Annotated in this window: 54 protein-coding genes (1 of these 54 cut by a window edge); 28 read left to right on the top strand and 26 right to left on the bottom strand. The window is 70.9% G+C overall.

Annotation, left to right across the window (positions count from 1 at the left end; all coding sequences use genetic code 11):
• The 6 genes from AC07RV_RS37280 to AC07RV_RS37255 form a co-directional block, all read left to right on the top strand.
• Positions 1-210 carry the final stretch of an ABC transporter permease gene (locus AC07RV_RS37280; RefSeq protein WP_093341230.1) on the top strand. Its footprint begins 711 nt before the window's first position, so the window shows 210 of its 921 coding nt (coding positions 712-921); its start codon lies off the left edge, out of view; the stop codon is at positions 208-210.
• 1 nt (position 211) lies between these two features.
• Positions 212-1,243 (top strand): ABC transporter ATP-binding protein, encoded by a 1,032-nt coding sequence (locus tag AC07RV_RS37275; protein WP_296783265.1) that lies wholly within the window; start codon positions 212-214, stop codon positions 1,241-1,243.
• Positions 1,240-2,274 (top strand): ABC transporter ATP-binding protein, encoded by a 1,035-nt coding sequence (locus tag AC07RV_RS37270; protein WP_296783267.1) that lies wholly within the window; start codon positions 1,240-1,242, stop codon positions 2,272-2,274. Before AC07RV_RS37275 ends, AC07RV_RS37270 begins: the two co-directional genes overlap by 4 nt.
• A gap of 48 nt (positions 2,275-2,322) precedes the next feature.
• Complete coding sequence (locus AC07RV_RS37265) at positions 2,323-3,993, top strand: amidohydrolase (RefSeq protein ID WP_296783270.1); 1,671 nt, start codon at positions 2,323-2,325, stop codon at positions 3,991-3,993.
• Between the two features lie 7 nt (positions 3,994-4,000).
• Positions 4,001-4,990 (top strand): CobW family GTP-binding protein, encoded by a 990-nt coding sequence (locus tag AC07RV_RS37260; RefSeq protein ID WP_444814332.1) that lies wholly within the window; start codon positions 4,001-4,003, stop codon positions 4,988-4,990.
• A 71-nt stretch (positions 4,991-5,061) separates the two neighbouring features.
• Positions 5,062-5,523 carry a GNAT family N-acetyltransferase gene (locus AC07RV_RS37255; protein WP_296783273.1) on the top strand — a complete coding sequence of 154 codons (462 nt, stop codon included), beginning with the start codon at positions 5,062-5,064 and terminating at the stop codon, positions 5,521-5,523.
• A gap of 4 nt (positions 5,524-5,527) precedes the next feature.
• Here AC07RV_RS37255 and AC07RV_RS37250 read toward each other — a convergent pair whose 3' ends face one another.
• From AC07RV_RS37250 to AC07RV_RS37205, 10 genes are all read right to left on the bottom strand, one after another.
• Positions 5,528-6,916, bottom strand: a complete 1,389-nt coding sequence (locus AC07RV_RS37250; RefSeq protein WP_296783276.1) for a glycosyltransferase family protein — start codon at positions 6,914-6,916, stop codon at positions 5,528-5,530.
• A gap of 57 nt (positions 6,917-6,973) precedes the next feature.
• The gene (locus AC07RV_RS37245; protein WP_296783278.1) at positions 6,974-7,180 is read right to left on the bottom strand and encodes a hypothetical protein; all 207 of its coding nucleotides are present in this window, start codon (positions 7,178-7,180) and stop codon (positions 6,974-6,976) included.
• Entirely contained in the window at positions 7,164-7,580 is a 417-nt protein-coding gene (locus AC07RV_RS37240; RefSeq protein ID WP_296783280.1) for an SEL1-like repeat protein, read from the bottom strand. The genes AC07RV_RS37245 and AC07RV_RS37240 overlap by 17 nt, the downstream gene beginning before the upstream one ends.
• 108 nt (positions 7,581-7,688) lie before the next feature.
• Positions 7,689-8,249, bottom strand: a complete 561-nt coding sequence (locus AC07RV_RS37235; RefSeq protein WP_296783282.1) for a gamma carbonic anhydrase family protein — start codon at positions 8,247-8,249, stop codon at positions 7,689-7,691.
• A gap of 76 nt (positions 8,250-8,325) precedes the next feature.
• Positions 8,326-9,066 carry a TerC family protein gene (locus AC07RV_RS37230; protein ID WP_209544237.1) on the bottom strand — a complete coding sequence of 247 codons (741 nt, stop codon included), beginning with the start codon at positions 9,064-9,066 and terminating at the stop codon, positions 8,326-8,328.
• Positions 9,067-9,193: 127 nt separating this feature from the next.
• Positions 9,194-10,195, bottom strand: coding sequence for a TRAP transporter substrate-binding protein DctP (dctP, locus tag AC07RV_RS37225; protein ID WP_296783286.1), 1,002 nt, complete (start codon positions 10,193-10,195; stop codon positions 9,194-9,196).
• 112 nt (positions 10,196-10,307) lie between these two features.
• Entirely contained in the window at positions 10,308-11,633 is a 1,326-nt protein-coding gene (locus AC07RV_RS37220) for an adenylosuccinate synthetase (RefSeq protein ID WP_296783288.1), read from the bottom strand.
• 16 nt (positions 11,634-11,649) lie between these two features.
• Positions 11,650-12,627, bottom strand: a complete 978-nt coding sequence (locus tag AC07RV_RS37215) for a VWA domain-containing protein (RefSeq protein WP_296783291.1) — start codon at positions 12,625-12,627, stop codon at positions 11,650-11,652.
• A gap of 39 nt (positions 12,628-12,666) precedes the next feature.
• Positions 12,667-13,638 carry a serine/threonine-protein kinase gene (locus AC07RV_RS37210; protein WP_296783294.1) on the bottom strand — a complete coding sequence of 324 codons (972 nt, stop codon included), beginning with the start codon at positions 13,636-13,638 and terminating at the stop codon, positions 12,667-12,669.
• Between the two features lie 18 nt (positions 13,639-13,656).
• On the bottom strand, positions 13,657-14,973 hold the full coding sequence (locus AC07RV_RS37205) for a hemolysin family protein (RefSeq protein ID WP_296783297.1): 1,317 nt from the start codon (positions 14,971-14,973) through the stop codon (positions 13,657-13,659).
• Between the two features lie 23 nt (positions 14,974-14,996).
• On the opposite strand from AC07RV_RS37205, the gene AC07RV_RS37200 reads away from it, so the two are divergent.
• Positions 14,997-15,860 carry a symmetrical bis(5'-nucleosyl)-tetraphosphatase gene (locus AC07RV_RS37200; protein ID WP_296783300.1) on the top strand — a complete coding sequence of 288 codons (864 nt, stop codon included), beginning with the start codon at positions 14,997-14,999 and terminating at the stop codon, positions 15,858-15,860.
• Between the two features lie 13 nt (positions 15,861-15,873).
• Here the strand turns inward: AC07RV_RS37200 and AC07RV_RS37195 are convergent, their stop codons facing one another.
• The gene (locus AC07RV_RS37195; protein WP_296783302.1) at positions 15,874-17,436 is read right to left on the bottom strand and encodes a M20/M25/M40 family metallo-hydrolase; all 1,563 of its coding nucleotides are present in this window, start codon (positions 17,434-17,436) and stop codon (positions 15,874-15,876) included.
• A gap of 141 nt (positions 17,437-17,577) precedes the next feature.
• Between AC07RV_RS37195 and AC07RV_RS37190 the strand changes: the two genes are divergently transcribed.
• On the top strand, positions 17,578-18,495 hold the full coding sequence (locus AC07RV_RS37190; RefSeq protein WP_296783305.1) for a LysR substrate-binding domain-containing protein: 918 nt from the start codon (positions 17,578-17,580) through the stop codon (positions 18,493-18,495).
• Between the two features lie 6 nt (positions 18,496-18,501).
• Here AC07RV_RS37190 and AC07RV_RS37185 read toward each other — a convergent pair whose 3' ends face one another.
• On the bottom strand, positions 18,502-19,239 hold the full coding sequence (locus AC07RV_RS37185; protein ID WP_296783309.1) for a GNAT family N-acetyltransferase: 738 nt from the start codon (positions 19,237-19,239) through the stop codon (positions 18,502-18,504).
• A 102-nt stretch (positions 19,240-19,341) separates the two neighbouring features.
• On the opposite strand from AC07RV_RS37185, the gene pdxR reads away from it, so the two are divergent.
• The gene (gene pdxR / locus AC07RV_RS37180; protein ID WP_296783312.1) at positions 19,342-20,835 is read left to right on the top strand and encodes a MocR-like pyridoxine biosynthesis transcription factor PdxR; all 1,494 of its coding nucleotides are present in this window, start codon (positions 19,342-19,344) and stop codon (positions 20,833-20,835) included.
• A gap of 137 nt (positions 20,836-20,972) precedes the next feature.
• Positions 20,973-22,700, top strand: coding sequence for a carboxylesterase/lipase family protein (locus tag AC07RV_RS37175; RefSeq protein WP_492715757.1), 1,728 nt, complete (start codon positions 20,973-20,975; stop codon positions 22,698-22,700).
• 40 nt (positions 22,701-22,740) lie between these two features.
• Here AC07RV_RS37175 and AC07RV_RS37170 read toward each other — a convergent pair whose 3' ends face one another.
• From AC07RV_RS37170 to AC07RV_RS37145, 6 genes are read right to left on the bottom strand one after another with little or no spacing between them, the layout of a single operon-like run.
• The gene (locus tag AC07RV_RS37170) at positions 22,741-23,454 is read right to left on the bottom strand and encodes a hypothetical protein (RefSeq protein ID WP_296783317.1); all 714 of its coding nucleotides are present in this window, start codon (positions 23,452-23,454) and stop codon (positions 22,741-22,743) included.
• On the bottom strand, positions 23,420-23,656 hold the full coding sequence (locus tag AC07RV_RS37165) for a hypothetical protein (protein ID WP_492715760.1): 237 nt from the start codon (positions 23,654-23,656) through the stop codon (positions 23,420-23,422). Before AC07RV_RS37165 ends, AC07RV_RS37170 begins: the two co-directional genes overlap by 35 nt.
• A 26-nt stretch (positions 23,657-23,682) precedes the next feature.
• Complete coding sequence (locus tag AC07RV_RS37160; protein WP_296783320.1) at positions 23,683-24,651, bottom strand: ABC transporter substrate-binding protein; 969 nt, start codon at positions 24,649-24,651, stop codon at positions 23,683-23,685.
• 25 nt (positions 24,652-24,676) lie between these two features.
• Positions 24,677-25,678 carry an ABC transporter substrate-binding protein gene (locus tag AC07RV_RS37155; RefSeq protein ID WP_296783323.1) on the bottom strand — a complete coding sequence of 334 codons (1,002 nt, stop codon included), beginning with the start codon at positions 25,676-25,678 and terminating at the stop codon, positions 24,677-24,679.
• A gap of 25 nt (positions 25,679-25,703) precedes the next feature.
• Positions 25,704-26,525 (bottom strand): class II aldolase/adducin family protein, encoded by an 822-nt coding sequence (locus AC07RV_RS37150; protein WP_296783326.1) that lies wholly within the window; start codon positions 26,523-26,525, stop codon positions 25,704-25,706.
• Positions 26,526-26,550: 25 nt separating this feature from the next.
• Positions 26,551-27,675, bottom strand: coding sequence for an LLM class flavin-dependent oxidoreductase (locus AC07RV_RS37145; RefSeq protein ID WP_296783329.1), 1,125 nt, complete (start codon positions 27,673-27,675; stop codon positions 26,551-26,553).
• Between the two features lie 179 nt (positions 27,676-27,854).
• Here AC07RV_RS37145 and AC07RV_RS37140 point away from each other — a divergent pair, with 179 nt between their 5' ends.
• From AC07RV_RS37140 to AC07RV_RS37110, 7 genes are all read left to right on the top strand, one after another.
• A complete protein-coding gene (locus AC07RV_RS37140) occupies positions 27,855-29,090 on the top strand; it encodes an acyl-CoA dehydrogenase family protein (protein WP_296783334.1) in 1,236 nt (411 codons plus the stop codon).
• Entirely contained in the window at positions 29,087-30,067 is a 981-nt protein-coding gene (locus AC07RV_RS37135; protein WP_296783336.1) for an ABC transporter substrate-binding protein, read from the top strand. Before AC07RV_RS37140 ends, AC07RV_RS37135 begins: the two co-directional genes overlap by 4 nt.
• On the top strand, positions 30,064-30,696 hold the full coding sequence (locus AC07RV_RS37130; RefSeq protein WP_296783339.1) for a cysteine dioxygenase family protein: 633 nt from the start codon (positions 30,064-30,066) through the stop codon (positions 30,694-30,696). The genes AC07RV_RS37135 and AC07RV_RS37130 overlap by 4 nt, the downstream gene beginning before the upstream one ends.
• Positions 30,693-32,342, top strand: a complete 1,650-nt coding sequence (locus AC07RV_RS37125) for a rhodanese-related sulfurtransferase (protein ID WP_296783342.1) — start codon at positions 30,693-30,695, stop codon at positions 32,340-32,342. The genes AC07RV_RS37130 and AC07RV_RS37125 overlap by 4 nt, the downstream gene beginning before the upstream one ends.
• An 827-nt stretch (positions 32,343-33,169) precedes the next feature.
• Complete coding sequence (gene tauA, locus AC07RV_RS37120; RefSeq protein WP_093340345.1) at positions 33,170-34,186, top strand: taurine ABC transporter substrate-binding protein; 1,017 nt, start codon at positions 33,170-33,172, stop codon at positions 34,184-34,186.
• Between the two features lie 27 nt (positions 34,187-34,213).
• Complete coding sequence (locus AC07RV_RS37115; protein ID WP_296775674.1) at positions 34,214-35,002, top strand: taurine ABC transporter ATP-binding protein; 789 nt, start codon at positions 34,214-34,216, stop codon at positions 35,000-35,002.
• On the top strand, positions 34,995-35,876 hold the full coding sequence (locus AC07RV_RS37110) for an ABC transporter permease subunit (protein ID WP_444814345.1): 882 nt from the start codon (positions 34,995-34,997) through the stop codon (positions 35,874-35,876). Before AC07RV_RS37115 ends, AC07RV_RS37110 begins: the two co-directional genes overlap by 8 nt.
• On the opposite strand, the gene AC07RV_RS37105 is transcribed toward AC07RV_RS37110, so the two are convergent.
• Positions 35,794-36,819 (bottom strand): LysR family transcriptional regulator, encoded by a 1,026-nt coding sequence (locus AC07RV_RS37105; RefSeq protein ID WP_296775672.1) that lies wholly within the window; start codon positions 36,817-36,819, stop codon positions 35,794-35,796. The genes AC07RV_RS37110 and AC07RV_RS37105 overlap by 83 nt on opposite strands.
• A 182-nt stretch (positions 36,820-37,001) precedes the next feature.
• On the opposite strand from AC07RV_RS37105, the gene AC07RV_RS37100 reads away from it, so the two are divergent.
• From AC07RV_RS37100 to AC07RV_RS37090, 3 genes are read left to right on the top strand one after another with little or no spacing between them, the layout of a single operon-like run.
• Positions 37,002-38,045 carry an SAM-dependent methyltransferase gene (locus tag AC07RV_RS37100; RefSeq protein ID WP_093341227.1) on the top strand — a complete coding sequence of 348 codons (1,044 nt, stop codon included), beginning with the start codon at positions 37,002-37,004 and terminating at the stop codon, positions 38,043-38,045.
• A 10-nt stretch (positions 38,046-38,055) separates the two neighbouring features.
• Entirely contained in the window at positions 38,056-38,862 is an 807-nt protein-coding gene (locus AC07RV_RS37095; RefSeq protein ID WP_296775667.1) for a DUF1295 domain-containing protein, read from the top strand.
• Positions 38,859-39,521: a DUF6134 family protein gene (locus tag AC07RV_RS37090; protein WP_296775664.1), complete on the top strand. Its 663-nt coding sequence runs from the start codon at positions 38,859-38,861 to the stop codon at positions 39,519-39,521. Before AC07RV_RS37095 ends, AC07RV_RS37090 begins: the two co-directional genes overlap by 4 nt.
• Here the strand turns inward: AC07RV_RS37090 and AC07RV_RS37085 are convergent.
• Positions 39,502-40,848, bottom strand: a complete 1,347-nt coding sequence (locus AC07RV_RS37085) for an amidohydrolase (RefSeq protein ID WP_444814344.1) — start codon at positions 40,846-40,848, stop codon at positions 39,502-39,504. The genes AC07RV_RS37090 and AC07RV_RS37085 overlap by 20 nt on opposite strands.
• A 123-nt stretch (positions 40,849-40,971) precedes the next feature.
• Between AC07RV_RS37085 and AC07RV_RS37080 the strand changes: the two genes are divergently transcribed.
• On the top strand, positions 40,972-41,874 hold the full coding sequence (locus tag AC07RV_RS37080) for a LysR family transcriptional regulator (RefSeq protein WP_296775661.1): 903 nt from the start codon (positions 40,972-40,974) through the stop codon (positions 41,872-41,874).
• Between the two features lie 7 nt (positions 41,875-41,881).
• On the opposite strand, the gene AC07RV_RS37075 is transcribed toward AC07RV_RS37080, so the two are convergent.
• On the bottom strand, positions 41,882-42,781 hold the full coding sequence (locus AC07RV_RS37075; protein ID WP_296775659.1) for a LysR family transcriptional regulator: 900 nt from the start codon (positions 42,779-42,781) through the stop codon (positions 41,882-41,884).
• A gap of 176 nt (positions 42,782-42,957) precedes the next feature.
• Here AC07RV_RS37075 and AC07RV_RS37070 point away from each other — a divergent pair, with 176 nt between their 5' ends.
• The gene (locus tag AC07RV_RS37070) at positions 42,958-44,292 is read left to right on the top strand and encodes an aspartate aminotransferase family protein (protein WP_093340332.1); all 1,335 of its coding nucleotides are present in this window, start codon (positions 42,958-42,960) and stop codon (positions 44,290-44,292) included.
• A gap of 16 nt (positions 44,293-44,308) precedes the next feature.
• Entirely contained in the window at positions 44,309-45,211 is a 903-nt protein-coding gene (locus tag AC07RV_RS37065; RefSeq protein WP_093340330.1) for a transporter substrate-binding domain-containing protein, read from the top strand.
• Here the strand turns inward: AC07RV_RS37065 and AC07RV_RS37060 are convergent.
• Positions 45,190-46,170, bottom strand: a complete 981-nt coding sequence (locus tag AC07RV_RS37060; protein WP_296775653.1) for an AraC-like ligand-binding domain-containing protein — start codon at positions 46,168-46,170, stop codon at positions 45,190-45,192. The two genes, AC07RV_RS37065 and AC07RV_RS37060, sit on opposite strands and share 22 nt — an antisense overlap.
• Positions 46,171-46,333: 163 nt before the next feature.
• Between AC07RV_RS37060 and AC07RV_RS37055 the strand changes: the two genes are divergently transcribed.
• Positions 46,334-46,684 (top strand): DUF6616 family protein, encoded by a 351-nt coding sequence (locus AC07RV_RS37055; RefSeq protein WP_296775650.1) that lies wholly within the window; start codon positions 46,334-46,336, stop codon positions 46,682-46,684.
• A gap of 37 nt (positions 46,685-46,721) precedes the next feature.
• Here the strand turns inward: AC07RV_RS37055 and AC07RV_RS37050 are convergent, their stop codons facing one another.
• From AC07RV_RS37050 to AC07RV_RS37040, 3 genes are all read right to left on the bottom strand, one after another.
• Positions 46,722-47,840, bottom strand: coding sequence for a class II histone deacetylase (locus AC07RV_RS37050; protein ID WP_296775647.1), 1,119 nt, complete (start codon positions 47,838-47,840; stop codon positions 46,722-46,724).
• 90 nt (positions 47,841-47,930) lie between these two features.
• The gene (locus AC07RV_RS37045) at positions 47,931-49,250 is read right to left on the bottom strand and encodes an MFS transporter (protein WP_296775644.1); all 1,320 of its coding nucleotides are present in this window, start codon (positions 49,248-49,250) and stop codon (positions 47,931-47,933) included.
• A 76-nt stretch (positions 49,251-49,326) separates the two neighbouring features.
• Positions 49,327-50,976 carry a GMC family oxidoreductase gene (locus AC07RV_RS37040; protein ID WP_296775641.1) on the bottom strand — a complete coding sequence of 550 codons (1,650 nt, stop codon included), beginning with the start codon at positions 50,974-50,976 and terminating at the stop codon, positions 49,327-49,329.
• A gap of 95 nt (positions 50,977-51,071) precedes the next feature.
• Here AC07RV_RS37040 and AC07RV_RS37035 point away from each other — a divergent pair, with 95 nt between their 5' ends.
• Both AC07RV_RS37035 and AC07RV_RS37030 read left to right on the top strand, forming a co-directional pair.
• Positions 51,072-51,884 carry an IclR family transcriptional regulator gene (locus AC07RV_RS37035; protein WP_296775638.1) on the top strand — a complete coding sequence of 271 codons (813 nt, stop codon included), beginning with the start codon at positions 51,072-51,074 and terminating at the stop codon, positions 51,882-51,884.
• Positions 51,885-51,969: 85 nt separating this feature from the next.
• Positions 51,970-52,458, top strand: coding sequence for a DUF4124 domain-containing protein (locus tag AC07RV_RS37030; RefSeq protein WP_296775636.1), 489 nt, complete (start codon positions 51,970-51,972; stop codon positions 52,456-52,458).
• Positions 52,459-52,468: 10 nt separating this feature from the next.
• On the opposite strand, the gene AC07RV_RS37025 is transcribed toward AC07RV_RS37030, so the two are convergent.
• Complete coding sequence (locus AC07RV_RS37025; protein ID WP_296775633.1) at positions 52,469-53,452, bottom strand: DUF2272 domain-containing protein; 984 nt, start codon at positions 53,450-53,452, stop codon at positions 52,469-52,471.
• A 142-nt stretch (positions 53,453-53,594) separates the two neighbouring features.
• On the opposite strand from AC07RV_RS37025, the gene AC07RV_RS37020 reads away from it, so the two are divergent.
• Together AC07RV_RS37020 and AC07RV_RS37015 are read left to right on the top strand one after the other, a co-directional pair.
• The gene (locus AC07RV_RS37020) at positions 53,595-54,185 is read left to right on the top strand and encodes an NADPH-dependent FMN reductase (protein ID WP_093340313.1); all 591 of its coding nucleotides are present in this window, start codon (positions 53,595-53,597) and stop codon (positions 54,183-54,185) included.
• 18 nt (positions 54,186-54,203) lie between these two features.
• Positions 54,204-54,593 (top strand): VOC family protein, encoded by a 390-nt coding sequence (locus AC07RV_RS37015; RefSeq protein ID WP_093340311.1) that lies wholly within the window; start codon positions 54,204-54,206, stop codon positions 54,591-54,593.
• Positions 54,594-54,670: the final 77 nt, after the last annotated feature.

Here is a 54,670-nt window from a genome sequence, read left to right as displayed (position 1 = left end):
CTGTTCGAGGCCGGGCTGTCCTTCCTCGGCCTGGGCGATCCCAACCAGATGAGCTGGGGCCTGATGATCGGCTCGAGCCGCCAGTACGTGCTGTCGTGCTGGTGGGCCGTGGCCTTTCCGGGCGCCGCGATCTTCGTCACCGTGCTCGCGGTCAGCCTGATCGGCGACGGCCTCAACGATGCCCTCAACCCCAAGCTGAGGGAGCGCTGAGATGAGCGAGGCACTGCTGCGCGTGCAGGACCTGCACGTCGAATTCCGGACCCGGCGCGGCCAGGCGCTGGTGCTCAACGGCGTGGACTTCGAGCTGCGCGCCGGCGAGACGCTGTGCGTGGTCGGCGAGTCGGGCTGCGGCAAGAGCATGACCGCCCTCGCGCTGCTGCGGCTCATTCCCTCGCCGCCGGGGCGCATCCGCGACGGACGCGTGCTGTTCCAGGGCGAGGACCTGGTGCGCGCCACCGACGCACGCATGCGCGAGGTGCGCGGCAACCGCATCTCGATGATCTTCCAGGAGCCGATGACCTCGCTGAACCCGGTGTTCAGCGTGGGCGACCAGATCGGCGAATCGCTGCGGCTGCATGCGGGCCTCGATGCGCGGGCCGCGCGCGAACGCGCCATCGAGATGCTGCGTCAGGTCGGCATCCCCGCGCCCGAGCGGCGCGTGGACGAGTATCCGCACCAGCTCTCGGGCGGCATGCGCCAGCGCGTGATGATCGCGATGGCGCTGGCCTGCCGGCCCGACATCCTGATCGCCGACGAACCCACCACCGCGCTCGACGTGACGGTGCAGGCACAGATCTTCGATCTGCTGCGCGATCTGCAGCGCGAGAAGGGCACGGCGATCCTGCTGATCACGCACGACATGGGCGCGGTGGCCGAGATGGCCGACCGCGTGATGGTGATGTATGCGGGCCGCGTGATCGAGCAGGGCAGCGCCGACCAGGTGCTGTCCGCGCCCGGCCATCCCTACACGCGCGGCCTGATCGACTGCCTGCCCGAGCTCGGCAGCAGCGCGGCCTTCGACGACGACACGCGCGAGGACCTCGCCGAGATCCCTGGCGTCGTGCCTTCGATCTGGGAACTGGGCAGCGGCTGCGCCTTCCGCGAGCGCTGCCGGCATGCCATGCCGCGCTGCGCGCACGCGGTGCCGCCGATGTTCGCGCTGGCCGGCGACGGCGATGGCGGCACGTCGCACGGCTCGGCCTGCTGGCTGCATGCCGAAGCGCTGGCGGAGGAGACGGTATGAGCCTCATCGAACCGGCGGACACGCTGCTCGCGGTCGACGATCTGCAGGTGCACTTCCCGCGCGCCAGGGCCGGCTGGGGCCGCAAGCCCGAGGTGGTGAAGGCGGTGGACGGCGTGTCTTTCGAGATCCGCCGCGGCCGCACGCTCGCGGTGGTCGGCGAATCGGGCTCGGGCAAGACCACCACCGCGCTCGCCGTGATGCGGCTGTCGCCGCTGACCGGTGGCCGCATCCGGCTCGGCGACACCGACCTCGGCGCGCTCGAGGGCGAGGCGCTGCGCCGTTCGCGCACGCGCATGCAGATCATCTTCCAGGATCCGTTCTCCTCGCTCAACCCGCGCGAGCGCGCCGGTGCCGCGGTGCGCGCGCCGCTCGACCTGATGCAGGTGGGCACGCCCGAGCAGCGCACGCGCCGCGTGGCCGAGCTGTTCGAGGCCGTGGGCTTGCGGCCCGAGCAGCAGCAGCTGTTTCCGCACCAGTTCTCGGGTGGCCAGCGACAGCGCATCAACATCGCGCGCGCGCTCGCCACCAACCCCGAGCTCGTGGTCTGCGACGAACCGGTGTCGGCGCTCGACATCGCGATCCGCGCGCAGATCCTCAACCTGCTCGCGCGGCTGCAGCGCGAGCTGGGCCTGACCTACCTGTTCATCTCGCACGACATGGCGGTGGTCGAGCACATCTGCGACGACATCGCCGTGATGTACCTCGGCCAGATCGTGGAGCGCGCGCCGCGGCGCGCCTTCTTCGCGCAGCCGCTGCATCCCTACAGCGTGGCGCTGATGTCGGCCGTGCCCACCGTGGGCGGCGGCCGGCGCCGCGCCGCGGGCCGCATCAAGCTCACGGGCGATCCGCCGAGCCCGATCGATCCGCCGCACGGCTGCCGCTTCGCCGGCCGCTGCCCGGTGGCCGAGCCGGCCTGCGCGGCCGAGCCGCCGCCGCTGCGCGAGGTGGTGCCCGGCCACTGGGTGCGCTGCCGCCGCGTCGGGCTGGCCGACGGCCTGCCGCTGCCGCCCCTGCGCCTGCAGGCCGATTGAATCCGCGCGAACATCGCGTCGCGCCCGTCCATCCTCCTTCCCGAATCCATGACCGCCACCACCGCCACCACCGTCTACAGCGCCCGCAAGATCCTCACGATGAACCCGATGCAGCCCGAGGCCACCCATGTCGCGGTGCGCGACGGGCGCGTGCTCGCGGTCGGCTCGCTCGAAGACATGCGCGCCTGGGGCGACTTCGCGCTCGACGAGCGCTTCGCCGCCAAGGTGCTGATGCCGGGACTCGTCGAGGGCCACTGCCATCTCAAGGAAGGCAGCATGTGGGACTGGGCGTACCTGGGCTGGTTCGACCGGCGCGATCCGCAGGGCAAGGTCTGGAGCGGCCTGCGTTCGATGGAGGCCGTGGTCGCGCGCCTGGCCGAGATCGCCTCGCGCATGCAGGCCGAGGGCAGGCCCGAGTCCGAGCCGCTGGTGGCCTGGGGCTTCGATCCGATCTACTTCGGCGGCGAGCGCATGACGGTGGAGCACGTCGACCGCGCGAGCGCCACGCGGCCGATCGTCATCGGCCATGCCAACGGCCACCTGATGAACGTCAACAGTGCGATGCTGCGCATCGCCGACATCACGCGCGACAACGAGGTCGAGGGCGTGGTCAAGTTCGCCGCCGGGCCGGCCGCGGGCGAGCCCACGGGCGAGCTGCAGGAGCCGGCCGCGATGTTCCTGGTGCTGCGCAAGATCGGCAATGCGGGCCTGCTGGCGCCGATGACCGAGGCCGGCGTGCGCTCCTTCGCGCGGCTGGCCTGCATGCAGGGCGTGACCACCGCCACCGACCTGGTCAACAAGCTCACCGAGGAGGACTGCGGCGTGCTCGAGCGTGCCACCGGCGCCGAGGATTTTGCGGTGCGCATCCTGCCCGCGTTCCAGGCCTTCCATGGCACGCATGGCGCGGCGCAGGGCGCGGAGCACGTGCGCTCGCTGATGCCGCGCAACACCGACCGGCTGCGCTACGGCCTCGTGAAGATGATGCTCGACGGCTCGATCCAGGGCTTCTCGGCACGGCTGCGCTGGCCCGGCCATTTCAACGGCGCGCCCAACGGCATCTGGGTGACCGCGCCCGCGCAGTACGAGGCCGACTTCGAGACCTACCACCGCGCCGGCCTCACCATCCACACCCACACCAACGGCGACGAGGCCAGCGAGGTCGCGATCGACGCCATCGGCCGCGTGCTCGCGCGCGCGCCGCGCCCCGACCACCGCCACACGCTGCAGCACGGCCAGATGATCGACGCGCCGCTGTTCCGCCGCATGGCCGCGCTGGGCCTGTGCGCCAACCTGTTCGCCAACCACATCTGGTACTGGGGCGACCAGCACTACGAGATGACCATGGGCCCCGACCGTGCCAACCGGCTCGATGCCTGCGGCAGCGCGCTCGCCGCTGGCGTGCCGCTGGCGATCCATTCCGACGCGCCGGTCACGCCGCTGGGCCCGCTGTTCACCGCCTGGTGCGCGGTCAACCGCCTCACGCCCAAGGGCCGCGTGCTCGGCGCGGCCGAGCGCATCACGGTCGAGCAGGCACTGCGCGCCATCACGCTGGGCGCGGCCTGGACCCTCAAGCTCGACGGCGAGATCGGCAGCATCGAATGCGGCAAGCGCGCCGACTTCTGCGTGCTCGAGGAGGACCCGCTGGCCATCGACCCGATGCGGCTCAAGGACCTGCGCGTCTGGGGCACGGTGCTGTCGGGCCGCGTGTTCGAGGCATGAGGGCGCGATGACCGCGATGACGGCGCGGCGCCTGCCGCTCACGGTCGTCGGCGGCTTCCTCGGCGCCGGCAAGACCACGCTGCTCAACCGCTGGCTGGCCGAGGCCGAGGGCCTGCGCATGGCGGTGCTGGTCAACGACTTCGGCGCGCTCAACATCGACGCCGGCCTGATCGCCGCGCGCCATGGCGACACCGTCGCGCTCACCAACGGCTGCGTCTGCTGCCAGATCGGCGACGACCTCGGGCGCGCGCTGCAGGGCACGATCGACGCCCAGCCGCCGTTCGACGCCGTGGTGATCGAGGCCAGCGGCGTGTCCGACCCCTGGCGCATCGCGCAGATCGGCATGGCCGCGCCCGAGCTGAGCCTGCAGGCCGTGCTGGTGCTGGTCGATGCGAGCGCGGTCGCCGCGCAGTCGCGCGACCCGCTGCTGGCCGACACGCTGGCGCGGCAGGCGAAGTCGGCCGACCTCGTGGTGCTCAACAAGACCGACATCGCGGGCGATGCCGCGCTGGCGGCCGCCACGGCCTGGCTCGACGCGACCGTGCCGGGCACGCCGCGGGTCGCGACCACGCAGTCGGACCTGCCGCTCGCGCTGGCTTCGGGGCTGCAGGGCCAGGCCAGGCCGCATGCGCATTGCGATGTGGCGGGCTGCGGCCACGATCACGAGCACGCGCACCATGCCGACCACGGCGCGCAGTTCGCGACCTGGAGTGCGCGTCCCGCGGCCGTGTTCGTGCCCGAGGCCTTGCGCGCCTGGATGCGCGCGATGCCGCCCGGCGTGTTGCGGCTCAAGGGCCTGCTGAAGATCGAGGCCGAGGGCGGCGGCGAGGCCTGGTCCGAAGTCCAGTACGCGGGCCGCCACGGCATGCTGCGGCGGGCCACCGCGCCGCTCGATGCCGAAGGTGCCGCGGTGGTCGCGATCGGCCTGCGCGGCCAACTGCCGGCGGAGGCACTCGAGGAATTTTTCCTGGGCGTGACGTTTTCAGCCAATCCTTAGCCGCGCGCCAGCCCGTTCGTGTTGCAATGCCGGCTTTTCGCCCGACGCGCACCCGCGCCATTGCACACGCCATGAACCCGACCCTCGTGATCCGCCCGCCCACGCGCGACGACTACGCCGACTGGAAGCCGCTGTGGGACGGCTACAACGCCTTCTACGAGCGCGAGGGCCCGACGGCCTTGCCCGACGCGATCACGCAGGCCACCTGGCAGCGTTTCTTCGACGCCTACGAGCCCGTGCATGCGCTCGTGGCCGAGCACGAGGGCCGGCTGGTCGGCCTCACGCACTACCTGTTCCACCGCAGCACCACGCGCATCGAGCCGACCTGCTATCTGCAGGACCTGTTCACGTTGCCCTCGCTGCGCGGGCAGGGCGTGGGCCGGCGGCTGATCGAGGGCGTGTACGAACGCGCCGCGCAGGCCGGCGTGAAGCGCGTCTACTGGCAGACCCACGAGACCAATCTCGCGGGGCAGCGGCTCTACGACAAGGTCGCGGACCGCACGGGCTTCATCATCTTCGCGAAGAACGTCTGACGTTTCACTGTTCGTGGCTCCACCGGTCCCAGGCCCGCATCGCCTCGGCCCGGTAGGCATTGATCTGCGACGGAAAGTGCACGAAGCGGCTGTCGCGGGTCGCATAGATCGGCGCCGGCGCGAGCGAGACCGCGTCGACCACGTGCTCGGCGTTTTCCAACCCGAATTGCCGCATGCCCGCGAGCACGCTGGCCTGGTCGCCACCGCCCGCGTAGACGTTCGACTTGTCGGGCACGGCCTCGATCGCCGCGCAGACATGGTCGACGAACTGCCGCATGCGCGGTCCGGGCTTGAAGCCCATCAGCCCCGAGTTCGCGGGCCACGCGCTGTGGTCCATGCCGATCACGAAGTCGCGCGCGCCGAGCACCTCTTCCACGCCCAGGCGCTGGTTGATCGCGAGGATGTCGGCGTCGATCCAGAACAGCTGCTCGTGCTGCGCCAGATGCTCGCGAACCAGGTGCATCTTGGCCCAGTTGGCCTGCACGCCGGCCGGCACGAAGGCCGGCAGCTCGCGGTAGAGGTGATGGCCATAGCCGTGGCGCTCGCAGTAGCGCGCGAGGTTGTCCTCGTGGATGCGGCCGTAGCCCGCCACCTTGGCGTCGTAGAACGAGACGAAGGCGATCGTCGCCTGCGGGTTCAGGTGCCGGGCACCTCCCTGTGCCTCCTGCGCGGCCTGTTCCCACTGCGCCGGCAGGTCGAGCGGCCGTTCCTCCTCGAAGGCGCGCGCCTGCTCGAGCAGCACGCTGACGTAGCGGAAGTCGTAGCCATAGGTCGGCAGCCACACGCCATGCTGGCGTTCCCAGCGCGGCGCCGCATGCGCGACCAGCGGCACCACCTTCGGCAACTGGTCGATGGCGACGCGGCCGCCGCCGTCCCAGACGGCCTGGATACTGCTGTAGAAGCCGTTGGCCAGACGGTTCTCGAGCGGATGCACGGCAAAGGCCTCGCCCAGGTGTTCGCCAGCGGACTTGCCCAGCGTGTCCGGATCGCCGGCCACGCTCACCGACAGATGGAACACCAGCAGCCGCAGCCGCTCGCGGACCTCAGCGGTGTTGCGCAGGATCATCCCGCTCGCTGTGGGCAGGCTCGCGCCGGGTTCCTGCGACACGACCACGAAGTCATGGCCCAGTGCCACGTCCTCGAGCTTCTGCCGGCCGTAGACCACCGAGAACTCGTCGAGCACCAGCAGCAGCCCGCCTTCGGCCAGCGCGAGCAAGGCGCCGTAGATCGCGTGGTACCTGTAGAGCTCGGCCTGCCGGTCGCCGAACACGTGCAGGCTGTCCCTGGCCTCGTGCGCGTAGCCCCAGCGCGCCGCATAGGACGCGTGGTTCTCGAGCAGGCCGTCGATCGGCCGGTGGGCGAAGACGGAGAGGATCGTGGTGGGGGAGGGCATGCGGGGGCGGCGAGTGGGGCGTGCCCCATTGTCGTCCCCGTGCCTCGACGCGGATCGCTAGCGCGACGGATGCTCGCAGGCCGTGGCCCGAACGCAGTCGCCGGTCGTGCAGGTCGCGGCCGGTGCCTCGTCGCTGCCCGCATCGACCGATGCCGCGAAGGCCGCCACCGCGACCGCCGCGAGCAGCATGCGCCAGGCCTGCAGCAGGCCCAGCGCGCCGTGCCGCGCGAGCAGCCCGCGCGCGAACTCAGGAACGCTGCGCATCGCAGGCCTCCTTGCCCATGGGCGCGTTGCGCGCGCGGTTGAGCAGGTGCAACTGGTGCTGGCCGACCTCGCTGCCCTGGCGCGCCGCCTCGCGCGCCCAGTGGCGGGCCTCGCAGCGGTCGGCGGGCACGCCGTTGCCGTACAGCAGCGGTCCGGCCAGCAGCACCACACCGAGCATCTCCTGCGCCTCGCGGTGGCCCGAGGCGCCGGCCTCGCGCAGCAGCGACATCATCGAACGGTAGTCGCGCGCGGACTGGGCCTCGAGCGCGAGCTGGAAGCGCTGCTCGGGCGTGACCGCCACGGCCGTGTCGCGCGCCGAGGCGCCGCCGGTCGCGGCGAACGCGGCCGCGAGGAGCATCGCGCGCAGGGCGCGGTGGGGGAATGGCGGGGAGAGGTGCATCGCGGGCTCCTTCGTGGCGTTCGGTGGCCACGATCTTCCCGCGCGCGTGCCGGCGCGTCGAACTGGAATTTCCGCAGCCGGCCTATGGCGCAGGCTGAGGGCGCTAGCTTAGAACTGGTTCTGGATGTTCTTGTAGCCCTGCACCAGCGCATTGTTGGTGCGCACCACGTCCTCCGAGAACTCGCTCGCATCCACCGAGACGGTCGGCCGTCCGTCCAGGGCGGTCTCGGGGCCGATGCGCTCGGTGGAGCGCACGTAGAAGTTCGGCGGCAGCTCGCAGCCGTCGACCACCGCGTTGTAGCGCACCACGCTGCCGTCGCCGACGACGCAGTTGAACAGCACGCTGTTGAAGCCGATGAACACGCCCTGGCCCACCCGGCACGGTCCGTGGACGATGGCGCGGTGCGCGATCGAGGTGCGCTCGCCGATCGTGACCGGCGCGCCCGACTTGGAATGGATCACCACGCCGTCCTGGATGTTCGAGTGCGCGCCGATGACGATCGGGGCTATGTGGCCGTTCGCGTCGGTCTCGTCGGCGCGGATCACGGCATAGGGACCGATGAACACGTTCTCCTCCACCACGACCAGGCCGCAGAGGATCGCGGTCGGGTCGACGAAGGCGCTCGGGTGGATCTGCGGCAGGTCGCCGCGCGGGTTCTTGCGGATCATGGGGAGTCTCGTCGCTGGTCGATGAACTGGGGTCGACCCGATAATGCCACAGGGATGCGTTAGTGGCGGCCGACGCTCAGGGCGCCTCGCCCGCCTTCGCGTTCGCCCTGGCCTGCGCCTTCAGCGCCCGCGCCGCGGTGCGCTTGCCGCGCGCGCGGATGTTCAGCGCCTCCACCGCGAGCGAGAAGGCCATCGCCGCGTAGATGTAGCCCTTGGGCACGTGCTTGTCGAAGGCCTCGGCCGTGAGCACCATGCCGACCATCACGAGGAAGGCCAGCGCCAGCACCTTGACCGAGGGGTGCTTGTCGACGAAGTCGCCGATCGGCTTGGCGGCCACCAGCATCACGCCGACCGAGGCGATCACCGCGGCCATCATCACGGCGATCTGGTCGACCATGCCGACGGCGGTGATGACCGAGTCGAGCGAGAACACGATGTCGATGATGCCGATCTGGCCGATCACGCTCCAGAACGCGGCCTTGCGTGCGCCGCCGTCCTCGTCGGCATCGGGGCCGTGCTCCTCGCCGGCCTCGACCTCGAGGAAGATCTCGTGCGAGGCCTTGTAGAGCAGGAACAGGCCGCCCAGCAGCAGCACGATGTCGCGCCCGCTGATGCCCTGGCCGAAGACGTGGAACAGGTCGGCCGTGAGGCCCATCACCCAGCTCAGCGAGAGCAGCAGCAGCAGCCGCGAGATCATCGCGAAGCCCAGCCCGAGGCGTCGCGCCTTGTCGCGCTGCTCGGGCGGCAGCCGGCCGACCAGGATCGAGATGAAGATGATGTTGTCGATGCCCAGGACGATCTCGAGGGCGGTCAGCATCGCGAAGGCGATCCAGACATTCGGGTCCAGGAGGAATTCCACGGTGTGCTCCCGGCAATGCGGTCAGGGCGCATGCCGCTCGCCAGTGTGCAGCAGCGCGGCCGGTTCGCCAACAGGAAACGAACGATCAGTTCGCGAGCGCCTGCAGCTTCGCCCAGTCGCCGGGCCGCGCGCCGAGCTGCTCGGGCGTGGAACGCCGCGCGATGCGCTCGAGGAAGGGCTGCCGGTTGACCTGCGACACCGTCATGCCCTTGCCGCGCAGGAACTGCTCGTCTTCCAGTTCGCCCGCGATCACGCCCACATTGGTCCACTTCGCGCCGTCGACCAGCACCTTCTCGACCATCGCCTGCTGCGGCGCCGAGAGCTTGGCCCAGGCCGCCTTGCCGATCACGATGCCCAGCGTGTCGTAGACATGGGCCGTGAGCTGCACGTACTTCTGCACCTCGTAGAGCTTCTTGGCCTTCACCGTGCTCAGCGGATATTCCTGCGCCTCGACCTCGTTTTTCTTCAACGCGTCATAGAGGCCGACGTAGGGCAGGGTCACCGGCTTGGCATCGAGCGCGGTGGCAAACAGCTGGTAGGCCGAGGCATCGGGCACGTGCAGCCGCAGGTCGCGGAAGTCCTCGGGCCGCGCGAGCGGCCGGTTCGAGGTGACCTGGCGCGCGCCGTAGTAGACCGAAGCGACCAGGTGGTTGCCGCTGCGCTCGTCGTAACCCTTCATGAGCTGGCCCAGCAGCGGGCTCGCGAGGTACTTGCGCACGTGGTCGAGGTCCTTGAACGCGAAGGGATAGCTGCCCAGGCGCAGCGGCGCATAGCCCTCGGCCAGCGTGGCGGCCGTGACATAGGCGATCTGCACCGAGTCGTTGGCCAGCATCAGCGGGTAGTCGCCCTCCTGCCCGAGCTTCGAGGCGGGCACCACCTCGATCCTGATCTTTCCTTCGGACTGCTCGGCGATCTTGCGCGCCGCGAGCTCGGCCTGCTGGTGGAAGATGCTCGAGGCCTCATAGACATGGCCCCACTTGAGCTGCAGCACCTGCGCATGGGCGGGCGCCACGCCCGCGCCGAGCGCGGCGCAAGCGAGTGCCAACAGCCAGCCACGGGCGCGCTGCCGCGGCGTCGAAATCGTCATGGTGTCTCCCAGCGGTGCGGGGCATCGGCCCGGTGCCGCATGGTAGGCATCGCGCGCGCGGGCGCGATAGGGATTTGTCCGGCCTCGTGCGCGCGCCGCCGTGGCCGAGGGGCTAGCTCGCGTAGTCCGCGACGTCCCGGCGCGTGGGGCCATGGGAGCCCCATTGCACGCGCAGGCCGCTCGCGGCCTCCACGCGTTCGAGCCAGTCGCGCGTGTTCGCGACGCCGGCCTCCGAGTAGATCGGCCGCACGCGTTCGAGCAGGCGCGTCAGGCGCTGCTGATGGTCGAGGTCCGCCTTGGGCCCCAGCGCCAGCTGCGCGACGGTCTCGCCATCCGTATCGCGGTAGCCCTCGCACCAGCGCAGGCCCGCGTGCCCGATCGCATCGAGATGGCTCGCGACCAGTCCGTCGAGCGGTCCGGCCGCGGCGATCGCATAGCGCAGCAGCACGGCATCGGGATGCCCGCGGCGGAAGGCGCCCTGCCAACCGGCGTCGGCGTTGTGCGGCTCGGGCAGCCGCGCGGCCAGCGCGGGATCGTGCGTGGGCAGCGGCCCGGCGCCATGGCGCGTGAGGTAGCTGCGCAGCACGCCCAGGTGCCGCACGGGCGGTGTGCCCAGGCCGGCGTCGCGCAGCACGGTCTCGACCGCGGCGGTCGAGACCGTGCTCCAGCTCGTGTGCGGATGGAAGCCGCGCCATTCGTCGAGCAGCACGCCCTGCGCGCCCTCGAACACCACGGCGCCGGGCCGCGCCAGTTGCTCGGCGATGGCTTCGATGCCCGTGGGCGGCGCGGCGCGCAAACAGGGTTCGATGGCCGCGAGCCAGCGCTGCGACAGGCTGGCATCGGCCAGCAGCGCCTGTTCACGCTGCCAATCGGGATCGGGCCGCGATTCGAACTCACGCAGCAAGGCGAGGCGCAGCGCCTCGAGCTTCTCGAACGCGAGCGCCGGCCGCTGCAGGTCGGCATAGCGCAGCGCGAGATCGGGCGCGGCCAGCGCCTGGCGCACGGTCTCGCCCACGCCCACGCCGCAGCTGCCATGGGCCGCGTCGCCGCGCGCCCATTCGCGCAGCCGGCCCGCGGCCTGGTGGAAGGGCGTGGTGACGCGGCAGCGCGCATCGATGCGCAGGCGCGCGAGCGCGTCGGGCACGCCCTTGTCGCGCAGCACGGCGGCCTCGACGAGCAGTGCCGTGGGATGCACCACCACCGCGCTCGCGAGCAGCGTGGCGACGCCGGGCTCGAAGCTGCCGGCGCCGAACTGCGAGAAGGTGTGATGGCGCCCGTCGGCCCGCACCACGTTGTGGCCGGCCTGCGCGCCGCCGTTGAAGCGCACCACGGTGTGGGCGCGCAGCGCGGCGCAGAAGTGATCGGTGTAGAGACCCTTGCCGCAGTCGCCGAAGCCCAGGCCCAGCAGCGAGAGATAGCGCGTGGCGCCGGTGCTCACGACGCGCGCGGCGGGGTCAGCCGAACAGGCGCTTCCACCACGACGAGCGCGGTGCCGACGCGGCGGCGCTCGGCGGCGCATGGCGCGGCTTGTTCGGATCGAGCAGCGCCGCATAGCCGTCGAGCGCATGCAGCACGCCGTTGATGCGCGCCTTGTCGACGCTGCCGGTCGCGGCCATCACGCGGCCGAGCTCGTCGAGGCTGGGCACGGCCTTCTCGGTCAGCGCGACGATGCCCGCGGCCACCGCGCAGGCGTCGTCGGGCGAGTCCATGCAGATCACGTGGTCGCCGAGCAGCTCGCGCCAGCGCGGTTCGCAGCGACGGCGGCGCTGCGCGTCGGGAATCAGGAAGAACAGGTGGCAGGTCTCGGCCGCGGCCGCGATGGCCTCCTCGATCGGGATGTCCTCGTCGAGCTTCTCGCCGACCAGGCCCTCGATCTGGTGACGCGAGACGGCGGGGTAGGGCAACTCGTCGCCGGTCACGAACAGGTAGCCGCGCTTCTTGCGCTTGACCCAGCAGTCCATGTCGGTGTGCTGGGCGATCACGTAGAAGGCCAGCTCGTAGCTCTCCTCGCCGGTGCCGCCGCCGCCGCCCTCGAGGTAGCTCCAGGTGAGCCACTGGTCCATCAGGTTGGCGGTCGATTCGAACTGGCCCACCTGCAGCGGCGCGCGGTCGGAGGTGGCGTCGCCGATCGCCATGAACATCAGCTGCGGATCGGCCACGCCGCAGTCGGTCAAGAGCTTCATGAAGGTCGGCAGCTCGCGGCGCGCCAGCGTCTGCGGGATGTCGCCCATGGAGCCCGTGACGTCGAGCGCGAACACGATGCCCAGCGAGTTCGGGTGATCGGCGTTGTCGCGCGCCTCGCGCACCTTGAGGCCGCGCGGGTCCATCAGCGGATGGGTGGCGGTCTGGGTGAAGACCTCGGCGCCCGACTTGGCGGCGCGGTCCGCGACCAGGGCCGCGTGCGCGGCGTGCGAATAGTTTCCGTAACCCATGGATGTTCCTCGTCGTGAAGAGAGAAGAAGAAAAAGCCGTCAGCCGCCGTGCGGCGCAGGATCGAAAGCAATGAACAGGGGCGCGCCGAAGGCTTCGCGCGAGGCCGCCGACAGCGCCTGCTCGATGCCGCGCGCGCCGAGGCGGCGGCATTCGCCGGGGTCCTCGCTGCAGCGGCGCAGCAGCGCGGCCAGCGGCGCGGGCGTGGCGGTGCCGGTGCCCGGTTCGCCGAGTCCCTCGTGGCCATGCAGCACGGCACGCACCGCCCAGGCGCTCTGCGCGAGATCGTCCGCGGCCCGCGCCACGTCGTGCCGCGCGCGCGACCAGCCGATCAGCAGCACGCCATGGTCGCGCGGATGCACCAGCGCATGGGCGGGCGAGAGGTCGCCATGCGTCCAGCCCGCGTCGTGCACGAAGGCCAGCACCTCGAGCATGCGGCGCCAGAGCCAGACCGCGTGGCGCGCATCGATGCCCTGCGGGTTGGCGCGCTGCACGTCGAGCAGGCTGCCCCAGTAGCCGGTCGGATGGCGCAGCACCAGCGCCTGGCGGCCGTCTTCCGATCCGTCGTCGGCACCGGTCGCGCCCAGGCCCACGGGCTGCGGCAGCCGGCGCGTGAAATAGGCGGCGCCCGGCATCGAGAGCGACTGCAGGGCCTGCAGCGCGGCATGCTCGCGCGCCAGTGCCTCGGCCCCGTCCTTGTCGCGCGCGAGCTTGAAGGTGACGCGCTCGGGCAGGGCGCCGAGCCGTTCGGCCAGCAGCACCTCGCCGTGCTCGCCGGTGGCCAGCGGCGCCAGCACGCGGTAGCGCGCGCCGCGCCAGCGCAGCACGCGCGCACCCTCGGCGCCCTGTGCATTGGCGCGTTGCAACGCGGCGCGGAAGCTCGCGCGCTCGACCGTTTCCTCGCCGCGCGAGATGGTCGCGCCGCAGTAGCTGCAATTGACGGTGCGCCAGCGCGCGGCGCGCGGCAGTGGCGCCGAGCACTGGGGACAACTGAGCGCGAGCAGCGACAGCATCGGCGCGCCCTCGCGGCCTCAGTCGTCGCTGCCGTTCGGCAGCGAGGGATCGCGCGAGGCGCGCACGCGGTCGATGCGCCGGCCCTCGAGCGCGGTCACCTCGAAGCACCAGCCGGCGCAATCGATGTGTTCGCCCACCGAGGGCAGGTGGCCCGACACCGACATCAGCAGGCCGGCCACCGTGTTGTAGCGGCCGCGCTCCTCGTCGGGCAGCTCGCGGATGCCCAGGCGGGCGCGCAGCTCCGACACCGGCATCAGGCCGTCGAGCTCCCAGGTGCCGTCGGGCTGCTCGTGGGCCCAGGCGTCGGTCTGCATGCCGGGCTGCAGTTCGCCGGTGATGGCCTCGAGCAGGTCGCGCGGGGTCATCAGGCCCTGCACCACGCCGTACTCGTCGACCACGAACACCAGCCGGCCGGCGCGCGCGCGGAACTGCTCGAGCAGCTCCATGCCGGTCAGCGTCTCGGGCACGAACACCGCGGCCGTGGCTTCCTGGCCCAGCGCGCCCACGTGGGCCGGGCCCAGGCGCAGCAGGTGCGCCACGCTGATCACGCCGACCACGTCGTCGAGCGAGTTGCGGCACACCGGATACCAGGAATGCACCAGGTTGAGCGCGCCCGCGGCCGCCACCTTCTGCAGTGCCTCGGCCACGCTGAACGAGGCCTCGAGCCATTCGATGTCGGCGCGCGGGATCATCAGCGAGGACAGGCGCCGGTCGTCGAGATGGAACACGTTGCGCACCATCTGGTGCTCGTGCTGCTCGATCACGCCGGCGTCCACGCCTTCCTCGAGGCTGGCCGAGATCTCTTCCTCGGTCACTGAGCGGGCCGCGTTGGCGTCGATGCGCAGCAGCTTCAGCATGGTGGCGGTGGCGCCCGCGAGCAGCCAGACGAAGGGCTTGGCGGCCTTGGCCAGGCCGTGCATCGGGCGCGAGACCCAGCGCGCCACCGGCTCGGGGTAGAGCTGGCCGATGCGCTTGGGCACCAGCTCGCCGAAGATGATCGTGAAGAAGGTGATGCAGGTGACGACCACCGCGGTCGACACCACGCTGGCGGTGCCCGCGCCCATGCCCGCGTTCTCCATCCATACCGCCAGCGGCGCCGCGAAGGCGGCCTCGCCCACGATGCCGCTCAGCATGCCGATCGAGGTGATGCCGATCTGCACCGTCGAGAGGAACTGGGTCGGCGACTCCATCAGCTTGAGCGCCGCGGCGGCGCCCGTATCCCCGGTTTCGACCAATGCCGCGAGGCGTGCGCGGCGGCTGGTGGAAAGGGCCATTTCGGACATTGCGAACAACGCGTTGAGCGTGGTCAGCAAGGCCAGCAGGAAGACATCCATGTACGGGGGGAGAGAATGAGGAGATGGCACTTTACTTGATTGGCGACATCCAGGGCTGCGACAGCGCCCTCGGCCGGCTCCTCGACGAGCTCGCTTTTTCCCCCAGCCGCGATACCGTGGTGCTGCTCGGCGACCTGGTCAACCGCGGTCCCGAATCGGCCCAGGTGCTGCGGCGCGCGCAGCGCCTGGGCGGCGCGGCGCTCAGCGTGCTGGGCAACCACGACCTGCATCTGCTGGGCGTGGCGCACGGCGTGCGCAAGTCCGGCCGCAAGGACACGGTGGCCGAGCTGCTGGCCGCGCCCGACCGCGAGGCGATGCTCGACTGGCTGCGCCACCAGCACATGGCGCTGCACCGGCGCATCGGTTCGGGCGAGGCCGCGCGCGACCTGCTGATGGTGCATGCGGGTGTGTTGCCCCAGTGGAGCGTGGCCGACGTGCGCGCCCATGCGGGCGAGCTCGAGGCGGTGCTGCGCGGCCCCAACCTCGGCGCCTTCCTCGCCACCATGTACGGCAACCAGCCCGATCGCTGGAGCGACACGCTCGAAGGCAGCGACCGGCTGCGCGTGATCGTCAATGCGCTGACGCGGCTGCGGCTGTGCACCGCCGACGGCACGATGGAGTTCGAGACCACCGACGGCGCGGCCGACGCGCCCGCCGGCTACATGCCCTGGTTCGACGTGCCGGGCCGCCGCACGGCCGAAGCCACGGTCGCCTTCGGCCACTGGTCCACGCTGGGCTGGGTGTCGCGGCCCGACCTGCTGTCGACCGACACCGGCTGCGTCTGGGGCGGCTGCCTCAGCGCGGTGCGCATCGGCGCCACGCTCGACGAGCGCGAGCGCATCCAGGTGAAGTGCGAGCAGGCGCAGAAGCCCGGCAAGGGAGGCTGAGCCCGCCCTTCGTTCAGAACGGGTGCGTCATCAGGCTGTAGATGGTGCGCACGCCGCTCACGTAGTTGCCCAGCCGCAGGTTCTCGTTGGCCGCGTGCTGGTTGTTGTCGGCATTCACCAGCGGGATGATCGCGAACGGCACCTGCAGCACCTTGACGATCTCCGCGGTCGGCACCGTGCCGCCCATCATGCGGATGCGCACCGGCGCCGGCGTGGCGCCGAAGCTGTCGGTCAGCGACTTGTAGGCCCAGCGCCCGATCGCCGAATCGATCGGCGCGCCGGCCGCGTCGGCGCCCTCGCTCTGGTAGCTGAAGGTCGCGAGCTTGTCGTAGCGCGCGCGGTCCTCGTCGCTGGGCGCGCCCTTCACGAGGTGGTAGCCCTGCTTAAGGATGTGCTTCTCGATCTGCGCGCCCAGGTAGGCGGCGTCGGAATCGGGCGTGGTGCGCAGGTCGAGCTCGGCCACCGCGCGGTCGGGCACGATGTTCGCGACCTTGTCGCCGACCGCGGCCGAGGCCATGCCGCGCACGTTGAGCGAGGGGTACTGCATCGCCTCCTGGTAGTTGGCGCCCACCTTGTCGGTGCGCGCGATGCCCAGGCGGCGGCGCAGCGCGGTCTCGTCGTCGGGCACCGCCGCCATCACCTGGCGGTCGGCCGCGCTGATGCGCACCCGGTCGTAGTAGCCGGCCACGGTCACGCGGCCCTGCTCGTTCTTCATCGAGGCCAGCAGGCTCGCGAGCCGCTGCGCCGGGTTGGGCGCGTAGTTGCCGTAGTGGCCGCTGTGCAGCGGCACCTTGGCGCCGTAGACCGTGAGCCGGGCCTCGGCCGCGCCGCGGTTGCCGAACACCAGCGTGGGCCGGTTGGTGGCGTGCATCGGGCCGTCGTGGATCACGATGGCGTCGCAGGCCAGCAGTTCGCGGTGCGCCTGCATCACCTTGGCGATCGAGGGCGAGCCCTTCTCTTCCTCGCTGTCGAGGATCACCTTGACGTTGACCGCGGGCGTGCCGCCGGCCGCCTTCAGCGCGTCGATCGCGGCCAGCATCATCATGATCGGGCCCTTGTCGTCGGCCGAGGCACGGCCGAACACGCGCCACTCGGGATCGACCGGGCCGTCGAACAGCGGCGCGGCATCGATCTCCTCCCAGCCGCCGTCGGCCGCGCGGCGCTTGAGCACCGGCGTCCACGGGCTCTTCTGGGCCCACTGCGCGGGGATCACGGGCTGGCCGTCGAGGTGCATGTAGAACAGCACGGTCTTGCGCGCCGCGTCGTGCCCCGGCAGCTCGGCGTAGAGCATCGGCTTGCCGTCGTTGTCGAGCTGGCGCGTCGAGAAGCCGCGCTTCTCGAAGGCCTTGGCGAGCCAGTCCACGTTCTTGCGGATGTCCTCGGGAACGATCGCGTCGTTGGGCAGCGAGAGCAGCTCGAAGTACTCGCGGTAGCTGGCCTGCGCGTGGCGTTCGGCCTCGGCCTGCGGCAGGTCGGCCGCCTGGGCCAAGCCGGTGCCGGCGATCAGGGCGGCGGCCAGCAGGGCGAGCAGGGTCCGTGGGCGGGGCGCGGGGCGGTGGAGGAGCGGGAGGTGCATGCGCGGATCGTTCGGTGGGGGGAGGGAAGGGGGAAGGGGCTGGCCGGGGCCGCCACCGTGCAGCTTAGGCAGCCGCCCGCTTTTGAACAATTGCCGTTTTTTGGCGATATCTTTGCGTTTTTCTCAAAGCGAAAGCCCGCCATGACCGCCCACCGCCTGCAGGACACCGCCCTGCGCTACTTCCTCGAGGTGGCCCGCAGCGGCTCGCTCACGGTGGCGGCCGAGCGGCTCAGCGTCAGCCCCTCGGCCATCAGCCGCCAGGTGGCGATGCTCGAGGACCTGCTCGGCGTGCCGCTGTTCGAGCGCCATCCGCGCGGCATGGTCGCGAGTCCCGCGGGCGAGCTGCTGGCCGCGCATGCGCTGCACGGCGCGCTCGAGGCCGAGCGCGTGGTGTCCGACATCCGCGGGCTGCAGGGGCTCAAGCGCGGCCGGGTGCGCCTCGCCTGTTCCTCGGGTTTCGCCAACGAGTTCCTGCCGCGCGCCATCGCGGACTTTCGCGCCGAACACCCGGGCATCCAGTTCCAGCTGCGCGCCGCGCGGCCGGCCGAGGTGACGGAGGCGGTGCTGCTCGGCGAGGCCGACATCGGCCTGACCTACAGCCGTGCCGCGGTCGACGGCATCCGCGTCGAGCGGCGCCAGCCGGCCTCGGTGTTCGCCGTGATGCGGCCCGACCATCCGCTCGCGAAGCTGCGCACCGTGACCCTGGCGCAGATGCATCCGTACCCGATCGCGCTCTCGGGCGCCGACAACACGGTGCGCCAGCTGTTCGACGTGGGCTGCAGCCAGCGCGGGCTGGTGTTCGAGCCGGTGCTGACCAGCAACCGCTTCGAGTCGCTGGCCAGCTTCGTGCTGCACGGCGGCGGCCTCACGATCGCGGGCGAGATCACGGTGCGCGACCGCGTGCGGCGCGGCGAGCTGCACGCGGCGGAGATCCGCGAGCGCGGCATGCGCGGCCGCGCGGTCGAGTTGCAGACCCTGGCGGGCCGCACCTTGCCCGAGGTGGTGAAGACCTTCCTGGCCTTCCTCGGCGAGCAGCTGCCCGCGCCCGCCGCCGCCTGACGCGACTCAGGCCGCGGCCGCGCGCAGCTGTTCCAGCGACTGCCGCTGCTTGCCGTCGGCATCGAAGTTGGCGGGCGAGAGCCACTGCTCGAAGCCCGCGCGCAGCGCCGGCCATTCGCTGTCGATGACCGAGAACCAGGCCGTGTCGCGCGTGCGGCCCTTGTAGACCAGCGGCTGGCGGAACACGCCCTCGAACTGGAAGCCCAGGCGCTGCGCCGCCTTCTTCGAGGGCGCGTTGAAGTTGTCGCACTTCCATTCGTAGCGCCGGTAGCCGAGCTCGTCGAAGGCCAGCTGCATCAGCAGGTACTGGGCCTCGGTCGACAGCGGCGTGCGCTTGAGCAGCGGCGAGAAGGTGACGTGGCCGACCTCCATCACGCCATGGTTGGGCTCGATGCGCATCAGCGCGAGGCTGCCCACGGCGCGGCCCGTGGCCTTGTCGATCACCGCGAAGTGCATCGGGTCCAGGCTCTGCGCGATCAGTTCCACGTAGGCGCGCGCGCTCGCGGCATCGGGCGCGCGCTCCACCGAGAGGTAGGTCCAGTCGCGGCCGTCGGGTGCCAGCGCATGGGCGGCATGCAGGTCGGCCGCGTGGCGTTCGGCCGACAAGGGTTCGAGCCGGCACAGGCGGCCTTCGATCGGCGTGCGCGGCGGCTTCGGGCGCGGCGACCAGCCGGGCAGGGCGGCGCCGATGGTCTGGCCGAACTGGTTGGTGCGCGGCGTGAGCGGGGGGTGGGAGGCGGGCATGGGGGACTCTCTTTCGATGACGACAGGCGCTACAGTACGCCGGTCGTGGCGCCACGAAAAGCGCCACGCCATGCGAATTTCATGGTGCCACGAGAAACCCCGATGACCGATGCCGCCGACCCCTCCGCCACCCTGTCCGACCCCGTGCGCCGCGCGCTGCTCGAGGCACCGCTCGCGCGCGAGCGCGAGGCCGGCTCGATGCAGCGCCAGCTCCACGAGCGCCTGAAGCGCGCCATCCTCGACGGCCGCCTCGCGCCCGGCACGCGGCTGCCCGGTTCGCGCGCGCTGGCCGAGGCGCTCGCGGTGTCGCGCAACACCGTCACGGCCACCTACGAGCACCTCGCGGCCGAGGGCTACCTGCGGCCCGACCGCCAGGGCACGCGCGTGATGGAGCTGGCCGCGCCCGCGCCGCCGCGGCGCGGCCCGCGCACGCCGGCCGTGCCGGCCACCGCGGGGCGGCTCGCGCGCATCCATCCCATGGGAAGCCGCGCCGAGCCCGAGCTCGCGCTGCGCCCCGGCGTGCCCGCGCTGTCGCACTTCCCGATCGCGGCCTGGCGCGGCGCGCTCGACCGCGCGCTGCGCGGTGCCGGCCATGCCGCGCTCGGCTATGGCAACCCCTTCGGCGAGCCCGCGCTGCGCGCCGCCATCGCGCAGCACCTGGGCCTGGCGCGCGGCGTGCGCTGCACGGCCGAGCAGGTGGTGATCGCCGAAGGCGCGCAGGAAGCCATCGCGCTGTGCGTGCGCCTGCTCACCGACCCGGGCGACACCGCCTGGGTCGAGGACCCCGGCTACCGCGGCGCCAAGTCCGCGATGCACGCGGGCGACCTGCGCATCGTGCCGATGCCGGTCGATGCCGGCGGCCTGCGCGCGAGCGAGGAGGACTGGCGGCTGCAAACGCCGCGGCTGGTCTATGCCACGCCCTCGCACCAGTACCCCTCGGGCGTGGTGCTCGGCATCGCGCGGCGGCTCGCGCTGATCGCGCAGGCGCGCGCGCACGGCGCCTGGATCATCGAGGACGACTACGACAGCGAGTTCCGCCACACCGGCGATCCCATCGCCGCCATGCAGGGGCTGGTGCCGCAGGCGCCGGTGCTCTACGTGGGCACCTTCAGCAAGACCATGTTCCCCTCGCTGCGGCTGGGCTTCCTGGTGCTGCCCGAGGACCTGCTGGCCACCGTGCGCGCCCCGCTCGAGGAGATGCTGCGCGGCGGCCATCGCCACGAGCAGCTCGCGCTGGCCGACTTCATCGAGAGCGGCCAGTTCAGCCGCCACCTGGGCCGCATGCGGCGCCTGTACCGCGAGCGCCAGCAGGCCCTGCGCGCCGCGCTCGAACGCCACTTCAGGCTGCCGCACACCATCGACGGCGGCCACTGCGGCATGCATCTCACCGTGCGCCTGCCCGCGCGCTTCGACGACCGCCGCATCGCCGCCGAGGCGCGGCGCCACCGCATGGCGCCGATGCCGCTGTCGGCCGCCGCGCTCCGGCCCGGGCCGGACTGCAACGGGCTGGTGCTGGGCTACGGCAACACCTCGGCCGAGCTGTTCGAGCCGATGGCGAAGCGGCTGGCGCAGCTGGCGCGCGCGGTCGGCCGCTGAGGCCCTCGCGCCTGTCGCGCAGGCGTCAAGGTGGGGCGTTCGCGCCCGCGGCGATAGCAACTCGGTACAAGGCGCGCCCGCCCTGCCTCGATAGCCTCGCCGCACCCACAACGACGACGGAGACAGAGCGCATGAGCATGAAGAAGAAGACATTCCCGCTGCGGCGGTTCGGGATCGTGGGCGCGGTGGCGGCGGTGGCCGTCCTCGCTGCTTGCGGCGGCGGGGACGGCGGGGCGGTCGTCGCCTTCCCGCCGGTGTCGGTGGCACCGCCGCCGCCGCCGCCCGCCGCGCCGCCGCCCGCGGCCCACCCGCTCCAGGTCGCCACCACCTACGGCGAGGTCGAGGGCGCCGCGCAGGCGGATGGCGCGGCCTACGCCTGGCTCGGCATTCCCTACGCGCAGCCGCCGGTCGGCGAGCGGCGCTGGAAGCCGCCGGTCTCGCCGAACGCCTGGAGCGGCGTGCGCAGCGCCAAGGACTTCGGTCGCTCGTGCGCGCAGGCCGGCAGCTTCTATGCGCCGCCGCTGGCCGACGACGGCTTCACGCGCGAGATCGGCACCTCGTTCGGCCAACTCGTCGGCGCCGAGGACTGCCTCACGCTCAACGTCTGGCGGCCCGCCACGCAGGAGAAGAACCTGCCCGTGGTGGTGTGGGTGCACGGCGGCGCCAACACCGTGGGCTACACCCACAACCCGACCTACGACGGCGTCAACTTCGCGCGCAGCAACAACGCCGTCGTCGTCACCGTCAACTACCGGCTCGGCGTGTTCGGCTGGTTCCGCCATCCGGCGCTCAGGAGCGGCGATGCGCTCACCGACTCGGGCAACTACGGCACGCTCGACCTGGCCAAGGCCCTCGAGTTCGTGCATGCCAATGTCGCGGCCTTCGGCGGCGATCCGCGCAACGTCACGCTGATGGGCCAGTCGGCCGGCGCCTGGAACACCTACGCGATGATCCTGACGCCGCTGAGCAAGGGCAAGGACTGGTTCCAGAAGGCCGTGCCGATGAGCATGGGCGTGAAGATCTCGAGCACCGCGCAGGCCGACACCTATGCCAAGGGCGTGGTGCGCAAGCTGCTCGTGATGACCGGCGCGGCCACCGAAGCCACCGTGGACGCCACCATCGCGGGCATGAGCGAGGCGCAGGTCGCGAGCCTGCTGCGCAATGCACCGGCCTCGCAGCTCGCGCTGCTGTCCTCGGGCCAGGCCGACAACATCGGCGATGGCACCGTGCTGCCCGCCGTCGCCCGCACCGCGGTCGAGGCGGGCGAGTACCGCAAGGTGCCGCTGCTCGCGGGCACCACGCGCGACGAGGGCAAGATGTTCCTGCAGTCCTACTACCAGGTCGACGACGCCACGCGCTTCCTGATGATGTACGACTTCGATCCGAACCGGCCCACGGCGCCGGGTTCGGCCACGCTCGCGAGCGTGCTCAAGCCCGGTGTCACGGTCGATGCCTACAACGCGGCCGGCAAGGCGGTCACGGCCGCGAGCTTCGCGGCCAGCATCACCTCGGCGCTCACCCTGTTCCAGGCGCACCAGCCCGAGGTCTATGCCTACCGCTTCGACTGGTCGCAGGGCCCCGAGCCGTGGAACACGCTGTACGGCGCGGGCCATTCCACCGACATCCCGTTCATGTTCGGCAACTTCGGCAAGGGCATGTTCTCGATGAACTACACCGATGCCAACCGGCCGGGCCGCGAGGCGCTGTCGGCCGCGATGATGGGCAGCGTGGGCGCGTTCATGAAGACCGGCAATCCCAACCACGCCGGCCTGGGCGTCGAGTGGGTGCGCTGGACGCCCGCGGGCACGCCGCGGCGCCTGCTGTTCGACGCGACGGCCAGCGAGAAGCGGATCGTGCTGGAGTGAGCAGAAGCGAGCGCGGCCTGAGTGAGCCGGCCGCGCCCGCTCATTCCAGGGAGTCGCCGGCCTGTTCGATGTCGGGCGCCTTGCGATCCACCAGCGAGACCTGGAAGACCACGCCGAAGATGGCCTTGCTGTCGGGATCTTGGCGCGCTTCGCCGATTCGCATGAAGTCGTGCTTGACGACCACATGCTGGTGATCCGGCAACTGCGCGTTCTTCGTCGCGCGCAGCGCTCCGATCGCCGAGACGAGTTGTGCGACCTTGTCGAGCATGTCGGACTCGGTGCGTCGGATGATGGTCACCAGGTAGCCATGGCGCCACCGTCGTCGCCCTGAATCGAGGGCCGCGATGGAGATGATGCGTTCGGCATCGCCGATGATCTTGATGCCGCGCTTGACTTCGATGATGTAGCGGGGAACGCCAGTTTGTCTGTTCAGCAGCACGACATCGAATCGGGCTGCGTCCTTGCCGACCGCGGCGCGAGCATCCACGGTCTGCCTGGCAGAGTGCTCGTAGGTCGATGCCGGATGCTCCAGGCGAAATCGCAAGGTCGGGAACGCGGCGGCAAGACCTTGTGCGAGGTTGACGTTGATCAGGTATTCCGGCGCATCCCGAAGGTCGGTGTTGGGATCGCCGTGCAGGGCGTATGAATCGGCCGTCTGTTTCAGCACCTCGAGAATGCTCTTGCGGATGGCCGACCGGTCCGCCCGAAGGGTTGCGATATCAGGCATCTTTTCCCTCGGCGGCATGCGGTCCATGGTGTCGAATGCTGGCATTGAGGCATGCGTTGCCTGGAATGTTTTCGGGCGCGCCGAGCAGATCGCGCCGGGGAGCGGGAATGGAAGTGGACATCAAGGCAGCCAAGAACGTTGATCGCTTCATTCTGGATGAAGGATGAAGCCGATGGAGCAGATGCCTTCCGTCATCGGCCTGCCTGATGTGCGGAACTTCCGAACCCATGGGGCGAAGTCCCGAAGTCAGAGCGGCTATGCCGCGCCAGCGATCCCGAAGCCGGTGTCGAAGGTGGTCTTCACATCGAGCCCCTGCTTGATCAGCCCCACCTGCCGATAGAAGTCCGCCGTCCCCTGCTGGTCGGCGACCACCTGCGCATCGATCGGCACCCACTTCTGCTGCCGCCGCTCGAACTGCAGCCTGGCGGCCTCGGGCGGGATGCCGATGATGCGCGCGAGCGTGGCCGAGAAGGCATCGACGTTGCGATAGGACCATTGCTGCGCGCGCACCACGCGTTGCAGGAAGTCCTGCAGCACCGGCCGTTTGGCGGCGATCGCCGCGTCGGTGGCCGCGAGGTAGCTCAGGCCCGGCAGCAGGCCGCGGCCGCTGGCGAGCACGCGCGCATGGCCGCTGGTCTCGGCCAGCGCGGTGTAGGGCTCCCAGGTGGCCCAGGCATCGACCGAGCCCTGCGTGAGCGCGAGCTTGGCGTCGGCCGGCGCGAGGAAGCGCAGGTGGATGTCCTCGGGCTTCAGCCCCGCCGCGACGATGGCCTTGAGCGTCACGTAGTGGCCGATGGAGCCGCGGTTGGTGGCCACGCTCTTGCCCTTGAGCTCGGCCGCGCCCTTGAGCGGCGAATCGGGTCGCACCAGCACGGCCGTGCCGTAGGAGTCGGAGCGGTTGGCGCCGATCGCCTTCACGCGCGTGCCGGCCGCGAGCGCGAAGATCAGCGGCGCATCGCCGATCGGACCCGAATCGACGGCGCCCGCGTTCAGTGCCTCGGCCAGCGGCGCGGCGGCCGGGAATTCCGACCACTGGATGTCGTACGAGAGGCCCTCGAGCCCGCCCGCGGCCTCGAGCAGCGCGCGCAGGCCGCCCTTCTGGTCGCCGGCCTTGAGCAACGGGCGCGCCTGGGCACGGGCCTGCAGCGCGAAGGCGGGCAGGGCGGCAATGGTCGCGGCGGCGCCGCCCTGGGCGATGAAGCGGCGGCGGCTGGCGGATGGCATGCGGTTCGTCATCTGCGGCATGGCCTCAGGCCAGCGGGTCGTACGACACGTGGTCCGCGAAGCGCGCCGGGTCGGTGCCCTTCTTGAGCACGCCCACGTTGCGGAAGTCGGCCGCGTAGAACGCGACCTCGTCGCGCAGGCTGCGGCCCAGCGGATGGTGCGCATGCGTAAGCGTGCCCAGCAGCGCGCGCAGGTCCTCCACCGGCACCTTGGGCGAGTACTTGGCGAACAGCTTGGCCGATTCGTTCGGGTTCTCGGCCACGTAGTCCGAGGCCTGCGCGATGGCGCGCACCAGCCCGGCCACGGTGGCCTTGTCCTTGCGCACCAGCTCGCCGCGCGCGCCGACGATGCAGCAGACCTTGTCCTTGTACTCGCCCGTGAGGTTGCTCGCGATCTCGACGAACGCACCCTTGTTGCGCTTCTCGATCAGGTAGACGTTCGGGTCGCCGTCGGCGATGGCGTGGATCTCGCCCTTCTGCACCGCGAGGTCGAGCAGGTCGGCCGGGTACTGGCGCCAGGTCACGTCGCGCTCGGCGTCGATGCCGTTCTTGGCGAGCAGGATCGAGAAGAAGTTCTTGCCCGGGCTCGTGATGTCCGACACGCCGATGATCTTGCCCTTGAGGCTCGCGAGGCTGGTGGCGCCCGCGGCCTTCGCGCCCACCAGGCGCACGCAGCCACCGTGCGAGCTGCCGACGATCTTCACGTCGAAGCCCGACTCCAGCGGCTTGAGCCAGCGGTGGATCATGCCCACCGCCGCGTCGGCCTTGGCCGTGGCCAGCGATTCGAGCAACTGGTCGGTCGAGCCGGTGTAGTTGATCAGCTCGACCTGCAGGCCGTTGCGCTCGAAGTACCCGCGCTCCTGCGCCACCACCACCGGCGAGAGGCAGAAGGCCGCGGCGTTCCAGGCGAAGGTCAGCTTGCGCGTCGACTGCGAGAAGGCCTGCGAGGCGATCAGGCCGCCCGAGGCGACCACGGCGGCGGCGCCGCCGGCACGCAGGAGGCGGCGGCGGGAGAGGGATGCGTTCATCGGCGGTTCCAGGAGAAAGAAGGAGTCAGTCCAGCAGCTCGGGCTCGGCCTCGACCAGCCCCTGGTAGAGGCTGTCGAAGGAATGGATCGCGCCCTCGGGCCCGCCGATCTGGCCGTGCGTGTGGCGCGCCGTGGCTTCGTCGATCGGTTGCGGCGTGCCGGCGGCCTCGGCCAGCAGCTGCGTGTGGCAGGCGTTGTCGAGCGCGATGTACCACCAGGCCGCGGCCTCCACCGTCGGGCCGGCGGTCAGGATGCCGTGGTTCTTGAGGATCGCGCCCTTCTTGTCGCCCAGCGCCTGCGCGATGCGGTCGCCCTCGCTGGTGTCGACCACCATGCCGGTGAAGTCGTCGAACAGCGCCACGTCGTCGTGGAACACGCAACTGTCCTGCGTCAGCGTGTCGAGCTTGCGGCCCAAGGTCGACCAGGCCTTGCCGTAGGTCGAGTGGGTGTGGGCGGCCGCGACGATCCTGGGGTTGTGCTCGTGGATCGCCGCGTGGATCGCGAAGGCCGCCTTGTTGAGCGGGCGGTCGCCGATCACGGTCTCGCCCCTGGCATTGACCAGCAGCAGGTCGGAGACCTTGATGCGCGAGAAGTGGATACCCAGCGGATTGACCCAGAAGTGGTCGCTCAGCTCGGGATCGCGCGCGGTGATGTGGCCGGCCAGGCCCTGCGCGAAGCCGAAGCGCGCGAACAGGCGGAAGGCGCCCGCCAGGCGCTCCTGGCGGTGGCGGCGCTCGGCCTGCACGCTGGTGCGCGGCGGGATCGGGTCGAACCAGTACTTCTGCGTCGGCACCGGGTTGAGCTTCAGGGCCGAGGCGTTGCGGTCGATGGAAAGAACGGCGCTCATGGGGATGTCCTTGTCGTGATGCGGTTCAGGCCGCCTTGCGGATCGAGGCCGCGCGCTGCGCCACCAGTTCGCGCGTGCGCGGGATCAGTTCGCGTCCGTAGTCGGCCGCGTCCTCCAGCGGATCGAAGCCGCGGATCAGGAAGGTGGTCACGCCGAGGTCGTAGTAGTCGAGCAGCGCGTCGGCGACCTGCTCGGGCGTGCCGACCAGCGCGGTGCTGTTGGAGCGCCCGCCGATCTCCTGCGCGACCGCGGTCCACAGCCGCTTGTCGAGCCGCGTGCCCTGCCCGGCCGCGGCCAGCAGGCGCTTGGCGCCCTCGCTCTGCTGCGGGCCGCCGCGGTTGTAGCCCTGCACCACGCGCAGCCGCTTCGTCTCGGCCAGGATGTGGTCGGCGCGGGCCCAGGCCTGCTCTTCGGTCTCGGCCAGGATCGGGCGGAACGAGACCGAGAAGCGCACGCTACGGCCATGCTTGGCGGCCTCGGCGCGCACGCGGGTCGTGAGCTCGCGCGCCTGCTCGAGCGACTCGCCCCACAGCGCGTAGACGTCGGCGTACTTGCCGGCCACGGGGATCGCGGCTTCCGAGGCGCCGCCGAAATACACCGGCACGTGCGGGCGGCCGTTGCGCGTCTGCAGCGGCTTGACCTCCGAGAAGGCATTGAGCGCGCGGTAGTGCGCGCCCTCGTGGTCGAAGGGCTTGTCGGCCTGCCAGACCTTGTGCAGCAGCTCGAGGTATTCGTCGGTGCGCGCATAGCGCTGGTCGTGGTCGAGCCAGTCGCCGTCGCGCTTCTGCTCGTCGTCGGAGCCGCCCGAGATGTAGTGCACCGCGAGCCGCCCGCCGCTGAACTGGTCGAGCGAGGCGAACTGGCGCGCCGCCAGCGTGGGCGCCACGAAGCCCGGGCGGTGCGCGAGCATGAAGTGGATGCGCTCGGTGACCGAGGCCGCGTAGGCCACGGTCAGCGTGGCGTCGGGGCCGGTCGAGTGATGCGGCACCAGCACGCGGTCGAAGCCGGCCTGCTCGTGCGCCTGGGCGAAGGCGCGCACGTAGTCGCGGTCGATCGCCGGGCCCTGGGCGGCATGGATCTCCGAGACCTTCTGGCCCTGGATCATGCCGATGAATTCGACGCCGCTGTTGTCGTTGCTGTTCTGGCTCATGGTGTGTCCTCTCGGTGGGTGCGGTCCACGGTTCGCGGATGCGGGATTCCCGTCGGCGGGAACCGGCGAAACGGCGAACGTAACCAGCCGCGCCGCCGATGCGAACGCAGAAAAACGAGTTTGGATATGCGCGATGCGTCGTTTTCGCGCGCACGGCGGCTCGCTAACGTGCCGGGACCATGAGCGCCATCCCCCTGCGCCGGCCCGCGGCCGGCCCGAATTCCCGCGATTCCTCCGGCCTGCCCGACGCCGCGCTGCTGGCCAGCCTCACGGCACGCTTCGCGAGCACCGCCGCCGACCACGACCGCAGCGGCGCCTTTCCCGCGCAGAACTTCGAGGCGCTGCAATCGCACGGCCTGATCGGGCTGGTCGCGCCGAGCGCCTTCGGTGGCGGCGGCGCCACGCTGGCGTCGGCGCGGCAGGTGATCGCCGCGGTGGCGCGCGGCGAGCCCGCCACGGCGCTGATCCTCACCATGACCTACCTGCAGCACCATGGGCTGGCGCGCGGCGACAGCCGCTGGCCGCCGCACCTGCGCGAGCGCGTGGTGCGCGACGCGGTCGAGCACGGCGCGCTGATCAATGCGCTGCGCGTCGAGCCCGCGCTCGGTTCGCCCGCGCGCGGCGGCCTGCCCGCCACCGTGGCGCGCCGCGACGGCACGGGCTGGCGCATCGACGGCCACAAGCTCTACACCACCGGCATCGAGGGCCTGGGCTGGCTCGCCGTGTGGGCCCGCACCGACGAGCCCGCGCCGCGCACCGGCGTGTTCCTGGTGCCGCGCCATGCCGAGGGCGTGCGCGTGATCGCGAGCTGGGACCACCTGGGCCTGCGCGCCTCGGGCAGCCACGAGGTGGTGTTCGAGAACGTCGCGATCCCGCTCGACCATGCGGTGGACCTGCGCGCGCCGGCCGACTGGGCACCCGATGCCGGCAGCCAGACCGACATCGACGCCCAGGCCTCGCAGCAGGCCTGGATGGTGGTGCTGCTCGGCAGCCTCTACGACGCGGTCGCGCGGTCGGCGCGCGACTGGCTCGTGGGCTTCCTCAACCAGCGCGCGCCCGGCAGCCTGGGCGCGCCGCTCTCGAGCCTGCCGCGCGTGCAGGAGACGGTGGGCGAGATCGAGGCGCTGCTGCGCACCAACCGCGTGCTGCTCGACGCCGCCAGCGAGGCCGTCGACGGCGGCCGCACGCCGTCGGCGGTCGACAGCGGGCTGCTCAAGCACACCGTCACCGGCAACGCGGTGCGCGCCGTCGAGCTCGCGCTGCAGCTCACGGGCAACCATGGCCTCGCGCGCCAGAACCCGCTCGAGCGCCACTACCGCGACGTGCTCTGCAGCCGCATCCACACGCCGCAGAACGACGCGATCCTGGTCGGCGCGGGCAAGCGCGCGCTGCTGTCGACGGGAGCCGTCGCATGACCGACCTGCTGTTTTCCAGGGCATCGCGCCGCCGCTGGCTCCAGCAGGGCGCGGCGCTCTCCATCGCGGCCACGGCCTCGTTGCGCGGCTGGGCCCAGCCGCAGACCTCGCTGGTGCTCGGCGACCAGGCCGGTGGCCTGCGCTCGCTGTTCGAGGCCTCGAAGGCGCTCGAGGGCGCACCCTTCGCCTACCGCTGGGCCAATTTCCAGGGCGCCGCGCCGCTGTTCGAGGCGCAGCGCAGCGCGGCGGTCGACACCGCGATGGCCGGCGACCTGCCGGTGCTCGCCGCGGCCGTCGGCAGGACGCCGCTGAAGATCGTCGCCACGCGCGTCGGCAAGGCCGACTCGCTCGGCATCGTGGTGCAGCCCGATTCGAAGCTGCGCAGCGTGGCCGACCTGCGCGGCCAGACCGTGGTCGTCTCGTCGGCGCGCGGCAGCATCTCGCAGTACCAGCTCTACGGCGCGCTCGAGGAGGCCGGCGTGCGGCGCGACGAGGTCACGGTGAAGTTCGTGCTGCCGACCGATGCGGCCGCTGCCTTCGCCTCGCGCCAGATCGACGCCTGGGCCATCTTCGATCCCTACTACACGATCGCGCTGCAGCAGGGCGGGCGCATCCTGCGCGACGGCCGCGGCATCAACACCGCGCTGGGCTTCATCACCGCCAGCGAACCCTCGCTGGCCGACCCCGCCAAGCGCGCCGCCATCGTGCAGTTCCTCGACCGGCTGGGCCGCGCGGGCGACTGGGCACTGGCCAATCCCGAGGCCTATGCGCAGGCCTACAGCCAGCTCACGCGGCTGCCGATCGAGTCGGCCCGGCTCATCACCGCGCGCGCCTCGGTGGCCGCGCGGCCGGTGAGCGAGGCCGACATCGTGGCGCTGCAGGCCGTGGCCGACCGCTCCGCGCGCGACGGCATCCTGCCGGTGCGCGTCGACGTGCGCGCGATCTCCGACACCCAGCTCTGGAAGCGCGCGGCGTGAGCGGCACCGTTCCCGCATCGATCGCGCCGCTGCGCGAGTTCGTGGTCGATTTCGGCCGCCTGCTCGACGGCCGGCCCGACGAGCGCGCCATCCTCGCCGAGGGCGGCGCGCTGCTGCGCCGGCTGGTGGCGCGCGACGACTGGCTGCCCGAGGCCTTCGCGCAGCCCGACCCCGCGCGCTACCAGCAGTTCCTGCTGCATGCCGACAGCACCCAGCGCTTCTCGGTCGTGAGCTTCGTCTGGGGGCCGGGCCAGGCCACGCCGGTGCACGACCACACCGTGTGGGGCCTGATCGGCATGCTGCGCGGTTCCGAGTACAGCCAGCCCCATGCCTTCGGCGACGACGGCCAGGCGCGGCCCGTGGGCGAAGCGGTGCGGCTCGACGAAGGCGACGTCGAGGCCGTCTCGCCCACCGTCGGCGATCTGCACCGCGTGCACAACGCGCACGCGGACCGCGTGTCGATCAGCATCCATGTCTATGGCGCCAACATCGGCGCGGTGCGGCGGCATACTTACCCGGCCGAGGGCGGGCGCAAGCCCTTCGTCTCGGGCTACACCAACACGCTGCTGCCCAATCTCTGGGACCGGTCCGCCGAACGCCGGGCGGTCCCGCCCGACACCACGCCATGACCGACGCCACGCTCCAAGCCATCTCCGCATTCCCCGTCCTCTCGTTCGCCGCCGTGCGCGAACGCCTGCTCACGCCCGGCGCCGAGATCGCGCTGCTCGACGTGCGCGAGGAAGATCCTTTCGCCCAGGCCCATCCGCTGTGGGCCGCGAACCTGCCGCTGTCGCGCATCGAGATCGAGGCTTGGCGCCGCATCCCGCGCCGCGACACCTTGATCGTGCTGTTCGGCGAGCACCGCGGCACCGATCTCGCACCGCTGGCCGCGCGGCGGCTCGTCGGCCTCGGCTACACACAGGTGCACCTGCTCGAGGGCGGCCTGGAGGGCTGGCGCGCGGCCGGCGGCGAGCTGTTCCGCGACGTCAACGTGCCGAGCAAATCGTTTGGCGAACTGGTCGAGCACGAGCGCCACACGCCCTCGCTCTCGGCCCCCGAGGTGAAGGCGCTGATCGACGAGCGCGCCAACGTGGTCGTGCTCGACGCGCGCCGCTTCGACGAATACCAGACCATGAGCATCCCCGGCGCCACCAGCGTGCCGGGCGCCGAACTGGTGCTGCGCGTGCGCGAGCTCGCGCCCGATCCGGCCACGCGCGTGATCGTCAATTGCGCGGGGCGCACGCGCAGCATCATCGGCACGCAATCGCTGGTGAACGCCGGCATTCCCAATCCCGTGGCTGCATTGCGCAACGGCACGATCGGTTGGAAGCTGGCGGGGCAGGTGCTCGACCATGGGGCGGTGCGGCGTGCGCCGGAGGCGGTGAGCGATGCGCATCGTTCGCAGGCGCGTGCCGATGCGCGGCGTGTGGCGCAGAAGGCCGGGGTGCAGTGGGTGGCGGCCGATGCCGTGGACTCGCTCGAGGAGGCAGGGCGGACGGTCTATCGCTTCGATGTGCGCACGCCCGAGGAATACGCGGCAGGTCATCTTCCCGGCTTTGCGGGAGCGCCCGGTGGGCAATTGGTGCAGGAGACGGATCACCAGGTGCCGGTGCGGCATGCGCGGATCGTGCTGGCGGATGACGATGGGGTGCGGGCTTCGATGTCCGGCTCCTGGCTGGCGCAGATGGGGTGGGAGGTTTATGTGGTGGAGCCTGTGGCTGCTGCCGATGCGTTGAGCGAACGCAGTGCTCTGGCCGCTGTGTATCCGGAGGTGGCTCGGGCCGTTGGAGAGATCGAGGCGCTGGACTTGGCTCGGTTGCTCGATGGCGATGCCTCATCGACTGTGGTGATCGATGTGACGGCCAGTGCGAATTACGTGAAGCGGCATGTGCCGGGGGCGTGGTTTGCGATTCGGGCGCAGCTCTTGGAGGCGGTTGATGGGGTCATTCCTTCGGCTCGGCGGTATGTGTTGACTTGTGGGAGCAGTTTGTTGGCTCGGTATGCGGCTTCGGATCTGCGGGAGTGGCTCGATTCGCGTGGTCAGTCGGATGTGGAAGTGCTCGTGCTGCTTGGGGGGAATGCTGCTTGGTTTTCTGCCGGGTTGCCTTCTGAGTCTGGTGAGACTCGGCTGGCTACCGAGAGGACGGATCGGTATCGGAGGCCTTATGAAGGGACTTCGGCTTCTGTGGAGGCTATGCAGGGGTATCTGGATTGGGAGTTTGGGCTTGTGGAGCAGTTGGGGCGGGATGGGACGCATCGGTTTGTCGTGGCCTGAATTTGGGTTTGTTTTTTTGCAAAGGCTGTCGGCCGGGAATTCCGCCCGGCGGCGGACCTACTTTCTTTTGCTTCGCCAAAAGAAAGTAGGCAAAGAAAAGGCGACCCCACTGTCTGCGACCCTCCGCTTCGCTACGGGCAACCTGCGGTGCTCGCGTTTCGCGGGGTCTCGCAGAACTCGCTTCGCTCAAACAGCTGCGAGCCCTTATCCGCGAAACGCTGCGCTCCTCGGCGCAGCCAGAGGGGGTGGTTCGGGCCATCGCGATGCTCGGCCCGGCAGACCCTTCGGGCCTTTGCTTCGCTCGGCCTCAGTGAAAGATCCAAGGCCTACGCATGCGCACACCCCACACAAGGACGCGCCACGGCGCGTTGACCCTAGTCCCCTCTGGCTGTGCCGAGGAGCGCAGGGAAAAGCGGGATAAGGGCCGCAGCTGTCTGAGCGGAGCGCAGCGCAGCGAGTTCTGCGGACCCCCGCTTTTCCCGAGCACCGCAGGTTGCCCGCAGCGAAGCGGAGGGACACAGACAGCGGGGTCGCCTTTCTTTGCTTACTTTCTTTGGCGAGACAAAGAAAGTAAGTCGCCCGCCGGGGCGAGACCCGGCCTACGCCCTCCGCAAGGAGAACACCCTCCAACTAACCCCAGCCCAAGACAACAAAACAAAAAACGCACCTCCCCCGTGCCCCCAAGCACCAAACAAGGGTAAGTCCCAGTCCACTGGCACCTCCCCCCTCCCACCCCTGGCACTTTGCACCCCACCCCCAACCATGCACAGTACCCCTCGCACCGAAGCCTCGGCCAGCGCCGCCCGCAACAGACAAGGAGAACCCGGATGAACACGCGTCGATCCCTGCACCGTGCAATCGCAGCCACAGCGCTGCTCGTGCTGGCCACCACCGGCACCGCCTTCGCCCAGAAGGCCAAGGAACTCACCTTCGCCCACCAGGACATGCTCGTCCCGCTGCGCCTGGTCATGGAGTCGGGCGAGGTTGAAAAAGCCACCGGCTACAAGATCAACTGGCGCATGTTCTCGGGCGGCGGCGACGTGATCCGCGCCATGGCCTCGGGCGACGTGCAGATGGGCGAGACCGGCTCCAGCCCGCTGACGGCCGCGGCCAGCCAGGGGCAGGACATCAAGCTGTTCTGGATCTCGGCCGACATCGCCGACGCCGAGGCGCTGGTGGCGCGCAATGCCTCGGGCATCGCGAGCCTCAAGGACCTCGCGGGCAAGAAGGTGGCGACGCCCTTCGTCTCCACCGCCCACTACCAGCTCATGGCCGCGATGAAGATGGAAGGCGTGGACGCGAAGAAGGTCAACGTGATGAACATGCGTCCGCCCGAGATCGCGGCGGCCTGGGAGCGCGGCGACATCGACGCCACCTTCATCTGGGACCCAGTGCTCTCCAAGATCCGCTCCAGCGGCAAGGTGATCGCGACCTCGGGCAGCATCGGCAAGCGCGGCGCGCCGACCTTCGAGGGCATCGTGGTCAACGCCAAGTGGGCGGCCGAGAACGAAGCCTTCATGGTCGCTTTCGTGAAGGCGCTCAACCGCGCCAACGACGAGTACAAGGCCTCGGGCAAGAGCTGGACGCCCGACTCGCCGCAGACCAAGGCGATGGCCAAGTGGACCAAGGCCGATCCGAAGGACGTGGGCGCGGCGATGGCGCTCTACAGCTTCCCGACCCTGTCCGAGCAGCTCTCGCCGACCTGGCTCGGCGGCGGCGCGGCCAAGGCGATGGCGAACACGGCGGCCTTCCTCAAGGAACAGGGCCGGGTGCAGGAAGTCAAGCCCGATTACTCGGCCTACGTGACCACCACGTACGTCGAGAAGGCCCTGGCGGCCAAGTGAGCGCGGCGCAGTAAGTAAAAAAAGCCCATGCCCACGCTCGACATCCGCGACCTCACGGTCAACTACGCCGTCAAGGGCGGCACCCTGCAGGCGCTGGCGCCGGTCAACCTGCGCATGCACGACGGCGACTTCGTGGTCGCGCTCGGCGCCTCGGGCTGCGGCAAGACCACGCTCTTGAACTGCATCGCGGGCTTCCTGCCGCCATCCACCGGCGAGATCCTGCTCGACGGCAAGCCCGTGGCCGGCCCCGGTGCCGACCGCGGCGTGGTGTTCCAGAAGCATGCGCTCATGCCCTGGCTCAACGTGCGCGACAACGTGGCGCTGGGCTTGCGGCTCGCGGGCGTCGACCGCGCCACGCGCGACCGCGTGGCGGAAGAAAAGCTCGCGCTGGTCGGGCTGCAGAAATACGCCGACCGCGCGGTGTACGAGCTCTCGGGCGGCATGCAGCAGCGCGTGGGCATCGCGCGCGCGCTGGCCAGCGATCCGGCCGTGCTGCTGATGGACGAGCCGATGGGCGCGCTCGACGCCTTCACGCGCGAGCAGGTGCAGGAGATCCTGCTGCAGGCCTGGTCGACCTCGAACAAGATGGTGTTCTTCATCACCCACTCGGTGGAGGAGGCGCTGTTCCTCGCCACCCGGCTGATCGTGATGAGCCCAAGCCCGGGGCGCATCTCGCACGTCTACGACGAGGTGCCGTTCTCGCGCCAGTACCTCTCGCACGGCGATTCGCGCAAGGTGAAGTCCGAACCCGAATTCATCCGCATGCGCGAGGAAGTGCTCTCCATCATCCACCATCGTGAGGCGGCCCATGCCTGAGGCCAGCATCGCATCGCCGGTCGCCATGACGCCTCCCACCAAGCCCACCGCCGTCCCGCCGCCCGCGCCCGGCGCCAAGCTCAAGACCAGCGCCTTCAAGGTGCCGGGCGAGGGCTCGAGCTTCACGATCAGCGTGGTCACGGTGCTGACGCTGATCGCGCTGTGGTTCCTGGTCACCAACATGGGCTGGGTCAAGCCGCTGTTCCTGCCGACGCCGCAGGCGGTGTTCCAGCAGTTCTACGAATACCTGACCGGCCAGGCCAACGACAAGCCGCTGTGGCAGCACTTCCTCGCGAGCATGTTCCGCGTGTTCTCGGCCTTCCTGCTGGCCTGCGTCACGGCCATCCCGGTGGGCATCGCGATGGGCATGAGCCGCTTCTGGCGCGGCATCTTCGATCCGCCGCTGGAGTTCTACCGGCCGCTGCCGCCGCTGGCCTACCTGCCGCTGATCATCATCTGGTTCGGCATCGACGAGCTGCCCAAGGTGCTGCTGATCTTCCTGAGCTGCTTCGCGCCGCTGGCGCTGGCCGCGCGCTCGGGCATGCGCAGCGCCTCGCAGGAGCAGATCAACGCGGCCTACTCGATGGGCGCGAGCTACCTGCAGGTGATCCGCCACGTGATCCTGCCCTCGGCGCTGCCCGACATCCTGGTCGGCATGCGCATCGCGATCGGCTTCGGCTGGACCACGCTGGTGGCCGCCGAGATGGTGGCGGCCAACATGGGGCTGGGTCAGATGGTGCTCAACGCGTCGAACTTCCTGCGCACCGACATCGTGATCATGGGGATCGTGGTCATCGGGGTGGTGGCGTATCTGTTCGACCTGCTGATGCGCTGGCTCGAGCGGCGTCTGGTTCCCTGGAAAGGGCGCATGTAGCGGAAGGCGCGGCGGGCGGCGAGACAGGCACCGCCGGCGGCATGGTCGAGGGCAGGGCGCCGCCCGGCCCCATCGACTGCTCGAGGAAATCGAGCATCGCGCGCATCGCCGCGCTGTTGTGGCGCCGCTGCGAATAGGCGGCATAGAGCCAGTGGTCGTGCGGCATGTGCTCGCGCAGCACCGGCACCAGCGCGCCGCGCTCCAGGTGCGACTGGGCCAGCGGCTCGGGCACGTAGGCCACGCCCACGCTGCGCAGCGCCAGCTCGATCAGCGCGACCGCGTCGTTGGCCTCCATGCGGCTGTGCACCGGCACCTCGTAGGCCTCGCCTTCGGTCTCGAAGGGCAGGTGGGTGGTCGAGGCGGCCGAATAGCTGAGCACGTCGTGCCGGCTCAGGTCGGCCGGCACGCGCGGCATGCCGCGCAGCGCCCAGTAGGCCGGGGTGGCGCAGACCACCATGTCGAACTGCACCAGCCGCCGCACGATCAGGTTCATGTCGTCGATGCGCCCGCCGGTCAGGTGGATGTCGATGCCCTCGCCGATCAGGTCGACCGCGCTGTTGGTGAAGACCAGGCTCACGTAGACGTCGGGATAGCGCTTGATGAACTCGGCGATCACGTCCGAGAGCCAGCCGGCGATCAGCCCGTGCGGCGCGCTCATGCGCAGCCGGCCGCGCGGGTGGGCGCCGTGGGCCTGCAGGTCGTTGAGGGTGTTCTCGGCCATGTCGACCAGCTGGGTGCTGCGCTCGAGCAGCACCTCGCCGGCGTCGGTCAGGCTCAGCGAGCGGGTGGAGCGGTTGAGCAGCCGCACGCCGCTGCGCTCCTCGAGCTCGGCCACGTAGCGGCTGACGGTGGCCTTCGACATGCCCAGCGACAGGGCCGCGCGCGAGAAGCTGCGCCGGAACGCGACTTCGCGAAATGTCTTGATGAGATCGAGTCCGTCCATGAGAGTGGGCGCATTGTTCCAGTTCGGCCAGAGGCCCGCGCCGGCGCAGGGGCATGGTGCAACCTTGGTTTGCGCCCGCCGGACGCATCCGGTTGCATCCGGATCGCCGCCGGCTGCGTACAGGGGGTGATCGGTCCCGGACGGCGGGACCCGCCAACATGCACGAGAAGGAAGAAGAAGCCATGCCGCAGGACATCGCGTTCGCCATCCGCTGGGTCGAGAAGGGCCTGGTGCCCGATACCGTGGTGCGCCGCGGCATCCGGCGCCTGCTCAAGGACCGGCTGTCGGAGTTGTATGCCGGCAACACCCCGGCCGTGGCCGAGCTGACGCAGGAGTTCGTCGGGCGCATGCGCTCGGCCAGCCTGGCGCCGCTGCCCGAGAAGGCCAACGCCCAGCACTACGAGGTGCCGGCCGCCTTCTTCGGCCAGGTGCTCGGCAACCACCGCAAGTACAGCAGCTGCTACTGGCCCGAGGGCACGCGCACGCTCGAGGAGGCCGAATCGGCCGCGTTGGCCAGCACCTGCGAGCGCGCCGGGCTGGACAACGGCCAGGACATCCTCGAGCTCGGCTGCGGCTGGGGCTCGCTCACGCTGTGGATGGCCGCCCACTACCCGGGCAGCCGGATCACGGCGCTGTCGAACTCGGCCTCGCAGCGCGAATACATCGAGGCCGAGGCCGCGCGGCGCGGGCTGGCCAATGTGCGGGTGCTCACGCGCGACATCAACGTGTTCGACACCGAGGAGCGCTTCGACCGCGTGGTCTCGGTCGAGATGTTCGAGCACCTGCGCAACTGGCCGCAGGCCTTCGCCAACGTGGCGCGCTGGCTGCGGCCCGGCGGGCGCTTCTTCATGCACGTGTTCGTGCACCGCGAGGCGCCCTATCCCTTCGAGGTGCGCGACGCCAGCGACTGGATGAGCGAGCACTTCTTCTCGGGCGGCATGATGCCCAGCGACGACCTCGCGCTGCACTGCCAGGACGACCTGCGGCTGCTGCGCCGCTGGCGCTGGGAAGGCCGCCACTACCAGCGCACCGCCGAGGCCTGGCTGCGCAACATGGACCAGCGCCGCGAGGCGCTGCGCCCGCTGTTCCAGGCCACCTACGGCGACCAGGCCCATGTCTGGTGGACGCGCTGGCGCCTGTTCTTCATGTCGGTGGCCGAGCTGTTCGGCTACGAGCACGGGCAGCGCTGGTGGGTCAGCCACTACCTGTTCGAGCGGCGCGCCTGAAGCCGGACCGATGAGATTCAGCCCGCTCGAAGCCGCCTTCGCCGGCCTCGCCTTCACCGCCGCGGTCGCGCTGGTGGTCTGGCTCGAGAGCCTGGCGCGGCGCGACGCGAGCCTGATCGACCGCTTCTGGCCGCTGCTGATCGCGGGCGCGGGCCTGGTCTACCTGGTGCTGCTGCCGAACGCGCCGCTGCACGAACCGCGCGGCCTGGCCATGGCCGTGCTCGCGCTGCTGTGGGGGCTGCGGCTGGCGCTCTATGTGGCCGCGCGCAACTGGGGCCACGGCGAGGACCGGCGCTACGAGGCGATCCGCGCGCGCAACCAGCCGGGCTTCGGCCTCAAGAGCCTGTACCTCGTGTTCGGGCTGCAGGCGGTGCTGGCCTGGATCGTCTCGGCGCCGCTGTTCGTCGGCATGGCGGGCGCGCGGCCGCTGGGCTGGCTCGACATCGCGGGCGGCGCACTGGCGGCTTTCGGCATCGGCTTCGAGGCCATCGCCGATGCCCAGATGTCGCGCTTCAAGGCCGACCCCTCGCAGCGCGGCCAGGTGATGGACCGCGGCCTGTGGCGCTACAGCCGCCATCCCAACTACTTCGGCGAGGCCTGCGTCTGGTGGGGGCTGTGGCTGATGGCGCTGGGCGCGGCCGGCCTCGGCGGCGCCTGGAGCGTGGTCTCGCCGCTGCTCATGACCTGGCTCCTGCTGCGCGTGTCGGGCGTGCGCCTGCTCGAGGCCGACATCGGCCACCGGCGGCCGGCCTACCGCGACTACATCGCGCGCACCAACGCCTTCGTGCCGGGGCCGGTGCGCCGGCCGCCGAAATGAGGGTGCGCCATGCCGGCCTGGCGCTGGCGTGTTCGCTTGCCCTGGCGGCGGGCGCGCAGCCGGCGGCCTCGCCCGCCACGGGCGAATGGAATTTCCGCGTGCTGCTCGACGACGCGCCGATCGGCGAGCACCGCTTCGTGCTCACGGCCGCGGGCGACGAGCGCCGGCTGAGCAGCGAGGCCGCGTTCGCGGTCAAGCTGCTGGGCGTCACGGTCTACCGCTACCGGCATTCGGCGGTCGAGCACTGGCGCGGCGACTGCCTGCGCCGGCTCGATGCCGACACCAACGACGGCGGCGACCGCTCCGAGGTGCGCGCCGAGCGCGAGTCGGAGGGCGACGGCCCCGCGCTGATGGTCGTCACGCCGCGCGGGCGCAGCGCGATGCCGGGCTGCGTGATGAGCTTCGCCTACTGGAACCCCGCGATGCGCGCGCAGCAGCAGCTGCTCAATGCGCAGACCGGCAAGCTCGAGCCGGTGCGCATCGCCGCGCTCGACGAAGGCCGCGTCGAGGTGCGCGGCCGTGGCGTGGCGGCCCGGCGCTGGCGCGTCAGCGGGCCCGAGCAGCCGATCGACCTCTGGTACGCCGTGGCCGACGGCGAATGGCTGGGCCTCGATGCCCAGGTGCGCGGCGGCAAGAAGCTCAGCTACCGGCTGAAGTAGGCTTCGCGGCCAGCGCGCTCAGCACGGCGGCCGTCATCGCCTGCACGCCGGTCGTGATCGAGGGTTCGGGCACCGGCGCGAAGAAGGGCGAATGGTTGAAGGGCAGCGGCTTGCCGCCTTCCTTCTGCGAATCGGCGACCTCCTTCGGATCGTTCACGCCGATGAAGAAGAAGAAGGTGGGCACGCCCTCCACCGCGAACTCGGAAAAGTCCTCGCTGGCGGTGATCGGCGGCACCTGCACCACCTTCGCGTCGCCGAGCTGTGCCTTGAGCGCGGCCACGGTGCGCTGCGCCAGCGCCTGGTCGTTGATCACCGCGCCGTTGCCGCGCGCCGGGTCGAGGCCGATCGTGGGTTCGGGCGCGCCCGCCATCGCGGCCGAGGCCAGCGCGGTGCGCCGCACGCCGTCGATCAGCTGCTTGCGCACCTGCGGCTTGTAGCTGCGGATGGTGCCGCGCAGCAGCGCCGAGTCGGGAATGATGTTGCCGGCGGTGCCGGCCTGGATCGCGCCCACCGTCACCACGCCGAATTCGGCCGGGTCCTTCTCGCGGCTCACCACGGTCTGCACGTCGGTCACGAAATGGGCCGCCTGCACGATCGGGTCGATCGCGCGGTGCGGCGCCGAGCCATGGCCGCCGCGGCCCTTGAAGTCGATCTCGAAGCCATCGGAGGCCGAGGTGATCGGCCCCGCGCGGTAGCCGACGTAGCCGTAGGGCGAGGCCGAGGTGTGCAGCGCGAAGGCGGCATCGGGCTTGGGGAAGCGCTTGTAGAGCCCGTCGGCCAGCATGCCCTTGGCGCCGCCACTGGCCTCCTCGGCCGGCTGCGCGACGAACACCAGCGTGCCCTGCCACTGGTCCTTGAGCGCGAGCAGCGTGCGCGCGGTGCCGACCCAGCTCGCCATGTGCACGTCGTGGCCGCAGCTGTGGGCGACGAAGGTCTCGCGGCCCTGCCAGGTGGCCTTGGCCTGGCTCGCGTAGGGCAGGCCGGTCTTCTCCTGCATCGGCAGCGCGTCGAGCTCGGTGCGCACCAGCACCGTGGGACCGGCGCCGTTGCGCAGGACCGCGACCACGCCGGTGCGGCCCACGTGCTCGGTCACCTCGAAGCCGAGGGCGCGCATCTGCTCGGCCAGTTTGGCGGCCGTGCGCACCTCCTGGAAGCCGAGTTCGGGATGGGCGTGGATGTCCTTGTAGAGCGTGTCGAGCTGCGGATAGGCCTCGCGCGCGAGCGACTCGATGCGCTGGGCGTTGGGGGCGGCGCCTTGCGCCATGGCGGCGGGCACGGCGGCGCAGGCGAGGCAGGCGGCGAGGGAAAGCTGGCGAAGTGAATGCATGAAGGGACCTGTCTCCTGGGTGAGGTGTCTTTGCTTGTTCTTGAAAGGGACCGGCCGCGAATCTAGGCAATGGTTTGCCAGGCGTCCAATGCATTGTTCTATCCACAGCCATAATTCCAATGCATGAACAGGCCCCTCCATGCCATGACCTTCGTGCAACTGCGCCACTTCCTCTCGGTGGCCGAGACGGGTTCCTTCACACGCTCGGCCAAGGCGCTGTCGATCACGCAGCCGGCGCTGAGCCGCAGCATCCATGCGCTCGAGGAGGTGCTCGGCCGCGCGCTGTTCGACCGCGTGGGCCGGCGCAGCGAGCTCTCGCATTTCGGGCGCGAGATGCTCGAGCGCGCGCGCCACCTGGTCGGCGATGCGCAGGAACTGGTGGCCAGCGCGCGCGGCGGTGGCGGCGCCCACCTGCGCGTGGGGCTCGGCGCCGGGCCCGGCGCATTGCTGGCCACGCCGCTCTTGCAGCGCATGGCCTACCGTGGCGCGCCGGTGCGCATCGACATCCTGCGCGGCGACACCGACCGGCTGGTGCAGGCGCTGCGCCAGCGCACGCTCGATGCGGCGGTGGTGGAGTTCCGCACCGTCACGCCGAGCATCGACCTGCGCGTCGAGCCGCTGGTGGAGATGGGCGGCGCCTTCATGTGCCGGCGCGGCCATCCGCTCGCGCGCAAGCGCGGGCCGATGACGTTCCAGAGCCTCAAGGACTACCCGCTCGCGTCCACCGGTCTCGGGCGCGACGTGGTGCGCGCAATGGTCGATGCCTACGGCCCCGAGGCGCATCCCGACCAGTGCGTGACCCTGCGCTGCTCGGAGCTGTCGAACCTGGTCGAGCTCGCGCGCGACAGCGACGCAATCCTGCTCGCGGTGCGCGCGGTGGCGCCCGACCTGGTCGCACTGCCGGTGCACCCGCCGTTGGGCCGCGCGCGCTTCGGCCTGGTGACGCTGGCCGGCCGCAGCGAGGCACCGGCGCTGCCGCTGCTGCGCGAGGTGATCGCGGAGCGCATGCCGGCCGAGCCCGGCTGAAGTCGCTTCAGGCAGGCAGCGCATCGGCGCCGATGCGCTCCCACAGCCGCGCGACCGCGGGCCGCGCATTGAGCCGCGCGCGCCAGGCCACGATCGCGACCTCCACGTCCCAGGCGCCGTCGCCCACCGGCACCAGCTCGCCGAGCCGGCCCGCAACGAAGGAGCTGTCGGGCAGCCAGGCCATGCCCATGCCCTGCTGCGCGAGGTCGCCGAGCACGTCGGTCATCTCGGACTCGAAGGCCCGGTAACCGGCCAGCGGTTGCGCCGACTGCTCGATCGCGGTCGCGACCACGCGCGCGAAGTAGCCGCTGGGCGAATACATCAACAGCGGCACCGGATGGGCCGCGCTGCCCGGCAGCGCGAAGCGCTCCGAGGCGGCAAGCGCGCGCGACACGTAGGGCCGCACGCGCTCGAGGCCGAGCTCGCGGCGCTCGAAGCGCGCCGCATCGAGCTGCAGCGGATGCGCGGCCTGGTGGAAGCCGATCAACACGTCGGCCGAGCCCGCGCTGAAGGCCGTCAGCGTGTCGTGCACGTTGCCGACCTCGAGGCTGCAGCTGAGGTCGCCCGCGCCCGACCAGCGCGCCCACCAGGCCGGCAGCCGCGTGCTGGCCAGCGCATAGGTCGAGGCGATGCGCACGTGGTTGCGCGCGGGCGCGTCGCCGATCTCGGCGCGCGCGTCGGCGATCTGGTCGAGCAGGCCCGCGGCCACCTTGCGGAAGCGCTCGCCCGCGGGCGTGAGCCGCGTGGGATAGGCCGCGCGGTCGATCAGCTTGGCGCCCAGCCATTGCTCGAGCGCCTGGATGCGGCGGCTGAACGCGGCCTGCGAGACGTTGCGCATCTCGGCCGCGCGCGTGAAGTTCTGCACCTCGGCCAAGGTGACGAAATCCTGAAACCAGCGTGTGTCCATCGCGACCTCTGTTTCCTTTGCGTGCGGCGCATTCTGCAAGCCGCGTGCCCATCGCTTGCGTGCATGGGCGATGCGTGCGGCGCATCGCGCCCGGATGCAAACTCGACATTGGACCGCGTGCGCGGGCCTCGCGACCATTGGCGAATCCACTCACCACTTCAGCAAAGGATTCGGACATGAGCGAACAACTGCGCGCGGCCGCCAAGGAATACATGGTGCGCTACGGCGGCGACACCTTCCCCAACCTGTTCCGCAGCGCCCGCGGCGCGGTGGTGGTCGACGACACGGGCCGCGAGATCCTCGACTTCACCTCGGGCCAGATGTGCGCCACCATCGGCCACAACCATCCGGCGATCGTGCGTGCCGTGCACGAGGCCGGCGAGAAGGCCTTCCACCTGTTCAGCGGCATGATCCCCGAGGTGGTGGCCGAGCTGGCGCAGAAGATGGCCACCGACTGGATGCCCGCGCCGCTGAGCAAGTCGCTGTTCGTGAACACCGGCTCCGAGAGCAACGAGGTCGCGCTGCGCATGGCGAAGATGTACACCGGCGGCTTCGAGATCCTGGCCGTGGGCGGCTCCTGGCACGGCGTGACGGGCGGCACCAGCGCGGTGTCGTTCGCGAGCGACCGCAAGGGCTACGGCGTGCACGTGCCCGGCGTCTACCTGATGCCCGAGCCCAACGCCTACCGGCCCTACATCCGCGGCATGTCGGGCGAGGAATCGGCGCTGGCCTGCCTCGAGCTCGGCCTCAAGATGTACGACATGGCCTCGACCGGCCGGCGCGCCGCGATCATCATCGAGCCGATCATCAGCGCGGGTGGCGTGCTGGTGCCGCCCAGGTCGTACATGCAGGCGCTGCGCCGCGCCGCCGACGAGCGCGGCATGCTCTTGATCTTCGACGAGGCCCAGACCGCGTTCGGCCGCATCGGCCACCGCACCGCTTCCGACTTCTACGGCGTGGTGCCCGACATCATGTCGGTGTCGAAGACCATGGGCGGCGGCCTGCCGCTGGCCGCCGTGGCGACCAGCCCGCGCATCGAACAGGACGTGCACGAGAAGGGCTTCACCTTCTACACCAGCCATGTCTCCGACCCGCTGCCCGCCACCGTCGGCCTGGCGGTGCTCGACACCATCCGCAGTGAAGGCCTGATCGAGCGCGCGCGCACCACCGGCGCCTACCTGCGCGGGCAACTGCTCGAGCTGCAGCGGCGCTACGAGGCGATCGGCGACGTGCGCGGCGAGGGCCTGCTGCTGGGCGTGGAGCTGGTGCAGGACCGCGACTCGCGGCTGCCCCATCACGAGCTCGGCGCGCGCACCACGAAGAAGTGCTTCGAGCTCGGCCTGAGCATGAACATCCGGCGCCGGCCCGAGCGCGGGTCGGTGTGGCGCATCGCGCCGCCGCTCAACGTGGCGCACGAGCAGATCGACCGCGCCATCGAGATCCTCGACCGCGCGCTGCGCGAGAGCCTGGACGAGATCGCCCATCCCGCGCCGGTGGCGCTCGCGGCCTGACGCGCCGGAGAACGCCATGAAGACCCCGAATCGGATGCTCGCGGGCGCCGTGCTCGCGGCCGCCGCGCTGGCCGCGCTCGCGCAGGAACCTGGCGGCACGCTCGCCAAGGCGAAGGCCGCCGGCACCCTCGTGATGGGCGTGCGCGAGGCCTCGCCGCCGCTGTCGTACGCGGTGGGCGGCGGCTACGTCGGCTACCACGTCGAGCTCTGCGAGCAGATGCTCGCCAAGCTGCTGCCCGGCGTCGCGGTGCGGCCGATGGTCGTGACCTCGCAGAACCGCGTGCCGCTGCTGCAGAACGGCACCGTCGACATCGAGTGCGGCTCGACTACCAACAATGCCGCGCGCCAGCAGCAGGTGGCCTTCGGCAGCACCACCTACATCACCGAGGCACGCTTCGCGGTGCGCGCGGCCAGCGGCATCGAGTCGGCGGAGCAGCTCAAGGGCAAGACGGTGGTCACGACCGTGGGCACCACGCTCGTGCAGCGGCTGCGCAAGCTCGAGCAGGACAACAAGGGCATGGCGCTGAACATCGTGCTGGCCAAGGACCATGCCGAGAGCTTCCTGCTGCTCGAGAGCGGCCGCGCCGATGCCTTCGCGATGGACGACAACACGCTCGCGGGCAACATCTCGAACGCGCGCAACCCGGCGGACTTCCGCATCGTCGGCAAGCCGCTGGGCATCGAGCCGATCGCGATCATGATCCGCAAGGACGACCCTGCCTTCAAGCGCGCGGTCGACGGCTACCTCGCGAACGCGATGGCCTCGGGCGCGCTCGAGAAGCTCTATGCGCGCTGGTTCATGGCGCCGATCCCGCCGCGCAACGCCGTCATCAACATCCCGCTGAGCGATTCGCTCAAGGCGGCCTTCCAGTCGCCCAACGACCGGCCGGCCGAGGCCTACGAGGAGCGGCTGCCCTGAGCCTGCGCCCGCAGGCCGCGCCGCAGCCGCGCGGGCGACTGGCCGTAGCGCGCGCGGAACATGCGCGCGAAGTGGGCATCGCTGTTGAAGCCGTTCTCGAAGGCGATCGACGAGACGGAACGCGCGTGGTTGCGCGCATCGCGCAGCGCCTCGTGGCAGCGCTCGAGCCGGGTCTGCCAGATCAGTCGCTCGGGGCTCGCCTCGCTGCCGTCGAAGGCCTTATAGAGGTAGCGCCGCGAGCAGCGCAGCGCATGGGCGATCGCGTCGACCGAGAGCGTGGCCTCGCTCGCATGCAGCCGCACGTACTGCACCGCGCGCAGGCGCACGGCGGCCAGCGCGTCGACCGGCGCGCGCGCATGCGGCCGGCCGCTCGACAGGGTGGTCGCGAGCAGGCCGATCGAGGCTTCGGCCAGCAGATGGGCGGCATCCTCGGTGACATGCGCGAGCTGCGTGTTCAGCGTGCGCAGGTGGCCGCCGAGGATCGGCGCCATGCCGCTGTCGGCCAGCGCCTCGTCGCGCGAACACACCAATGAAGGCAGGCCCAGTGCCGCGAGGCGCTCGCGCGGGATCTGCAGCCCGAACAGCGAGGCCGGCGCGGCCGATTCCCAGGTGTAGGGCAGGCGCTGGTCGAGCATGATCCAGTCGCCCGGGCCCAGGTGCACCGTGCGGTTGGCCGCGTGCACGTCGGCGGCGCCGGCGATCTGCATCGAGAGCTTGAAATAGCCGCCGCCGCTGTCGAGCGCGTCGCGGGCCTCGCGCGTCACGCGCGAGAGCGGCACCTGCATGCGCACCGCGCCGAGGCCGCCGACGTCGTAGATGTCGCAGCGGGCCTCGAAGTCCGGGCTGCCCGCATCGTCGTCGCCGCGCAGCCGGCCGAAGTAGGGCGCGATCGCGCTTTCCCAGTAGCGCATCCGCTGGGCGGCGGGAACGTCGAGCGTGGAACAGGACTGGGCGTGCATGGTCCGGGCATTACAGCCGGTCTGGCGGCGCGCCACAAGCAAGGCGGGGCCGTGCGGGCCCACGCCGTGCACGCTGGTGCAAGACACGGTGCACCGGCAGTCGTGCCGCGCGCGCTGCGCTGGCTATCGTCGGCCGGCCCCTTCATCCAACCCGAGGAATCCCATGAGCAGCAAGCATCTCTTCATCGAACAATGGACACCCAGGCCGGCCTGGATCGCCCGCACGCCCGCCGAACGCCGGGCCTTCGCCGACGCCGTGCTCGGCGCCATCGAGGCCATGAAGGCCGGCGGCATCCGCACGCTGGGCTGGGGCGCGGCCGACCGCGGCGTCGACCATGCCGATCCCGCCGTCTCGTTCTGGGCCGTGTGGGAGATGGACAGCGCCGAGGCGGTCGCGGGCTTCCGCCAGGGCGTCGAAGCCTCGGGCTGGTACACCCTCTTCGAGCAGCACAACACCACCGGCGTGGCGCAGACCCCGGCCCAGGTGCTCGAACTGCTGGCGACGCACGCGTAGCGCGGCGCGAACGAAGCCCCGCGGCTTCGTTCGCGGTTCAGCGCTGCAGCCCGTGCAGCGCCGCCAGTTCCTCGATCAGCCCGAGCTGGAAGGCATCGAAGCGCGCCGAGGGCTGCATCAGGCCGAAGAAGGGCGTGAGCGGATCCTCGATCTCGGTGCGGTGGCCCGACAGCTCCTCGAGGATCGCGAGGCCGCAGAAGGGCACCGCCACCTCCGAGTAGCCGCCCTCGTGCACCATCACCAGCCGGCCGCCCGCATGCCGCTCGGCGAGCGCCATCGCATGCCGGGTCATGAGGCGGAACGACTCGGGATGCAGCAGCATGCGCGCGAGCGGATCGACGCCGCTGGCATCGAGGCCGCTCGCCACCACGACCAGTTGCGGCGCGAAGCGGTCCACCGCGGGAATCACGATGCGCTCGAAGGCCTGCATGTAGGCGTTGTGGCCGCCGCCCGGCTGCAGCGGGATGTTGATGTTGAAGCCCAGCCCCACGCCCTCGCCGCGGTCGTGCGCGCCGCTGTAGCCCGGCGGAAAGCAGTGCTCCTGGTGCAGCGAGATGGTCAGCACGTCGTCGCGGCCGTAGAAGAGCTGCTGCGTGCCGTTGCCGCAGTGCACGTCCCAGTCGATCACCGCGATGCGATCGATGCCGTGGCGCGCCTTGACGGCCTCGATGGCGATCGCGATGTTGTTGAGGATGCAGAAGCCCATGCCGCGATCGGCACTGGCATGGTGGCCCGGCGGGCGGCAGAAGGCATAGGCGTTCGGATGCCGGCCCGCGACCACGCCGTCCATGGCCGCGATCGCGAGGCCCGCCGACAGCGCGGCGATCTCGTAGCTGCCCGGGCCGTAGGGCGCGAGATCGCCCATGTCGCCGCCCGCGGCATCGCTGCCGGCCTTGAAGCGCGCGAGGTAGTCGCGCGTGTGCACGCGCAGCAGCTCGTCCTGCGAGGCCGGCGGCGCCGACCGCACCTCGAGCCGGTCGCTGAGCCCCGAGACGTCCATCAGCGACTTCAGCCTTCGCTTGGTGTCGGGCGCCTCGGCGATGCCGACGCCCGCCATCGGCTGCACCCAGCGGCCCACGGGCAGCATCAGGGCATGGGGTGCCCCGGCGATGTGCCAGAGCGTTCTCTCGTCGTGGAAAAAGGCGGTGCGCTTCATGCGTCGTGGCTCCAGGGTGAAAGCCACGAAGGTAGCGGCCGCCGCGCGCCGGTGTCTGATCCACCGTGCACGGCGGCTTGCCCGAGCGCGTCAGCGCGCGGGTGCCACCACCGGCGCGTCGGCCGGCGAGGGACTGCGCCCGATCAGCCAGGCGCACAGCGCCGACACCACGCCCGCGAACAGCACGTACAGGCAGATCTGCCACGGCTCGCCGCCGCCCGACTTGAGCAGCGCAGTGGCGATGATCGGCGTGATGCCCGAGGCGAAGATGCCCGAGAACTGGTAGACGAAGGAGATGCCGGTGTAGCGCACCTTGGCGTCGAACAGGTCGCAGAACAGCGCGGCCTCGGGGCCGTAGACCGAGGCATAGAGGATGCCGAACGGGATCACGATCGACAGCCACACCAGCAGCACGCTGCCGCCGCTGTGCGTCATCAGCCAGAAGCCCGGGAAGGCCGACACCGCGGTGATCAGCGACCCCCACATGTAGACCCGGGGTCGGCCGAGCCGGTCCGACAGCCGGCCGAAGAAGGGGATGGCGAAGCACATCACGATGGCCGCGGCCATCACGCCCAGCAGCGCATCGGTGCGGCTGAGCTTGAGCGTGCCCGTGAGGTAGGCGATGGAGAACACGCCGAAGATGTTGAAGAACACGCCGTCGATGTAGCGCGCGCCCATGCCCTTCAGCACATTGCCCGGATAGCGGCGCAGCATGTCCATGAACGGGATGCGCAGCTCGGCGTTGCGCGCCTTGACCGCGGCGAACTCGGGCGTTTCCTTCACGTGCAGCCGGATGTACATGCCCACCCCGACCATCAGCCCCGAGATCAGGAAGGCGATGCGCCAGCCCCAGGCCATGAACTGCTCGTCGGTCAGCAGCCACGACAGCAGCGCCACCACGCCCGAGGCCAGGCACAGGCCGATCGCCAGCCCGATCTGCGGCAGCGAGGCATAGAAGCCGCGCTTCTCCTTCGGCGCGTACTCGTAGGCCATGAGCACCGCGCCGCCCCATTCGCCGCCCAGGCCGATGCCCTGCGCCACGCGCAGCACCAGCAGCAGCAGCGGTGCCGCGATGCCGATCTGCGCGTAGGTCGGCACCAGGCCGATCAGGAAGGTGGCCACGCCCATGATCATCAGCGTGATGATCAGCATGCTCTTGCGCCCGATCTTGTCGCCGAAGTGGCCGAAGATCACGCCGCCCAGCGGCCGCGTGACGAAGCCCACGGCGAAGGTGGTGTAGGCCAGCAAGGTCGCCACCACCGGGTCGCTGCCCGGGAAGTAGAGCTTGTTGAACACGATGCCGGCCACCACCCCGTAGAGGAAGAAGTCGTACCACTCGATGGTGGCGCCCACCAGCGCCGAAATCACCACCCTGCGAATCGTTTTCTCGTCGTCGCGTGCACTGCTCATGTGTTGTCTCCGATGAGTGTTGTCGTGGCGGCCTCTTGGTTTTCAGTCTCGGCGGGCCGTGCGGGATGCATTGCTGCTAGTGCGCGGCCGAAGCCGCCCTGTGGTCCTCTCTGATCATGTCGACGGCCTTCTCGGCCATCATCACCGCGGGTGCGTTGGTGTTGCCCGACACCAGCGTGGGCATGGCCGAGCAGTCGACCACGCGCAGGCCGCCGATGCCGTGCACGCGCAGCCGCGCATCGACCACCGCGAGCGGGTCGTGCCCCATGCGGCAGGTGCCGGTGGGATGGAAGATGGTGGCGCCGTTGTTGCGGCAGAACTCGAGCAGCTCGGCATCGCTCGCGGCCTGCGCGCCGGGCTTCACCTCGCGCTTGACGTAGGGCCGCATCGCGGGCGCCTCGGCGATGGCGCGCGCGGCCTTCACGCCGGCCACGGCGGTGGCGCGGTCGAGCTCGGTTGACAGGTAGTTGGGCTGCATCTCGGGCGGCTCGGCCGCGTCGGTCGAACGGATGCGGATGTGGCCGCGCGACTCGGGCCGCAGCTGGCACACCGAGAAGGTGAAGCCCGAGTAGGGATGCACCTTGCCGCCGGCCATGTCGGCCGACAGCGTGGCCACGTGGAACTGGATGTCGGGCGTGGCGGCCACGGGGCGGCCCGCCTCGTCCTTGAGCGCGCGCATGAAGCAGCCGCCCTGGTTGATGCCGATCGCGAGCGCGCCGCTGCGGTGCAGCAGCCATTCGAGGCCCAGGCCGAGCTGGCCGGCCCAGGAGTTGAGCTGGTCGTTGGTGGTGATGGGCTTGGTGCACTCGTAGCCGAGGCGGATCTGCAGGTGGTCCTGCAGGTTCTCGCCCACGCCCGGCAGTTCGTGCACCGGCGCGATGCCGAAGCGATCGAGCAGCGCGCGCGGGCCCACGCCCGAGAGCTGCAGCAACTGCGGCGACTGGATCGAACCCGCGGAAAGCAGCACCTCGGCGCGGCAGCGCGCGGTCTTCTCGACGCCGCCCTTGCGATAGCGCACGCCGGCCGCGCGCCGGCCCTCGAACACGAGGCTGGTGGCCAGCGCCTCGGTCTCGATGCGCAGGTTGGGGCGGTGGCGTGCTGGCGCGAGGTAGGCCTTGGCGGTGCTGCAGCGCAGGCCGCGGTGCGTGGTGAGCTGGTAGTAGCCCGCGCCTTCCTGCGCGGCGCCGTTGAAGTCCTCGGTGCGCGGCACGCCGGTCTGCCGGGCGCCTTCGATGAAGGCCTCGATCAGCTCGTGCCGCGCGCCGATGTCCGACACCTTGAGCGGCCCGTCGCCGCCGTGGAACTGGCTCGCGCCGCGCTGGTTGCCCTCGGAGCGCACGAAGTAGGGCAGCACCTCGTCGTAGCCCCAGCCCGGGTTGCCGAGCGCGGCCCAGTGGTCGTAGTCCTCGCGCTGGCCGCGGATGTAGATCAGGCCGTTGATCGAGCTCGAGCCGCCCAGCGTCTTGCCGCGCGGCCAGTAGATGCGGCGGCCGTTCATGTTCGGGTCGGGATCGGTCTCGAAGCGCCAGTTGTAGACCGGGCTCCACATGGTCTTGCCGTAGCCGATCGGCAGGTGGATCCACGGCGAGCTGTCGCGCGGCCCGGCCTCGAGCAGCAGCACGCGCGTGGCCGGGTCCTCGCTCAGGCGCGCCGCCAGCACGCAGCCGGCCGAGCCGGCGCCCACCACGATGTAGTCGAAGGCTTCTTCACTGCGAGAGTCAGGCATGCGTGCGGTCCGGCGATGGAACAATGGCCTCGGTCCGTCGCATCCTAGGTTATTGATTTTCGGAACGCAATGTTCCACTTTAGAGGTTTACCCGCATGCCCCGTCCCGCGCGTTCCGCCGCCGCCCCTGTTGCCGCGCCCGTGGTTGCCGCCGTCGAGGAGCCCGTTTCCGGTTCCTCGGCCGAGCGCAGCCTGCGCCTGCTCGCGCTGCTGGCCCACGAGGGCCGCGCGCTGTCGCTGGCCGATCTCGCGGCGCAGCTGGGCCTGCCCAAGGGCACCGCGCACCGCATCTGCACCCAGCTGCTGGCCACCGGTTTTCTCGCGCGCGACCTCGACGAGCGTTCCTTCGTCGTCGGCCCCGCGCTGCGCCAGCTGGCCTTCGACACGCTGAACCACGGCAGCGTGCGTGGCCTGCGCCACGAGGTGCTGGCGGCGCTGGTGCAGGAGGTCGGCGAGACCTGCAACCTCACCACGCTCGACGGCGCGCGCGTGCTCTACCTCGACCGCGTCGAGGCCCAGTGGCCGCTGCGGCTCACGCTCGACGTGGGCTCGCACGTGCCGCTGCACTGCACCGCGAGCGGCAAGCTCTTTCTCGCGCAAATGCCGAAGAAGGCGCGCGACGCGATGATCGACGGCCTGCCGCTGCCGCGCATGACAGCGAGCACCCTCACCGACCCCGCCGCGCTGCGCGCCGAGTGCGACGCGATCGCGCAGGACGGCTTCTCGCGCGACCGCGAGGAGTTCATGGCCGGCCTGGTGGCCGTGGCGGTGCCGGTGCGCGACGCGGCCGGCGAGGTGCGTGCCGCGCTCGCGGTGCATGCGCCGACCGCGCGCATGTCGATGGCCGATGCCGAGCGTCGCATCGATGCGCTGAAGGCCGCGGCGCTGCGCATGGGTGGCTTGCTGTGAGCGACGGGGCCCGTGGCGCTTGGCGGGCCGCGACAAAGCGCACAGAATGAACCTGCCCGTGCGTCGTTCCGGCACGGCCTTCTTCATGCGAACCCCTCTCTTCGCCACCCCGTCGTTGCGCACGCTGATCGTCTCGGCGGTCTTCGTGCTGGGCGCATCGGCGAGCTCGGCCGAGGTGGTGCGCTGCCTCGATGCCAATGGCGCCACCGTCTACACCGACGGCGCCTGCCCGAGCGGCACGCGTTCGTCGCGCCCCGTGCAGATCGCCGAGCCGCCGCCGCCTTCGGCCCTGCAGCCGGCACCGCCCGCGCGCGCGCCCGACCACGCGCCGCCGCCGAGCGCCGCCGCGCCGGCACCGCCCTCGAACCCGGGGCTGTCGATCATTCCGCGCTATCCCGACGAAGGGCGCGCGGCGCAGGCCGATCCCGAGCCGGTCTATCTCTGGGGCCCCGACCCCTATCCCTACCCGCCGCCACGGCGTCGCGTGCAGCCTCCGCCGCCGCATGTGCACGACCCCGGTCCGGGTCGCCGGCCCTGCGCGCACATGGCGGGGCTGCGGCGCAACAACTGCTGAGGCGCCCGCTTCAGCGCCACTGCAGCAGCAGCGACCACGGCTGCCGGCTCATGTGCCGATCGATGCATCCCGCCGCGTCCGCCGCGCAGCCTTCGGGCAGGTAACTCGGATCGAGCGTCCGCGTGCCCGGCGCGAAGTCCAGCCGGCGCAAGCTGACCGACTGCAGCACGTTGCCGCCGACCGCGTCGAAGCCACGTGCGTCGACGGCCGTCACCACGTCGCAATGCATCGGCAGCGCCGCGCCGCCCGTGGGCCGCGTCGCGAGCACCGTGCCGATCTTGGCGAAGCTGTCGAGCGCCGAACGCGCGCCGCGCGTCTGGCACACCAGGTCGCCCACGCGCGGCGGCGTGCGTGCGAGATCGCAGGCCCGCAGCGCGAAGCGCGTGGCACGGCCCGCCGCTTCGTCGGCGCCGGCCTTCCAGGCCGCGCCCGCGTAGTCCACGTGCGCCTCGGAGAACACGAACTCGTCAGCGCCCAGGCCCGCCTGCCGCGCGAGCCAGCTGATGAAGGCGGCCGACCACGGCGTGTCGATCACAGCGACCCGGTTCACCGCCGTCGCCATCGCATGCAGCTCGGCCGCGTCGAGGCCCTGGTCGGGCCCGACGCCCAGCCCCATCAGGCGCGAAGCACTGGCCTGGTTCAGCGCCTCCAGCAGCAGCGTGCGATCGGCCGGCCGCAAGGCACCGAAGCGCACCAGCGAGGGCAACTTCACGCGCGGCTGGTCGACCGCGTCCCAGTAGCCGAGCACGCGCTGCCACGGCGCGGGCGCGAAGCGCGAGACGCGTCCGTCCTCGGCCTCGGAACTGCCCGCGTCGACCATGCGGCCTTCGGCATCGAGGGTCTGCGCGCCGAAGGCCTCGTGCTCGCGTTGCGCGGCGGCGGCCATCGCGAGGGCGCGTGGCGGCGGCGGGGCCTCGGCCGTGGCCAGGCAGGACGTCGCGGCGAAGGCGGGCGTGCCGGTGAACAGGCACGCGGCCAGCAGCCAGGAGCGCATCGAAGGAGAAGGGCGGCGAAGCAGCGGCATGCCGGGCAAGCATAGCCCGGCATGCGGGTGGGCGAAGCATCGGGGCGCCATGCGGGCGCGTTACCCTTCGCTCCGAGGCCACCCCCCGGCGGCCCTGCGAAACGGAGCGACGATGGCAGACAAGATCCTGGTGTTCTACGGTTCCTACCGCGCCGACCGCATGGGCGTGCGGCTCGCGGACTATCTGGTCGAGCGGCTGGCCGCGCGTGGCGCCGAGGTGGAGCTGATCGATGCCAAGGCCGTCGACCTGCCGATGCTCGACCGCATGTACAAGGAGTACCCGGCGGGCACGGCGCCCGAGGCGATGGAGACGCTGGCGCGCAAGATCCGCGCGGCCGATGCCTTCGTCTTCGTGACCGGCGAATACAACTGGGGCCCGCAGCCCGGCCTCAAGAACCTCACCGACCACTTCCTCGAGGAGTGGTTCTGGCGGCCCGCGGCGATCGCGAGCTATTCGGCCGGCCGCTTCTCGGGCGTGCGCTCGGGCACGGTGTGGCATTCGATCCTCTCCGAGATGGGCATGATCGTGGTGTCGAGCACGCTGTCGGTCGGCCCGATCTCGCAGACGCTCGACGCGCAGGGCCAGCCCACCGGCGCGCCCGGTGCCTCGCTCGACCGGGCCTTCGGCCGCTTCGCCGACGACCTCGCGTGGTGGACCGAAGCGGCGCGCGAACAGCGCGCGCGCAAGGCGCCGCCCTATTGACCTTCAAGGAGATCGGCCATGCGGCTCACGCCCTTCCTGATGTTCACCGGCCAGGCGCAGGCCGCGATGGACTTCTACCTCTCGCTGTTTCCCGAGGCGCGCATCACCGAGATCGAGCGCTACGGTCCCGCGGGCCCGGGCGCCGAGGGCACGGTGCTCAAGGCGCGCTTCGAGCTCGGCGGCCACAGCCTGCTGTGCATCGACAGCCCGCCCGTGCATGCCTTCGGCTTCACGCCCTCGATCTCGCTGTTCATCGACTGCGACGACGAGGCGCAACTGCGGCGGCTGTTCGACGGGCTGGCCGACGGCGGCCAGGTGCTGATGCCGGTCGATGCCTATCCGTTCAGCCGGCTCTACGGCTGGGTGCAGGACCGCTTCGGCGTCTCGTGGCAGCTCAACCTGCCCTGACAAGGTGTGAAGAAACCGTAGCGAGCGCCCCGAGGTCGCGCCGAGGACCGGAGCCGTACTCTGTACGGTGAGGACCG

The sequence above is a fragment of the Variovorax sp. GW821-FHT09B01 genome, assembly GCF_059418345.1.
The sequence above is the reverse complement of the archived record's forward strand: the minus strand, read 5'-3'. Positions and strand labels throughout refer to the sequence as shown.

Bases quoted from the DNA above. Each gene is read 5' to 3' on its own strand.
- AC07RV_RS37230 (WP_209544237.1), bottom strand. From the start codon at position 9,066: ATGCTGACCGCCCTCGAGATCGTCCTGGGCATCGACAACATCATCTTC.
- AC07RV_RS37040 (WP_296775641.1), bottom strand. From the start codon at position 50,976: ATGCCTGACTCTCGCAGTGAAGAAGCCTTCGACTACATCGTGGTGGGC.
- AC07RV_RS37070 (WP_093340332.1), top strand. From the start codon at position 42,958: ATGAGCGAACAACTGCGCGCGGCCGCCAAGGAATACATGGTGCGCTAC.
- AC07RV_RS37135 (WP_296783336.1), top strand. From the start codon at position 29,087: ATGACCGACCTGCTGTTTTCCAGGGCATCGCGCCGCCGCTGGCTCCAG.
- AC07RV_RS37065 (WP_093340330.1), top strand. From the start codon at position 44,309: ATGAAGACCCCGAATCGGATGCTCGCGGGCGCCGTGCTCGCGGCCGCC.
- AC07RV_RS37190 (WP_296783305.1), top strand. From the start codon at position 17,578: ATGACCGCCCACCGCCTGCAGGACACCGCCCTGCGCTACTTCCTCGAG.
- AC07RV_RS37165 (WP_492715760.1), bottom strand. From the start codon at position 23,656: ATGGGTTCGGAAGTTCCGCACATCAGGCAGGCCGATGACGGAAGGCAT.
- AC07RV_RS37080 (WP_296775661.1), top strand. From the start codon at position 40,972: ATGAACAGGCCCCTCCATGCCATGACCTTCGTGCAACTGCGCCACTTC.
- AC07RV_RS37140 (WP_296783334.1), top strand. From the start codon at position 27,855: ATGAGCGCCATCCCCCTGCGCCGGCCCGCGGCCGGCCCGAATTCCCGC.
- dctP (WP_296783286.1), bottom strand. From the start codon at position 10,195: ATGACGATTTCGACGCCGCGGCAGCGCGCCCGTGGCTGGCTGTTGGCA.
- AC07RV_RS37250 (WP_296783276.1), bottom strand. From the start codon at position 6,916: ATGCCCTCCCCCACCACGATCCTCTCCGTCTTCGCCCACCGGCCGATC.
- AC07RV_RS37075 (WP_296775659.1), bottom strand. From the start codon at position 42,781: ATGGACACACGCTGGTTTCAGGATTTCGTCACCTTGGCCGAGGTGCAG.
- AC07RV_RS37270 (WP_296783267.1), top strand. From the start codon at position 1,240: ATGAGCCTCATCGAACCGGCGGACACGCTGCTCGCGGTCGACGATCTG.
- AC07RV_RS37200 (WP_296783300.1), top strand. From the start codon at position 14,997: ATGGCACTTTACTTGATTGGCGACATCCAGGGCTGCGACAGCGCCCTC.
- AC07RV_RS37020 (WP_093340313.1), top strand. From the start codon at position 53,595: ATGGCAGACAAGATCCTGGTGTTCTACGGTTCCTACCGCGCCGACCGC.
- AC07RV_RS37105 (WP_296775672.1), bottom strand. From the start codon at position 36,819: ATGGACGGACTCGATCTCATCAAGACATTTCGCGAAGTCGCGTTCCGG.
- AC07RV_RS37050 (WP_296775647.1), bottom strand. From the start codon at position 47,840: ATGAAGCGCACCGCCTTTTTCCACGACGAGAGAACGCTCTGGCACATC.
- AC07RV_RS37035 (WP_296775638.1), top strand. From the start codon at position 51,072: ATGCCCCGTCCCGCGCGTTCCGCCGCCGCCCCTGTTGCCGCGCCCGTG.
- AC07RV_RS37175 (WP_492715757.1), top strand. From the start codon at position 20,973: ATGAAGAAGAAGACATTCCCGCTGCGGCGGTTCGGGATCGTGGGCGCG.
- AC07RV_RS37265 (WP_296783270.1), top strand. From the start codon at position 2,323: ATGACCGCCACCACCGCCACCACCGTCTACAGCGCCCGCAAGATCCTC.
- AC07RV_RS37235 (WP_296783282.1), bottom strand. From the start codon at position 8,249: ATGATCCGCAAGAACCCGCGCGGCGACCTGCCGCAGATCCACCCGAGC.
- AC07RV_RS37150 (WP_296783326.1), bottom strand. From the start codon at position 26,525: ATGAGCGCCGTTCTTTCCATCGACCGCAACGCCTCGGCCCTGAAGCTC.
- AC07RV_RS37215 (WP_296783291.1), bottom strand. From the start codon at position 12,627: ATGGGTTACGGAAACTATTCGCACGCCGCGCACGCGGCCCTGGTCGCG.
- AC07RV_RS37170 (WP_296783317.1), bottom strand. From the start codon at position 23,454: ATGGACCGCATGCCGCCGAGGGAAAAGATGCCTGATATCGCAACCCTT.
- tauA (WP_093340345.1), top strand. From the start codon at position 33,170: ATGAACACGCGTCGATCCCTGCACCGTGCAATCGCAGCCACAGCGCTG.
- pdxR (WP_296783312.1), top strand. From the start codon at position 19,342: ATGACCGATGCCGCCGACCCCTCCGCCACCCTGTCCGACCCCGTGCGC.
- AC07RV_RS37275 (WP_296783265.1), top strand. From the start codon at position 212: ATGAGCGAGGCACTGCTGCGCGTGCAGGACCTGCACGTCGAATTCCGG.
- AC07RV_RS37185 (WP_296783309.1), bottom strand. From the start codon at position 19,239: ATGCCCGCCTCCCACCCCCCGCTCACGCCGCGCACCAACCAGTTCGGC.
- AC07RV_RS37095 (WP_296775667.1), top strand. From the start codon at position 38,056: ATGAGATTCAGCCCGCTCGAAGCCGCCTTCGCCGGCCTCGCCTTCACC.
- AC07RV_RS37045 (WP_296775644.1), bottom strand. From the start codon at position 49,250: ATGAGCAGTGCACGCGACGACGAGAAAACGATTCGCAGGGTGGTGATT.
- AC07RV_RS37090 (WP_296775664.1), top strand. From the start codon at position 38,859: ATGAGGGTGCGCCATGCCGGCCTGGCGCTGGCGTGTTCGCTTGCCCTG.
- AC07RV_RS37055 (WP_296775650.1), top strand. From the start codon at position 46,334: ATGAGCAGCAAGCATCTCTTCATCGAACAATGGACACCCAGGCCGGCC.
- AC07RV_RS37195 (WP_296783302.1), bottom strand. From the start codon at position 17,436: ATGCACCTCCCGCTCCTCCACCGCCCCGCGCCCCGCCCACGGACCCTG.
- AC07RV_RS37125 (WP_296783342.1), top strand. From the start codon at position 30,693: ATGACCGACGCCACGCTCCAAGCCATCTCCGCATTCCCCGTCCTCTCG.
- AC07RV_RS37240 (WP_296783280.1), bottom strand. From the start codon at position 7,580: ATGCACCTCTCCCCGCCATTCCCCCACCGCGCCCTGCGCGCGATGCTC.
- AC07RV_RS37115 (WP_296775674.1), top strand. From the start codon at position 34,214: ATGCCCACGCTCGACATCCGCGACCTCACGGTCAACTACGCCGTCAAG.
- AC07RV_RS37060 (WP_296775653.1), bottom strand. From the start codon at position 46,170: ATGCACGCCCAGTCCTGTTCCACGCTCGACGTTCCCGCCGCCCAGCGG.
- AC07RV_RS37085 (WP_444814344.1), bottom strand. From the start codon at position 40,848: ATGCATTCACTTCGCCAGCTTTCCCTCGCCGCCTGCCTCGCCTGCGCC.
- AC07RV_RS37145 (WP_296783329.1), bottom strand. From the start codon at position 27,675: ATGAGCCAGAACAGCAACGACAACAGCGGCGTCGAATTCATCGGCATG.
- AC07RV_RS37155 (WP_296783323.1), bottom strand. From the start codon at position 25,678: ATGAACGCATCCCTCTCCCGCCGCCGCCTCCTGCGTGCCGGCGGCGCC.
- AC07RV_RS37110 (WP_444814345.1), top strand. From the start codon at position 34,995: ATGCCTGAGGCCAGCATCGCATCGCCGGTCGCCATGACGCCTCCCACC.
- AC07RV_RS37255 (WP_296783273.1), top strand. From the start codon at position 5,062: ATGAACCCGACCCTCGTGATCCGCCCGCCCACGCGCGACGACTACGCC.
- AC07RV_RS37260 (WP_444814332.1), top strand. From the start codon at position 4,001: ATGACCGCGATGACGGCGCGGCGCCTGCCGCTCACGGTCGTCGGCGGC.
- AC07RV_RS37025 (WP_296775633.1), bottom strand. From the start codon at position 53,452: ATGCGCTCCTGGCTGCTGGCCGCGTGCCTGTTCACCGGCACGCCCGCC.
- AC07RV_RS37015 (WP_093340311.1), top strand. From the start codon at position 54,204: ATGCGGCTCACGCCCTTCCTGATGTTCACCGGCCAGGCGCAGGCCGCG.
- AC07RV_RS37210 (WP_296783294.1), bottom strand. From the start codon at position 13,638: ATGCTGTCGCTGCTCGCGCTCAGTTGTCCCCAGTGCTCGGCGCCACTG.
- AC07RV_RS37160 (WP_296783320.1), bottom strand. From the start codon at position 24,651: ATGCCATCCGCCAGCCGCCGCCGCTTCATCGCCCAGGGCGGCGCCGCC.
- AC07RV_RS37245 (WP_296783278.1), bottom strand. From the start codon at position 7,180: ATGCGCAGCGTTCCTGAGTTCGCGCGCGGGCTGCTCGCGCGGCACGGC.
- AC07RV_RS37030 (WP_296775636.1), top strand. From the start codon at position 51,970: ATGCGAACCCCTCTCTTCGCCACCCCGTCGTTGCGCACGCTGATCGTC.
- AC07RV_RS37205 (WP_296783297.1), bottom strand. From the start codon at position 14,973: ATGGATGTCTTCCTGCTGGCCTTGCTGACCACGCTCAACGCGTTGTTC.
- AC07RV_RS37100 (WP_093341227.1), top strand. From the start codon at position 37,002: ATGCCGCAGGACATCGCGTTCGCCATCCGCTGGGTCGAGAAGGGCCTG.